Genomic DNA, 56,294 nt, shown 5'->3' with positions numbered 1-56,294 from the left:
CAAGCCGGTCGGCCTGCTCAATGTGGCGGGCTTCTATGACGGCATGCTCGGCTTCATGTCGCATGCCGTGCAGGAAGGCTTCCTCAAGCAGGTGCATGCCGACCTGCTGCGCGTGGCCGACACGCCGGCCGCGCTGCTGGCAAAGCTGGCCGACGCGCCGCGCGTGCGTGTCGACAAGTGGCAGGAACACCGCGACGAGACCTGAGCAGCGTCTCCCAGGCCGGGCGCCGCGATCAGAACCGCGAGCCCGGCTCCTTCAGGAATGCCACTTCCTCCGGCGTGCTCTGCCGGCCCAGGATGGCATTCCGGTGCGGAAAGCGCCCGAAGCGCGCGATCACCGCGCGATGCTTTTCCGCCCATTCGACCACGTCGACCTTGCCGGCCGTCACATCGCGCAGCTGCGTCATGAGCCTCACACATTCGTCCTGGTCCTGAAGCGATTCCGAGTGTTCGAACGGCATGTAGCAGAACATGCGGTGAAAGCCCGTCGGCAGCTCCCGATCCATGCCGCCATCGACCATTCGCCGCGCCAGGTCGAGCGCCTGGGCATCGGTGGCGAAGCTGCGCGGATCGTTGCGGAACAGGTTGCGCGGGAACTGGTCGAGCAGCACCACGCGGGCGCACGCGCCTTCGTGCGTGGCGCACCAGTCCTCGCCCTCGTCGGGATCGCCCGAGTGCGCGGCTTCCCACAGCGTCAGGAAGCGCGTGCGGATGACGTCGTCGAGCGCAGCCGACTTGGTGAACCATTCCGGCCGAGCGATATTCCATTGCGGCGAGCCATGGTGGCCAAACCAGAATTCCAGCAGCTCATGGGCAGCTGCGGGCAATTTGTCTTGCATCGTCCCACCCTTTCTCGAAATGATCCGGGCCGCTTCAGCGGGCCACGTTGCGCATCCAGTCGGCGGTCTGGAAGAAGGCCTGCATCAGACGCATCTGCAGGTCCTCGGACAGGCCGACGTCCTGCATCGCCAGGGCCATGCAGCGCATCCACTGGTCGCGCTCGCTGATGCCGATCTCGAACGGCATATGGCGCGCGCGCAGGCGCGGATGGCCAAAGCGCTCGATGAAATGATTGGGGCCGCCCAGCCAGCCGCACAGGAACCAGAACAGCTTGTCGCGCGAGCCGTCCAGCGAAGCCGGATGCAGCGCACGCAGGCCCGCGAATTCGGGCTCCAGGTCCATCAGGTCGTAGAAGCGGTCCACCAGTTCGCGCACGCGCGCCTCGCCGCCGACCAGGTCGAAGGCGGTGACCTCGGTGCCGGCCTGGCCGGTGGATTCAGGTTCGGTATTCATTCAGATACTCGCAAACTTCAGGCGGCGTTCCGAGGCATTCCGGAGCATTACGCGTCACGCAATGTCGCCAGCGCCGGCTGGCGCAGCACATCGCGCAGGCCCAGCCAGCCGCCCGCAAAAGCGCACAGCATGCCAGAAACCACGCCGGTCGGCACGATCCACGGATTGAAGCGGTAAGGGAAATCGAAGACGTGCTGGGACAGGCCCCAGCCTACGGCGATTGCGCCGATGCTCGCGAGCAGGCCCGCAAGCCCGCCGACTACCAGGAATTCGGCGTACTGCGTCTGCTTGACCTGCGCCGCCGAAGCCCCAAGTGCCTTGAGCAGCCCGGCATCGCGCATGCGTTCGTCGCGCGCGCCTGAGAGTGCCGCGTATAGCACGGTGATCCCGGCCACCAGTGTGAAGACGAACAGGAACTCCACAGCGGCAATCACCTGATCCACCACGGCCTGTATCTGCCGCAGGATCAGGTCGGTGTTGACCACCGTGATGTTGGGAAACGCCGCGATCAGGCGGTTGCCGAGCGCCGCGCTCGCTGGCGGCAAGTGGAACGAAGTGATGTAGGTCTCGGGCAATCCATGCATGGCGGATGGCGGCAGGATCACGAAGAAATTGACACGCATCGACCCCCAGTCGAGCTTGCGCAGCGACGTGACCGGCGCCTGCACGGTCTGGCCGGCCACGTCGAAGCGCAGGGTGTCGCCCAACCGGATGCCCAGCGTCCTGGCGATGCCCTCCTCCACCGATGCGCCGGCGCCCGTGCCATTGGACCAGCGCCCGGCCACAACCTGGTTGCCCTCGGGCAGCGCGTCGGTATAGGACAGGTTGAACTCGCGCTCCACCAGGTTGCGCGCGCGGCCCTCGGCAAAGCTGTCGGCGCGTATCGCGCGTTCGCCGATATGCGTGAGGCGGCCCCGCACCATCGGATAGAGCAGGTCATGGATGCCTGCCGTGGCCAGCATGCCGCGCAACGGCTCGCGCTGGTCCGGCTGGATGTTGATGATGAAGCGGTTGGGGGCATCGGCCGGCGTGGCACTGCGCCAGGAATCGACAAGGTCGTTGCGCGTCATGCCCAACAGCAGCAGCGCCATCAGGCCGATGGCCAGCGCCACCGTCTGCAGCACGGTCACGGCGCGCCGGCGTTCCAGCACGGCCAGCGCAAAGCGCCAGCCCACCGCCGAGCGCCCCGCCAGCCTGCCACGCAACGCGCGTGACAGCAGCATCAGCATGCCGAGCGCCAGCAATGCAAAGACAGCCCCGGCGCCGGCAAACCCGCCCGCCGTGGTCAGGCCGAGCCGCAGGTCGCGCGCCGCCACCAGCAGCAAGCCGATAAAGGCGCCAAGCCCGAGGGCATAGGCTGCCCATGCCGACACCGGCGGCGGGCCGATATCTCGGCGCAGCACGCGCAGCGGCGCCACGCGCGTCAGCGCCAGCAACGGCGGCAAGGCAAAGCCGGCCAGCAGCACCAGACCCGCCAGGATGCCGACCGTTGCTGGCAACAGCGAAGGCTGCGGCAACGACACTTGCAGCAGGCCGCCAAGCGACAACAGCAGTCCGTAGTGGGCCAGGTAGCCAAGCACCACGCCCACCACTGAGCCGGCCGCCCCGAGCAGCAGGAACTCGATGCCGAACGCCGCCAGGATCTGCCGGCGCGACAGCCCCATGCACTTGTAGACCGCGCAGGCGTCGGTGTGCCGCTGCATATAGCGGCGCGCCGACATGGCGATCGCCACCGCGGCAATCATCGACGACAGCACCGCCACCAGCGACAGGAAGCGCTCCGCGCGGTCCAGCGTGGCGCGCATCTGCGGCTGGCCTGATTCGAGCGACTCCACGCGCGTGTTGCGCAGCTTGAGCCGCTTGATCTCGTCGTCCGCCCAGCGCTGGTAGGCCTTGTCGGCAGCGTCCGTACCCGCTACGAGCAGGCGGTAGCTCACGCGGCTGCCCCAGCCGATCAGGCCGGTGCTGTCGAGATCGGACAGCGGCAACAGCACGCGCGGCGCGAAATTCATGAACCCCGCGCCTCGATCCAGTTCCTGGGTCAGGATGCGGTCGATGCGGAACGTACGGTTGCCAAGCTGGAGCGCGTCGCCAATGCGCAGCCCCAGCGCGCTCAGGAGTGCCTCGTCCACCCAGACCGTGCCCGGCGCGGGAGTGCCTTCGGCGGCCTGCTCGGGGCCGCCCGGCGTGGCGGCCACCTTCAGCTTGCCGCGCAGCGGATAGCCAGGGCTGACCGCCTTGAGCGCGGCGAGCTGGCTAGGCGCCTCGGCGCCGGGGGCGGCATCGGCACGGCGGGCCGTCGCCATGCTCGGGAACGTCACCGTATGCGCCACGGAAAGGCCGGCCTGGGCTGCGCGTGTGGAAAAGCCAGCGTCGAACGGCTGGTCCGATACCAGCAGCACGTCCGCGGCAATCATTTGCCGAGCATCGCGCTCCAGTCCCAGGCGCATGCGGTCGGCCAGGAAGCCGACGCTGGTCAGCGCCGCAACCGCCAGCACCAGCGCGAATAGCAGCAGGTAAAGCTCGCCGGCGAGCCAATCGCGCCGGGCCATGCGCAAGGCCTGGCGCCAGGCTGAAAATCGCCGTCCGTGCGACACGGACCTGGCAATGGCTCGGGAAACAGCGGTATTGGGGACGGAAGCGGGCTCGTTCGGCATCAGTCTTGGTTTCAGTCTCGTTCGGGTGCTGCCGGCGCCTGGAGCACGCAGCATGGGTTCTGGGGGCGCGCTCAGGTTCGTCTTGCGGGCGGGCCCGAGCGGTTGCGCAAGCTCGCATGCAGGCGGCGCACTCCGCGCCAGAGCTTGGGCAGCAGCCAGATGGCCACCAACAGGAAGACGGCCAGCACGACGAGGAACAGCACTGGCAGGAAAAAGGCCAGCAGCAGGCTGCCGGTCGCCGTCACGTCCTCAGTGAATGAGGCCGCCCAGTTCGAAAACGGTTCCGGCGAGACATTGATCAAGGCACGCGTGCCGGCCTTGGCGACGTGGGCCGTACCGGCCAGGGTGCCGCCGACCAGGCCCGCCGCGACCATCCATTGCGGATCCAGCTGGCCGAACGCGGCCGCGGCAAGGATCGCGCCGGCCGGGATCCGCACGAAGGTATGGATGCTGTCCCAGACCGAGTCGAAGCCAGGGATCTTGTCGGCGATGAACTCCGCCAGCGCGAGCACCGCGGCCACGCCGATCACCCACCACGATTCGAGCGCTTGCAGCCCGGGCGGCAGGTGCAGCCAGCCTAGCCGCGACAACACGCCCGCGGCCAGGACAGCGAGGTAGAGGCGAAAGCCGCTGGCCCAGGACATGCCTGCGGCCAGGGCGGCGGTTTCCAGCATGGTGCTCCTTGCGTTGGCGGGCGATCGCCCTATTCAGGCCATCGCAAAGAGTGTAGCGCGATCAGGCGCGGCTCAGCCGCCTTCCTTACCGTCGGCTCCATACCAGGGCAAGGCCTCCTGCGGCGTCAGCACGCCGGCCGGCTCGGCCATGGTGTAGCCCGGCAGCGCTTCGATCCGGCGCGCGAACGCCGGATCGGCCAGCAGGGCGAGCAGGCCCGACATCCAGCCCGCGGTCTGGTCGTTCTTGCGCAGCGCCAGGTAATACGCCTCTCGCGTGAGCGGTACAAAGGCCAGTCCCAGGGCCTCGGCGTTCATGCGCAGTCCGAAACCGACCTGCGCGCGCCCGGCGTGGACCGCTTCCGCCACCTTTTCATTGCTGAACTCGGGTTCTTCGTACCCGGCGATCTGGTCGGGATACAGGCCTTGCGCGGCCAGCAACTGATCGAACAGCATGCGCGTGCCGGAACTGCGCTGCCGGTTGATGAAACGCGCCTCGGTGCGCACGAGATCACGCAGGTCGTGGATTTCAGTGCTCAACTCCGGCGACACGATCAGGCCCTGTTCGCGCCACGCCAGCCGCAGCAGGCGCACCGACGCTGGCCGCAGCCATTTGCGCAATGTCAGGTGGGCCACCGAGCCGGCGGTCTGCACGGGCGAGACATAGAAGCCAGCCAGTTCGGACTGCCGCTCCTGCAGGCAGATCAGCCCCTCGACACTGCCGCAGAACACCGTATCAAGCTGAAGCCCCGATGGCTGGTCCCTGAGCGCACCGGCCAGTACCTCGATGGCGGGATCGTGGCTCCCCGAAAAATGCACGCAGGTCTGCGGCTGGGCGGCATCGTCGAGATCAGCGATGAACTCGGCCATGGCGCGCTGCACGGCCGGATCGAGGGTCTCGCGCAACCGCATCTCCGCACGCAGCAGCCGCTCGCCAAAGCGCGTCAGCGACGCACCCCGCCCGCGCTCCATATCGAGCACGGACCGGCCCAGCATGGCCTCCCACGTCCGCATCACGCCCCAGGCATGGCGGTAGGACAAGCCGATCTCGCGCGCCGCGCGGTGCAGCGAGCCGGTTTCGCGCACGGCCTTGAGCAACTGGAACACCTTGCCGTTGGCGCGCGGATTGTCGTCCGCAGCAACGACCGGAAACAGGTCAAAGCGAAATGTCATATGTTTCGCCTTGCATATTTACACATCGATTCCGCTTCGCACACAATGAACCACCCCGTTTTTATGTCGCTTTTTTTCCATTCTCCACGACCCGCCATGGCATGGCAATTATGTTTATCGAAACATAAATCAAGGAACCACACATGTCACGGATTGCATTTCGCAGGCTTCCCGTTCTGGGCAGCATTACCTGCCTGATGGCGCTCTCCGTCGCACAGGCCGGTGAACTGAAGCTGGCTACCACGACGAGTACCGAGAACTCCGGCCTGCTCAAGTACCTGCTGCCCAAGTTCGAGCAGAAGAGCGGCGTGAACGTGAAGGTCATCGCCGTCGGTTCGGGCAAGGCCATGAAGATGGGCGAGATGGGCGACGTGGACGTGCTGCTCGTGCACGCGCGCAAGATGGAAGATGAATTCGTGGCGGCCGGCTACGGCGTCAATCGCCGCGACGTCATGTACAACGACTTCATCGTCGTGGGGCCGGCCAGCGATCCGGCCGGCATCAAGGGCGGCAAGGACGTGCTGGCGGGCTTCCGCAAGCTCGCCGGCAGCGGCAGCAAGTTCATCTCGCGCGGGGACAACTCCGGCACCGACGTAATGGAGAAGGACTACTGGAAGCAACTCGGCATCGAACCGAAGGGGCAACCGTGGTATGTCAACGCGGGGCTTGGCATGGGCGAGGTGCTGACCATGGCCGCCCAGATGCCCGCTTATACGCTGTCGGACCGCGCCACCTATGGCGCCTACCGCGCCAAGACCGGCCTGGCGATCGCCGTGCAGGGCGATCCGAAGATGTTCAACCCGTACGGCGTCATCGCGGTCAATCCGGCCAGGCACCCTGGCACCAACTACCCCGACGCAATGAAGCTGGTGGAGTGGATTACCTCGCCGGAAGGACAGCGGGCCATTGCCGGCTACAAGGTCGAAGGGGAACAGCTCTTCTTCCCGGACTACAAGGGCAAGTGAAGGTTGGGGGGCTCGCCAAACCGGGCGCCCCCCCGTCCCTCACCGCTCTCACGCCTTCTCCCTCTGCCCCCGAAAGTCCTTCGAATGAATCCCGTGCTTCTTCAGCAGCATCTGCAGATGCGAACGGTTCATGTCGCACCGCCGCGCCAGCTCGGCAACGGTACCGCCCACTTCCTGCAGCCCCCGCTCCAGAAACGCGCGCTCCGCTTCATCGCTGGCAGCGCGCTTGGCTTCGCTCAGCGACGTCGGCAGCGCTGACAACGCACCAACCGGCCCGATCGGCACCACGGCCAGCGCGGCCGGCTTCGGACGAATGTCCACCGGCAGGTGGACAAGATCCGCCGTATCACCGGCCAGGCACGACACCCGGTACAACAGATTGCGCAGCTCGCGGATGTTGCCCGGATACTCGTAATGCATCAGGAAGTCGCGCAGCCTCGGCGTAAGCTTGACCGGGCGCCGCTTGAGCATGCCCGCCGCTTCGTCGCTGAAATAAGAGACCAGCAACGGGATCTCGTCGCGCCTCTCGCGCAAAGCCGGCAGCGATACGTGGATCACGCTGAGCCGGTAGAACAGGTCCTCGCGGAACGTTCCTTCCTTGCTCATGCGCCGCAGGTCCTTGTTGGTCGCAGCGACGATCCGGGTGTCGACGGCGATCAATTCGTCCGAGCCCACGCGCTGGATCTCGTGCGCTTCGAGCACGCGCAGCAGCTTGACCTGCCCCGTCAGCGGCAGCTCGCCGATTTCGTCGAGGAAGATGGTGCCGGTGTGGGCGCTCTCGAACTTGCCGCGCCGGTCGTTGCTGGCGCCCGTGAACGCGCCCTTCTTGTGGCCGAACAGTTCGGACTCGAGCAGGCTGTCCGGAATAGCGCCGCAGTTGACCGAGATGAACGGCCGCTCCTGCCGCGAACCGTTGGCATGGATGACCTTGGCCATCAGCTCCTTGCCGGTGCCGCTTTCGCCGTCGATCAGCACGGGAAGATCGGTAGGCGCCGCCTTTTCGGCAATCTCCAGCGATTCGAGCAGCTTCGGGTTATCGCCGAACGTCCCTTCGAAGATAAAGCTGCGCTCGAGCAGCGCCTGCCGGCGCTCGCGCGGCATGCGTTCGATTTCCTCCTGCACGGGCGCCTCACCGCCCGTTGCGGCCTGCACGAAACGCTCCTTGTGCGACAGCCCCATCACCTCATCGCGCAGCGTGGTGGTCTGCTTGAGCAGCTTCTCGATATCGGTGCGCTCGAGCCGCGACGACCAGCGCAGCGTGGAGCGCAGGATCTCGAGCTTCTCGATCAGCCCCGCGAACGAGACGGTGGAGGTGCCGGCGGCGGCAGGCGGATGGGCGCCCTGGTTATATAGCTTCATGCTGAGCTCAGTTGCTTTTGCACCAGCTGGTAGTACATGCCCTTGCGGTCGAGCAGTTCATCGTGACGGCCCTGCTCGACGACGGCGCCTTCGTACAGCACCAGGATCTTGTCGGCCTGCATGATGGTGCTGAGGCGGTGCGCGATGATTACCGCCGTGCGCCCGCGCAGGATCTCCTGCATGTTCGCGAGGATATTACTCTCGGACTGCGTATCGAGCGCCGACGTCGCTTCGTCAAACACCAGCAGGCGCGGGTCGTGATACAGCGCGCGCGCAATGCACAGCCGCTGGATCTGCCCGCCCGACAGGCCCATGCCGCGCTCGCCCACGATCTGTTCATAGCCGAGCGGCAGCTTGGTGATGAACGGGTGCGCGTCCGCCATCCTGGCCACTTCCTCGATGCGGCGGCGGTCGGGGCTTTCGTCGCCGCAGGCGATGTTCTCCGCGATGGTGCCGGAGAACAGCAGGTTGGTCTGCATCACGTAGCCGACCTGGGCACGGTAGAACTCGGTGTCGATCATGCCGATTTCATAGCCGTCCACCTTCATCGAGCCTTCGGTAGGCCGGTAGAAGCCGACCAGCAGCTTGGCGAGCGTGGTCTTGCCCGAGCCGCTGCGCCCGACGATAGCCACCATCTCGCCCGGCTTGATATGCAGGCTGATGTTCTCGAGCACATAGGCGGTGTCCTCGCCGCCATAGCGGAAGTACAGCCCGTTCATCTCGATCTCGCCTTGCAGGTCGGGCAGCAGCACGCGCGACATCACGTCCTGCGGCTTCTGTTCGGGCTCGAGGTCCAGCACGTCGCCAAGCCGCTCCATCGCCACGCCGGCATCATTGAGCTGGCCCCACAACGCGACCAGCCCCATCAACGGCGCGAGCACACTGCCCATGAACGCATTGAAGGCGATCAGCTGGCCGATCGTCAGCTCGCGCTGCAGCACCAGCGTGGCGCCCACCCACAGCACGGCGATGGTGGTCGCCGCATTGAGCAACTGGCTGATCATGCCGACGAGGATGTGGAAGGCCTGCGCCTGGTACTGCTTTTCCAGCGCCTTCGCATACTTGGCTTCCCAGCGCAGGCGGACAGGCCGCTCGATGCCCATGCCCTTCACGGTCTCCGCGCCGCCAAGCGTCTCCATGAGATAAGCCTTGGCGTCCGTCGACGCAGCGAACACCTCGCGCGCGTAGGTCTTGACCTTGGGCGTCACCACCACGGTCAGCGCCGCGATCGGGATCACGAACGCGATCAGCAGCAGCGTGAGCTTGACGTTGTAGAGAAACATGATGGTGAAGTAGATGAACACCATCAGCAGGTTCAGCGCCGTCGTCACCGTGGATTCGGTCAGGAATGCGCGGATGGTCTGGTTCTCCTGGAAGCGCGCGAAGATGTCGCCGGTCTTGCGCTTGGCGAAGAACGACAGCGGCAGCGACAGCGTGTGCTTGAAGAAGTGCGACATCATGGCGAAATCCATGTTGCGCACCATGAAGTTGGCCAGGTACGCGCGGATCGTCGACATCAGTTGCGAAAACAAGTTCGCGATGATGAGCCCGACGATCAACAGGTGCAGCAGCCCGATATTCTGGTGCACCACCACGCCATCGAGGATGTTCTGGATGATGAGAGGCGGCACCACGCCGAGCACCTGGATCACGAAGGTGGCCAGGAACAGGTGCGCGAGGATCTTTTTGTACGGCGCCAGATAGCTGATAAAGCGCAGCCACGGCGAGCGCTGCACCGACAGCTGCGCCATGCTTTCGCCGGGGCTGAACAGCAGGCAGGTGCCGCTCCAGCCGCGTTCGAACTCTTCGGCGCTCATCTTGCGGAAGCCGATACCCGGGTCCGCCACCCATACCCAGCGCGCCGAGACGCCGTACACGATCACATAGTGGTAGCCCTCCCAGTGCACGATGAACGGCAGCTCGAAGCCCATCAGCGACTCGCGCGTACACTGCACGCCGCGCGTGGTGAAGCCGAGCGATTCGCCGGCGCGCGCGAGGCTTTCCAGCGTGGCGCCCTGCGTGGTCACGTTGGCAAGTTCGCGCAGCTTGCCAAGCGACATCGGAATCCCGTAGTGCCGGCAGATCATGGCCAGGCAGGCGGCACCACAATCCATCTCCTCGGCCTGCTCGACAAGCGCAAACCGGCGGATCAGCCGCTCGCCAAGCTCCGGCTTGGATTGCAGGTCGAGCAGCACCGGACGCTTGCGGCGCTCGGCGAGCTTCTTCTGCCGATGCAGCTCGCGATCGACCACGCGGATGCGCTCTTCGAGCACTTCGCGCAGGCGCGGATTGCGTTCCAGGATGAGCTGCACGGTCTTTTCGGGGATCACCAGCAGGCGGACATCGGTCTCGGCGATGGCCGAGGCGATCTGCTCCTGCCGCATCACGCACGCGCGCTCGCCGAAGATATCGCCCTGCCCGAGCGTGGCCAGCGGAAACTCGTCATCGTCCTCATTGCGCACGATGCGCACGGCGCCCTGGCGCACAACGTAGAGCCGGCGGTCGTCGCGCCCGTCCTGCTTCAGGATCTCCTTGCCTGCGGCCACGCGCTTGACGCCCACGCTGCGCACCGCGTCTTCCAGCTCGCGCCGGTCCAGCTTGCCGCGCAGGTCGAACAGCCGGGCCACGAAGCCGCCGGCCGAACTGATCGCCACATAGCTCGTGATGAACGCCAGCGCCGCCTGGTTGCGCGCCACGACCTTCTCGCCCACGCTGCGCGGAATCATCAGCAGCTCGGTCTTGCCCGATGCGCGCACCGACGATTCATGGTGATAGTCGCGCAGCAGCCCGACATCCGCGAAGACCTCGCCGGTCTTGCGCACGCCCATGCTGATTTCCTTGCCGTGCTCCTCGTTGAACACGCGCACGGAGCCCGCCTTGATGATGTACAGGCCGGGTGCGGGCTCGCCGGCATTGCATACGGTGTCGCCGAAGCCGAACGTTTGCGTCTGCGCCGCGGCGGCGAGCTGCTCCAGCTCCTCACGCGTGAGTGCCGACAGGATCTCGACCGTCGACAGGAAATCGGCGAGCGATGCACCCGCAGCAGGGGATGCAGGCGCGGCCGCGGGCGACGGCACCTCGGCCGCCGCTGCGCCTTCGCTAGCGGGCTTCGATGACATGTTCCTGCGCCCTCGCCATCAGCCATTCTTCACGCAGGAGCCGGCGCACCTCCACCGCGACGTCGCTGTCGAGCGTCGCGGGATGCTTCGCGCGCACGAGGAAGACTTCGAAGAACGAGCGGTCCGCCGCCGGAAACGGCCCCAGCAAGTCGCCGGCTTCCGCATTGAAGACCTTCGCTTCGATGTCTGTCTTGAGCGAGCCGCGCAAGACCTTGCCGATGTCGCCGCCGCGCTCGCGCGTATCGGCAATCGAATGCTCGCGCGCCATCTCGGCGAAGCTGTCGGGGTCGTCTTGCAGGTACGAGATCAGCTCCTTGGCCTTGCCCTCGCTGTCCACCACGATGTGGCTGACCTCGATGCTGTCGAAGCGCGGCGAATTGAGCTGGAAGTATTCGTGCACGGCGGCGTCGTTGCAGACCTGCTCCATCATCCGTTCCTGGTACAAGCTGTCGGTGATGAAGACTTCGAACTCGTCCAGGCTCACGCCCAGCGCGTCGAGATAGTGGTTCATATCCGCCGCGCGGTGCAGTCCCTGCACGCGCCGGAACTGGTCCGCGCGCTCCTGAATCTCTTCCTGCGCCAGGCTCATGCCAGCGCGCTTCGCGGCATGGACGGTCAGCTTGTCACGCACCATCTGTTCGACCAGCCCTTCGAACTGCCCGGTGAACTTGAGCAGGCGGATGAATTCTTCGACGCCCAGTACCTCGTCGTCGATACGCACAATGCCAGTCATGGCCCTACCCTCCTATAACGGCCCCTGCACCGATCCCCATAGCGCCGCACTGCGGCGGTCGCGATTCGCTCCCCGAATACCGTGTCCCGCTAGCCCGCCACCTGCCTGAACGGGTCCAGCCCCAGGTCGATCAGGCGGCGCTCGCGCACGACGATCTCCGCCGTGGCGGTCATGCCGTAGCGCAGTGGGTAACGGGTTTCGCCCACGGCGTAGTAATCGCGCGACAGGCGGATGCGGCCTTCGTAGACCGGCTGCTTGTCCGGCCCGCCCGGCTTGGTCGCCGGCGAGATGTATTCGAGCGTGCCTTCGATCAGGCCGTAGCGCTGGTATGGGAACGCGTTGAACTTGAGCTTGACTGGCAAGCCCTCCTTCAGGAACGCGCGGTCGCGCTCGGCAATGGCGATCTTCAACACGGGGCGCGCGTCATTGGGCGCGATGCCGCCGATCGGCGTATTGGCCTGGATCTTGTCGCCGCGCTGGGTCGACGTCACGTCCGTGATAACGCCTGACACCGGCGCCAGGATCAGCAGGAAGTTGTCCTTGTCGATGTTCTCGAAGCGGATGCGCGCAGCTGCCTCGGCCACTAAACGCGCGGTCTGCACCTGCAGGCGCAGCTTGTCCTCGGTGCTCGCAATCTCTCGCATCGCCGCGTCGTACTGCACGCGCAGGCCAGCAAGTTCCTGGCCGCTGCTTTCGAGCTGCACGTTGGCCTGGCTCAGTTCCTGGCCCTGCCGCGCTTCCAGTTCGGCCAGTCGCGATTGCGCCACGCGCAACGTGTTCTCGGCCTCCTGCGTGGCCGCGCGCTTGGCATCCACCTGCGACTGCGACACGCCGCCGCCGGCCGGCAGTGCGAACAGGCGCGTATAGCGGTCCTGTTCCTGGCGCGCGAAGTCTCGGGCACGGCGCGAATTCTCGACATTGCTGCGCGCCTCCTGAATCTGCGCGCGCTGCTGCTCGGTCAGCCGTGTCGTGCCTTCGGCAATGCGCGTTTCATGCTGGCGCGTGCCCACGTCGATCTGTTGCTTGAGCGCGGCGGCGCGGCGCGCCATTAACGCCTTCTTCTCGGGGAACTGCTTCCATTCGCGCTCCGAGTCTTCGAGCTTGAGCTGCGCCTCCAGCGCATTGGCCGCAGCCTCAATGGCGCCGCGTGCGTTCAGGCGGGCCAGCACGTCATCCTTTGACACCGGCTGCCCTTCGGCGACATACAGGTCCGCAAGTTCGCCATCCACGGGCGCGTAGAAGCGCCTGACTTCCGACTCCGGCGCCAGCGTGCCCTCGGCCGTGACGATCACATCGGCATGTCCGAAGAACGACCAGATCAGCGCGCATACCACGAGCGCGAACGTCGTCACGATCGTCAGCAGGCTCAGCCGCCACGGCTCGGCCGTGAGGATCGCTATGCCTTCGCCGCCGTGGTCCTCCAGCGCCTCGGACAGGGGCCTCAGGCGGTTGCTGCCTTGTGCGTCGTTCATGGCCGCGCCTCTTTCGGCTTGTCAGTTTCCGCGGTGACCGCCGCTGCAGCCGACGCGGCAGCCGGCGCTTCTGCGCCCCGCGCTTCGCCGCCAAGCAGGTCCAGCTTGGCCTTGAGCACGGCCGGGTCGAGCACCATGCGCAGCTCCTGCAAGGCGCGGCGCTGCTGGTCGACCTCTGCGCGGATCTCCTCCTCCGCCTTGCTCCATTGCGCGAGATCGGCGCTCTCGCCAGCCTTGAGCTGGGTGACGATGCGAATCCCTTGCCGCGCATCTTCCTGCGCCTGCGCGAGGCGCCTGGCCTGGTCGCGGAACTTCGGCGAAATGCCGGGTTCCAGCCGCTGGTCGGCGCCGATCTGGCCGTTGGCGCGGTACTGCTTCCACCCTGCAATGGCGCGGCTCACCAGCTCACGCGCACGCCGCAAGGCGCTGTCGCGGATCGCGGTGACATCCGGCTCCACGGCCTTGGCGTAGTACTTGTCCTCGTCTGGATCGAGCATGGCGTAGAAACCGAGCAGCTTGTCCTCATAGCCGCCTGCGCCACGCGAGCCCTGCAGCGCCGCGTACTGCGTGGCGACCTGCTGCTTGTGCGCGGCGTCCTTCGCCACGTCGTCGGCCCACGGCCCGGCGCTGATGCGGCGCAGGCCCGCGATGGCGGTCGCGCCGTCGCCGCGCTGCCACGCTTGCGCGGCCACGGCGTACTGGCGCGCGACGTCCGTAGTGGGAAGGCGCTGCGAGAGACGCGCGTACTGGGCCTGGAATGGCGGCGTGGCGAACTTCGCATCGGCCATGCGCGCCACCAGCGGCCCCGGGTTGCGCGCGCGCAGCGGCTGCATCAACGCGGTGTAGCGGTGCAGGTCGTCCTGCAGCTTGTCCAGACCGGACAGCCGCGGGTATTTTTCCTTGTACTCGTCCAGCACCGGCTGCAGCGCCTCGGGCTTGTCGCGCGCCAGTTCGGCGGCGATCGTGGCATTGAGCCGGTCGATCGCGGCCAGGTAGACCGATTCGTCCGTCTGCAGCTTGCGCACATCACTGAGCGCGCTCGCATAGACGTCCCGGAATGCCGGCTCGTATCCGGCGATGCGCCCCAGCGCGCGCTGGTGCGCAGCGGTGTCCTGGTTCCAGTGCGTCAGCAGGCCGCGTATGACGGACTCATCGGTGTAGAGCCGGATCGGCGCTTCCGCGCCGCCGCGCTGCGCGAAGTAGCGCTCCAGGTCGCCGATCCATTCGAGCTCGCGCACCAGCGGGTGCGCATCCGCGTTGTGCTGGCTGCCCGAAGCCATCTCGGCCAGCACCGCAGCGGCGCCGTTGAAATCTTTCGCCTTGAGCTTGCCCGCCCATTGCGGCACGTGAGCGCGCAGCAGCGCTTCCGTGCCCATGGCCTGGAACTGCGCATCGTCCGGGTGCCGCACGAGATAGGCATCGGCTGCCTTGGCCGCCCTGGCGTACTGGCCGTCGGCAAGCAGCGACTTCACGTCGCGCTCTGGCATGCCGCGCAGGTAGAGCGCACCGAGGCCCACGGCAATCAGCGCAAGCACCACCAGGCCCCATCGCGCTGCGCGCCGCACGCGCACCGGGTCATTCAGGCCGAAGCGCCCGGCGACTTCTCCGGCAAGCAGCGCCGTGCGGCTGCGCGACGCATTTCCCTTGCGCACTGACGCATCGGTAGCCGCCGCGGCTTGCGCTTCGGCATCGGCATTGACCTCGTCTTCCTGCCGCGCCGCGTAGTCGACGCAGAAGATATCCAGGAACGAATCGGCTGCGCCGACGAAGGTTGTCTTGTCCGCGTCGTCATCCAGTGCATGCGCCGGCGCCGCTGCATGCTCGGCAACGGGCTCGACGTCGACCACGGCATCTGGCGCGGCGAACACGGTACGCGTAGCCGTAGCGTCGGCATCGCCTTCGCGCTGCACCGCGACCTTGTAGACAAAATGGCTGCCGCCGAACGCGATCAGGTCGCCATCGTTGAGCGGCACGCCATGATCGGCAAGACGGTGGCCGTTGACGAAGGTGCCGTTGGTGCTGCCCAGGTCCTCCAGGAACGGCACGCCGCACTTCAGGTAGATATGCGCATGGCGCCGCGACAGGTAATTGACCTGCTGCGGATGGCTGTCGCGGTAGCGCGCGAACGTATCGTCGGCCTTGCTGATCAGGTACGGGAAGCCGCTCAGCTCGATCGGCTGCAGGCCCAGGTCGCTGCGTTCTGGCTGCAGCGTGACCATTACGCGCGGCGGCTCCGGCGCAGGCACGCGCGGCGAAAGCCGTACGTGAAACGACAGCGCCGACCCGAAGGAAAGCTCGTCGCCGTCGCTGAGCCGCAGCGGATGCCCGGCGACATCGGCGCCGTTGATGCGCGTGCCGTTCTTGCTGCCGAGATCCGCCACGTAGACTGCGCCGTGCTCGGCGAAGATCCGCGCGTGCCGGCGCGAGAGCGCCGCGGTCAGCTCTTCGGGATAGGAAACGAACGGTGCCTCGGTCCGGCCGACGGCGAACAGGTCCTCGTCGATGCGGATCTCGCCCAGCTCCGGACGCGAGACGGGCGTCAGCAGAATATCGAACTCCTGACCCATCCTCACCGGCATTTCCATGATCAGTGCATCGTCAGGAGCCATGTTTCCAAGAAACCAACAGGCGCGGCGCCGAAGGCTGCGCACCGGGGGATGAATCGACAATCAACATAGTAGGCGACGCCTCTCGCTAGTCAATTGAATGCGCACCAGCCGTAGCGCGCAGAGTGTCGCCCATGCGGCGCAAACCGCTGGCGTACCCTGCGCGCCGGGGAGCCGATGTATCGTGAACGCTGCCTGGCGCAAAGGCGCCAGGTCACTGCGACGACGAAGTGCTTGCCGTGGCGTTGCTGACCCGCACGTCGGTCCAGCCGCCGCCTAGCGCCTTGTAGAGCGTGACAGTATCGGCAAGGATCTGTTGGTGGACGGCCAACAAGGACAGTTGCGCGCTCAGCAGCGAACGCTCGGTCTCGAACACTTCAAGCTGCGACACAACGCCTTCCTTGAGCTGCGCCTCGATCTGCGACGACACCACGCGCAGCTGGTCAACCTGCTGCTGCAACTCGATGCGCTGCTTCTTGTGCGCGTTGACATTGACCAGTGCGGTCTCCACCTCTTCGAACGCGTTCATCACGGTGCGGCCGTAGTCGCTTTCCACCACCTTGACCTGCGCCTCCGTGGTCTTGACGCGAGCGCGAATGTTCGGGTCCAGCATCGGCAGAGTGATGCTGGGCGCAATGCCGAGCGTGAAAGTCTTCAGCAAGCTGTTCAGCGCGAAGCTGGCCATGCCGCCGTTCGCGGTCAGGCTGATGCTCGGCAGCTGCGCAAGCCGGGCCTGGCCGACGATGTTGTACGCCGCGAGCACGCGATACTCCGCGGCCACGATGTCGGGCCGGCGCGCCAGCAACTGCGACGGCAGGCCCGCCGGCACCGGCGGCGGCTGCACGCGGTCCTGCAGCTTGCCGGGCGGCACCTTGAGATTGCCGGCGGGCACGCCGACCAGCGTGGCCAGCGCGTTCTCCGTCACGTCACGCGAGCGGCGCAGTTCGATCAGGTCCTTGGTCAGCCGGTTGATTTCCGCCTGCTGCTGCATGACGCGGATCTTCGGCACCAGCCCGTTCTGGAACATGGCCTGGTATGTATTGAGGATTTGCCCGTTCTTCTGCACGGTGCGCGTCTGCTGGTCGATCTGCTCGTCGAACTGCAGGATCTGGAAGTAAGCGGTCGAGACATTGGCCGCCAGCGTCAGGTAGCCGGCGCGCCAGTCCGCTTCGGTGGCGTGGAACTCGGCGGTCTGCGCCTGCACGCCCTTCTCTACCTTGCCCCAGATGTCGATGTCCCAGCTCAGCTGGCCACCCAGGTTGTAGCTGCGCGCGGTGGCCTGGCCGGTGGTCTTGGTGACGTTCGCGTTGGCGTTGAGGTCGATCACCGGCAACTGACCGGCCTTCGCTTCACCGATCTGCGCCTGCGCCACGCGGATGCGTGCGGCGAGCACCTTGATGTCGTAGTTCCCGGACAGCGCCTGCGTGATCAGCTTGTCCAGGTACGGGTCCTTGAATCCTTGCCACCAGTTCGGCTGCACGGTCTCGGCCGGCGATACCGTAATCGACTCCTGGCGCGACCATTCCGTCTTGGCCGGCGTTTCCGGACGCTCGTACACCGGCGGACGGAAATCGGCACAGCCAGTGAGCCATCCTGCGCAGGCCGCAGCGGCGACCCAGGCATAAGCGCGGCGCGGCCGTGGAACAATCCATGACGATTCGGTAGAGACCTTGGGCACGATGTCTTCCTGCAACTGCATGCATGACGCCGCCACCGAAGTGGCGCCGCCCTGCGTGTCTGTATTGTGGTTCGCGCTTGCGCGCGCTCCAACCCCGAAATGAGGTTGGCGGTGAGGTCGGAGATGCGCATCGGCAGATGGCTTCCGGTGTTGCTTCCCGGATAACCATTGCACAAGGTGTGCCAGCGTCGCGCCGTGCAGGCGGCATCGACAGCAAAGCCTTGAAAACAAGCGCTTTTCAGTGCAACGGGGGATGGCGTCGGCGATGATGGGTCACATTGGCATCGCGCCCACTGGCGGTCGGTAACCAACAGCTGGCCCGTCACTGTCTGGTGTTATGCGACAGTGCGCGTCAGCGAACGGGGTGCCACCACGGAGGATGGCGCAGCCAGCGCGCGCCAGGACGCGTGGCGGCCCGCTGGCCGCTACGCAGCGGGACTCACTTCACGTAGATGGTGATCTTCTTCGAGTAGACCGGGGGATTGGTCGGGATGTGCTTGTCGTCGCCCATGATCAACTGCAGCGTGTGCTTGCCGGGCGGCAGCTCGACCATGGTCTCGGTTTCGCCCGCACCGAAATGCAGGTGATTGCGATCGTTCGGGATTTCCTTGTCCATGGGCGGCAGGTCCACGTCGATCAGCAAGTGGTGGTGGCCGGTCTTCGGGTACTTGACGTCCTTCGGCGCCACGCCCATGTTGCGCAAGCCGAACCAAACCTTGAACGGCTTGCCAGCGGGCAGCACCTGCCCGTTGTTCGGAAAGCCGATGTACAGGTACGCATCCGGCGGCGCTGGCGTGTCGCCGGCCATGGCCGCGGCTGGCAGCAGGAGGCACGCGCCGAGCAACGTGGCGGCTAGCAGCTTGAACATGGTGGATCCCCCTCGCGCTGGTTCGGCTATTTCACCGTGATGGTGATCTTCTTCGAGTAGAGCGGCGGATCGAACGGCACGTGCTTGGCATCGCCGAGCAGCAGTTGCAGCGTGTGCTTGCCTGGCGGCAGTTCGATGCGCGCATCCGTTTCCCCCGCACCGAAGTGCAGGTGGTTTTTGTCGGAAGGGATTTCCTTGTCCAGCGGCGGCAGGTCCGTATCGATCAGCAGGTGATGATGGCCGCATTTGGCAGACTCAATGCCCTTGGGACAGACGCCCATATTGCGCAGGCCCATGCGGATCCAGAACTTGCCGCCAGAAATGACCGCGCCGTCCGGCGGCCAGATGATGTAGACCTCCGCATTCTGCGGCGCCGAAGTCGGCATCGAGACGGATGGCACAACGGCCATGGCCATGGCCGCCAACAGGCGGAGCAGGAATCGTCTGGACATACGCGGCGCCTCCCGGAGAGTGTCCGAATACCCGATCACGTTGTCCCGCAAGCCCGTGGTTCTTCTGGTTGCTCTTGGCCAGCGCTCGGCGATTCGGTATTCAGGTTAGAACGGAACCCGGCAAAAAGCGAACTCGCGATGACATCTTCGCAGCGGCTTTGCGCGACACGCATGCGCTGTGGCGCCACGGGCGCCGATGCAAGCACCTCCGGATTCACAATCGCTGTGCTATCTTGAAGCAAGCCGACGTCGCGGCAACACCACAATGCGCCCCAGGCGCCCACAGCGCGCGCATCGGGCTGGCCGCAGTTCCAACGGGGTCCGAAAATGTGGCGCAAAGCTCCTGTCGTTCTGATCGCATCCGCGCTGAGTCTCGGCGCGATCCTCGGTGGCATGGCGGTCCCCGCCACCGCGGGCGAAGCATCGGTTGCGGGCAACAGTGCGCCGCTGCTGCTCGCCGGCATCCTGCCCAAGAACAGCGATGAACAATACGAACTGACGTTCTGGGAATCGATCAAGAACAGCAACTACGCCGGCGACTACGAGGCTTATCTCAAGCAATACCCGAACGGCCGTTTCGCGGCGCTTGCGCGGGCTCGCATGGAACGCCTCGCGGCCGCCAGTGCGCCCGCTGCAAAGACCCCGCCACCGGAACGCGCCAAGGCCGCCCAGCCACCCGCTGCCAAACCGGCAACCCCGTCGCCGCAGCGCTCCGCACCGCCGGCTACCGCTGCCGCCGGTGCCGTCGCCGGTGCAGGTGCCGCGCCATCAGAAGCGCCGCCTTCGCGTCCGGGCACCACGGCTACCGGTTCGGTCAGCGTGGGCGGCGAGCGCAAGCCGCCTGTCGAAGCCAAAGGCGAGATTCGCGATTGCCCGGTCTGCCCCGTGCTGGTGAGCCTGCCAGCCGGCAGCTTCACCATGGGCAGCAATGCGAGCGACCCAGCGGAAAAGCCTTCTCACCACGTTACGATCAGCCAGCCGTTTGCGATCGGCCGCTATGAAGTGACCGTCGAACAGTGGAACGCCTGCGTCGACACCGGTGGCTGCGATCGGATCGCCACCGTCGCGAACAGTGCCAAGAACTCACCCGTGCGCGATGTCAGTTGGGACGACGCGCAGCAGTACGTGACCTGGCTCAGCAAGACCACCGGCAAGACCTACCGTCTGCCGACCGAAGCGGAATGGGAATACGCGGCGCGCGGCGGCACGGCATCGGCCTACTGGTGGGGCGACCAGATGCGCAAGGGCACGGCCAACTGCAAGGACTGCGGCGACCCGTGGAGCCAGGATGCGCCGGCTAACGTGGGATCGTTCGCGGCCAATCCGTTCGGCCTCTACGACGTCAACGGCAGCGTGTGGGAATGGGTTCGCGACTGCTGGCACAGCAGCTACAAGAACGCGCCCACCGACGGCCGGAGCTGGGAAGAAGCCAGTTGCGGCGCGCGCGTGATCCGCGGCGGATCGTGGCGCGAAGGCGCGAGCTACATGGTGTCGTCGACGCGCTTCAAGTACAGCTCGAGCGTGCGGCAATCGCAGAACGGTTTTCGCGTGGCGCGGGACCTGAAGTAGCAACTGCACCTTTCCAACATCACTTCGCGCGCGTGGAGATCTCCACCAGGTCCGCGCTGATGCGGTCCTGACCGTACTTGTGCGCCATCTGCCCGAGCGGCTTTTCCATCGCCTTCAGATAGTCCTGCCAAGACTCCACGTCGGAGCGCCGTCCATCGAACAGCGGCGCAGGCGTGGTCAGCAGCACCACCAGTTCGGTGCCGAACGGCCGCGAGATGACCCACTCCCCGCCATCGCCAACGGTTGCGCTATAGCTCGCCGGCGCCTGTTGCGCTTGCACGCGCGAACTCGGCACAAGGTGTGCCACGTTGCCGTCCGCGGCGAAGTAATCGAGGTACACGTAGGAGTCCTGCGCGGGCGTACGCAGTTCCAGCACCAGCGGCGTGCCTTCGGTGAGCTGCTTGCGGTTGCCGCGCGTGCGCAGCGATGATGCGGATGCGCCTTCACGACGGCCGGACCAGTATGGCGCGATCATGCGGGCGATATCGCATTTTTCCGCGCTCAGTGGTTGCGTGTCCACGTCCAGCGATTTCACGCCCGGCAGCGCATTGAGCTGCTCGCGCAGGCCCGATGCGCCCACGCTTTCGGCCAGGTACCCACGCACGCGCACCCTGCCGTTCTCCGGCGAATTCGCGACAAGCAGCGAACACGGCACGGCGGCCACGACGCGCAGCACTGCCGGCATGGAAAACACCTCCGCCTTCGGGCGCGCAGCCAACGGCGGTGCGGCAGGCGCTTCGGATGCCGTCGATGCGGGCGGCGTCGATGGCTTGGCCGATGCACTGTCCGCCTGGGCCACGACTGGCGGTGTCGGCGCCGTTCGGCTGGTACGCCATGCGTAATAGCCCACCGCCGACACGCCAACGACTGCGGCCAAGGCGGCGCCGGCCAGCAGCGCCGGCCGCTGACGCGCTGACACCGCCGAGCCCGTACTCATGCCTGCCAGGAAACGTTCGACACTCGGCGTACGCGTCTCGCGGTCCAGCGACAGCGCCTGGCGCAGCGTCCTCCACTGCGTACGCGACAGCTCTTTCGGCTGCACGGGCTTGAGTCCCGCCGCGCGCGCCTGGTTCGCCGACATGCGTTCGTACGGATGCCGCCCCGTCAGCAGTTCATACGTCACGCAGGCCAGCGCATAGATGTCATCGCGCGGATCGGGCTCGCGATGCTCGAACATCTCGGGGCTCGCATAGGCCGGCGTCATGCCGCCGAGCGAGCCCGGATCGAACACGGTCTTATCCGATTCATCCGCCGGGGGCAGAAAACCGCGCGCGATGCCGAAGTCGATCACCTTGACTTCGTTGCTGTCGGTCAGGAAGACGTTGGCGGGCTTGAAGTCGCAATGCACGAAGCCGCGCTCGTGCGCATACGCAAGCGCATGGCCCATGCCCGCGACGATGGGCATGGCCCGGGTCATCGGCATGCCGTCGAAGCCGGGCGCCTTGAGAACCTGGCTCAGCGGCTTGCCCGACAGGTATTCCATGGTGAGGAAGACGACCGGACCATCGCGGTCGAAATCGTAGACGGTGACGATATTCCGGTGCGCCAGCGTCTGCGCCTTGCGCGCTTCGCGCTGCAGCGCGATCAACGACTTGGGGTGGCCGCTGAACTGCAGGTTGAGCACCTTGATCGCGATATACGGCTTGCGGTCCGATGCCTCGAGCTTGCGCAGGTCGAGTGCCTTGTACACCGTGCCCATGCCGCCCACGCCGAGGCACTCTTCCAGCACGAAGCGACCGTTCAGCGTGTCGCCGACGCCCTTCGGCCGCGACGCGGGCGGCACCGTGCCGACCGCCGGTGACGTGGCATAGAGCGAGCCCGTCACGGGAGCTTCCATGCGCGTGGATTCGCCTGCCGGATCGAACTGCGTCGTACCGCTGCGTTCAATGCGGCGCATGACTTCGGCATAAACCGCGGGCGGGAACGGGAAGCGCGTGTTTTCTTCGATGATCACGCGTGCGAGCTGGCTTGGCGTGGTGCGCTCGTGCGCCAGCGCCATATCGAACGACGCAACAAACTCGTCGTCGGACAGTCCGCCGTTCTGGAACTTCCGAATCAGGTCTTTGACACTGGCCACCGGCGTTGCCCCGAAGTCGATGCAAGCGGAACGCCCTCACGCAAGCGCACCGTCCACGATGGATACTAGTGCGCACTCTTGGCATCCGCAAACCGAGCGTACCCGCGGCGCGGCGCACTTGCCACCTTGCAAGCGGATGGGTCACTTGAAGTTGGACTGCTGTTGGGATGCGCCCAACAGCGAACACACGTCTGTTGGTGAATTCCGGCCAGTTCAGTGAATGCCGGTCGACAGATCAAGCGTTGCCGGATTGCCGATTTTTCCCGCAAACCCGCATGGCAACTGGCTGTCACTCACCACGCACGTCCAAGGCCGCAATACTGGCATAACTCCTGCGTTTTTCTGCTTCCCGGTCAATGCATTTCGCTTCGACCGGGCCGTTGCGCAGCGCTAGTCGCAGCGCGTGGGGTTGCGGGCCGCCTGGGCCGCAACGTGCACCTATACTGAATCGGCGTTGCTGCCACGCGGCCGCGGCGCCCCCTGACCGGAGAACACCATGGCAGTGATCGTCATCAAGGACCTCAGTGAAAGCATCGACCTGGACAGGGATGCCATGACCGCCATTCTCGGCGGTAGCCGCAGCGGCGGCGCCGCGGGCCGTGGCTGGCATGGAATCCGGCAGCGCGGACCCTCGCGGCTCGTCACCTATCCGCAAGGCTGGCCGGCTAACCCCCATGTCAGGCCGCTGGAACGCATCGAAGGCAAACTGCCGCGCAAGTGACGCAGCTACAAATAGAAAGCCCGCCATTGCCTGGCGGGCTTGGTTGCGGACGGCCCCGGACCTTCTGGGTCAACGCCATCAGCAGTTCGGTCATTCCATGTCAAGCAGGTTTCCCATGATTCCGCCCATGACGCGGACGTCCCACCGGACCACCCGGAGAGTCGCAGGAATTCTGGCAGTGACGACAATGACCGCAATGCTCACAGCGAACAGTGATGCGATATCGCTGTAGAAGGCCAGTACGGGAACTTTATTGTCCGCCCCGGGCGAGCAATCCAGTGCTCGCGCCTTGAGTATAGGATGGCCCCTCCCGCTTTCAACCCGGAATTGGCAATAGGCAGCCCAGAGTGCCAGAGCCAGCGCCGATGTGCCGGCCTCCTGACATATCCGGTTACGTTTTCGCACCGCAACAAAATTCAACGGTTCTGCTATAATCCGCGCCGTGAGTTTCGCAACTGTGAGTTCCGCCACCCGCCAGGCACATCCCGCCAAGGCGATTCCGCTGCCCTCCCAAGCTCTGTTTCTCCGCACTGACCGCGTCTGTATTGCTGTGTCAGTTGCCGACAGAACGCACCGCTCACCGACGTAGCCTCGTCTCCGATCCTGTTGAACAGCCTGAATTGAGCTGTTTGCCTGCCAGGGACCATGTGGCTGGCCTTTGCGCCTGCCGATACCCTGCCTGCCGCCGTACTGTCAGCTGAGTCTGTCGTAACGGCCTCACCGATTGGCGCCGAAGCCTTTTTTAAGACTTTGCACTGCGCCCACCCCTAATTTTGCTTTGCCAGGGGTGCCATGCATTTTTGATCCTTACGACATGACCCAGCACGACACTCGTGCGGAGCAAGCTATTGCCTCCGCCACCGACGCTTCGATCACTTCCGCTGTCCAGAGCCCGCTCGACAAGCTCGACGCCATGCTCAACCCCGCGCAAGTGACCGAGACCGTCGCGGCAGAGGAAGTCACCAACGGCTTTGCCACGCTTGGCCTGGATGCGGCCATCCTGCGTGCCCTCTCCGAACTGAACTACAACAACCCGACGCCCGTTCAGGCGCAGGCCATTCCCGCCTTCCTGGCCGGCCGCGACCTGCTGGTGTCGAGCCAGACCGGCTCGGGCAAGACGGCGGCGTTCATGCTGCCGGCAATCCAGCGCATCAGCGAAAAGCCCGCAACGAACCGCCCGACGGAACCGGCCAAGCGCATGAAGGGCAAGCGTCCCCGCCCGTCGCCGGCACAGCCGTCACTGCTGGTGCTGACGCCGACGCGCGAACTGGCGCTGCAGGTCACCGAAGCCGCTGCCAAGTATGGCCGCAACCTGCGCCGCATCGTGTGCGCGAGCATTCTGGGCGGCATGCCCTACCCGAAGCAGCTGGCCGCGCTGTCCAAGATGCCTGACATCCTGGTGGCCACGCCGGGCCGTCTGCTCGACCATATCTCGGCCGGCCGCATCGACCTGTCCGCACTCGACATGCTCGTGTTCGACGAAGCCGACCGCATGCTGGACATGGGCTTTGCCGATGACATCGACGCGATCGTCGACGCCACCCCGGCTAGCCGCCAGACGCTGATGTTCTCGGCCACGCTCGACGCACGCATCGCCCAGCTCGCCTCGCGCCAGCTGAAGGATCCGCAGCGCATCGAGATCGCCGCGGCCCGCGCCGACCAGAGCCATATCGAACAGCGCCTGCACTTCACCGACGACATGTCGCACAAGGAACGCCTGCTCGACCACCTGCTGCGCGATGCCACGCTCAAGCAAGCCATCGTGTTCACGGCCACCAAGCGTGACGCCGACTCGCTGGCCGAACGCCTGTCCGATACTGGCTTTGCCGCCGGCGCGCTTCACGGCGACATGACCCAGGGCGCGCGCAACCGCACCCTGACCGCACTGCGCCGCGGCAATCTGCGCGTGCTGGTCGCGACCGACGTGGCCGCGCGCGGCATCGACGTGCCCGACATCACCCACGTGGTGAACTTCGACCTGCCCAAGCAGGCCGAGGACTATGTGCACCGTATCGGCCGTACCGGCCGCGCCGGCCGCTCGGGCGTCGCGATCAACCTGGTGAACCACAACGACACGTTCCAGTGGAAGCGCATCGAGCGGTTCACCAACAACCGCATCGACGCTTCGGTGATCGAAGGCCTGGAGCCGCGCCGTTCGCCCAAGCCGCGCTCGAACTTCGGCGGCAAGCCGGGCGGCCGTGGCAATGGTGGCGGCTACCGTGGCGGTGAGCGCAGCTTTGGCGATCGCAACTTCGGTGACCGCAAGTTCGGTGGCGAAAGCCGTGGCTTCGGTAACCGTGGCAACCAGGAAGGTGGTCGCAGCTTCGGTGATGACAACCGTGGCTTTGGCAACCGTGAAGGCAGCGGCTACCGTGGCGGCGAGCAACGCAGCTTCGGCGGCGGCGACCGCAACTTCGGTGGCGAGCGCAAGTTCGGCGGCGACAATCGCGGCTTTGGCCAGCGCGCCAACCCCGAAGGCGGCCGCAGCTTCGGTGACGACAACCGTGGCTTCGGCAACCGTGAAGGCGGCGGCTACCGTGGCGGCGAGCAACGCAGCTTCGGCGACCGCAGCTTTGGTGACCGCAAGGTCGGTGGCGAAGGCCGCAGCTTCGGCGACCGCGGCGGCCGTGATGGCGGCCGCAGCCTCGGCAACCGTGAAGGTGGCTTCGGCGGCCAACGCAACGGCAACAGCCGTTCGCGCTACGAGCGTTAAGACCATGCCGGCGCCGTCGCGCCAGTATCGTGAAGAAGAAGAGCACCCCGCGGGGTGCTCTTTTTTTGTCTTCGCCGGTCAGCGCAGAGACCAGGCCTGCCTACATCGAACAACTCCTGAACCCCACCAACACAACGTCCTCCTCCGGCAGCAAAGCGAGCCTTGCCCGCACATGCCGTTGCCGGGACGAACTGACGAACGTCGTGCCCCGTACCGCCTGGTGTGTCCCGAAACGCGCCACCAGTTCACTGTCCGATGGCGACGCTGCAAACCCCGCATACGGTTCATACGGCGACGCCGTCCACTCGCGCAAGCTGCCCCACTGAAGACCACGATTCTGCAATGCGGCGAGTTCCCATTCCGCTTCCACGGGCAGGCGCCGCCCTGCCCATGCGCACCACGCCTGCGCTTCGTACAGCGTGACGTGGCGCACGGCCTCGTCAGGATTGAGCGTGCGCAGCGTGCCGAATCGCTCGGTCATCCATGCTCGCGACTCAGGATGCCGCGACCAGTAGCGCGGCGCGGAGCGCTCCTGCGTCATCAGCCACTGCCGGCCGGCAGTCGACCACCAGGCCGGATGCTCATAGCCGCCGTCCTGGACGAACTCGAGGAATTGCGCGTTGCTGACCAGGGCGGCGTCCATTTCGAATGCCGGCACATAGGTCGGTTGCGGGGGGAGTTCATCGGGCTGCGCGTAGCCGTCCGGATCCGACCAGCCCTGCGTGAAGCGGCCGCCGGGAAAGTGCAGCGTGCCGGCATGCGCGACCGACACACCGGGTTCCGGTGCAACCGGCGCGGCAGGTGCCAGCCCGAGCGCCTGCAGCAATGCGGCCAGGTTCTCGGCTTGTGCGTCTTCCAGAAACAGCGCGCGGCGAAACGGGTACAGCGTGACGTCGCTGTCGTCGGACAGCAGCGCCAGGCGGCGCAGCAGGCCGTCGAGCACATCGGAGGCGTAATGCTTGACCACGGCGACGTCGGGCAGCACGATTTCCCAGCGTTCGTCCGGGCCGATGCGGTCGGGGTCGAACCACTCGTCGGCGCCATCGAGGCGCGACGGGTCGCTGGCCACCGGCACCGGCACGCCGCCACGATCGATCTGCCGCACGCCGCGCAGGCACCACCATTCGGCGTGCCAGGCGATATGCCCCAGCGTCCACAGCGGCGGATCCGCATCGTATTGCCGCGGCACATCCCAGGCCTTGCGCGTCTGGCCGAACACCGCCAGCCAGGCCAGGGTGCGGCTGCGCGCATCGACCAGCGCCTGGGCCAGCCCCTCGCGGGGCAGGCGGCGGGCGTCGGACCAGCCTGCCTGGCCGCCACTGAAGTAGAGATCGGGAAGCATGGAGAAGCCGCTCATCGGGAAGCATCCGTTCGGAAAGGACGAAGACGGGCGGCCGCCCGCCATGGCTGCGGCCATTATGACACCACGCAAGGGCGCGCCTCAGGCGCGCGCGTGGAACACCGCGAACCAGCCCAGTGGATCGGTCCAGTACACCGGGTCGTCGAAGCCGGCAGCTTCGAGCAGCAAGGCGAAATCGCCGGGACGGTATTTGTAGGAGTCCTCGGTATGGATGCGCTCGCCTTCGCCGAACCGACGCTCCCCGCCGTCCCATCGCACCCTGACCGGCTGGCGCGCCTGTAAGTGCATCTGGATCCGCGACGCCTCTCGATCGAAGCTCGCCACATGGCGCCAGTCGTCGACATCGAAATCCGTGGCGACGATGCGGTTCACGTTGCGCAGCACGTTGCGATTGAACGCAGCGGTGACACCGAGCGGATCATCATAGGCGGCGACCAGCGTGGCCTCTTCCTTGAGCAGGTCCACGCCGATCAGCACGCCATCGCCACGCCCGGCGGCGCCGCGCAACCGCTGCAGCAGCGCAAGCGCGTCCATGGGCGCGAAATTGCCGATGCTCGAGCCCGGATAGAAGAACAGCCGCCTGTTGCGCCTGACACTGCGCGGCAGGTCGAAGCTGCCGCAAAGGTCCGCGCCGAGTCCAAGCATCGGGATATCCGGATTCTGCTGTTGCAGGCATGACAGCGTGCCGCGCAGGAACTCCACCGAGATATCGAGCGCCACGTACTGCGCCGGCCGCAGGCTCCCGAACAGCCTCGCGGCTTTCTCGCAATTGCCGGCGCCGAGATCGATCAGCACGCAGCCACTGCCCGCGCGCGCGGCAATGGCAGGCGCCGCGCTGGCGAAGATCGCAGCCTCGGTGCGTGTCGGGTAGTACTCGGGCAGGTCGGTGATCGCCTCGAACAGGCGCGAGCCGAGCACGTCATAGAAAAACTTCGGGCTGATACTCGCATCGGACTTCCGAAGCCCGGCCAGTACCTGCTCGCGCAATGCGCTGCTGTCTTCGTGGTACTGCTGGATGAACTCCGGTTGCGGCGGCACGTCCTTCGCGGCATGACCGTTGGACAACGTCACCAGCGAGGGGTGCGTGGCGGCCTCCGCATGCGCGGCGTGAGCATTGTTGGCGTCGTCGGTATCGTGGGCGTTGTGGTGTGAGTTGTTGGAGCGGGAACGGTTAAGCGGGGTCGGGACAGCCGGCATGACGTTTCCTTGTGTGGTCGTGGATCCACTTCTTATTCCCCGAGGCATACACGTCCCTGCTCGCGTGGGGTCGCGCTGGCTCACGGGATGCGCCGCTGTGCTGTCCGGGACGCATCGGCCGAAAGTCGATGTTCAAGAATAGATGCCGCGCGGCAATTGCGCTTGCTGCATTGCAAGATAGGGGCGCAACGGCATGTGTCGCACACACAACATCCGGCAGAACCCCGTATCTTCCCCATGCCGCCACCGCGCAACAACGTTTATAATCCGGCCCAACGCGGAAACAATCAGTCCGCGTCCCTTCAAAGGGGAGTAGCTCCGGGGCCATGCCCTTAGCACAATCGTCATTCCGAGACTGACGTCTCCGGTTGTGCTGACACTGGTGCGCAGACCGCGCCAGACGTCGAGCAAGACCTTTGCAACCTGGAATCACGGTTTGCAAAGGCGACCCCCGGTCCCCCATCACTCTGTGACTCCAGGCGAACCCAACGCACGTTTGCGGCTATTCGTACTTGAGGAGAGTTCATGGAGTGGATTACCGATCTGTTCACGATGCAGTTCCTGACGGCACTGCTATCCATCGTCGTCATTGACCTGGTCCTGGCCGGCGACAATGCGATCGTGATCGCGCTGGCGGCGCGCAACCTCCCGTCGCACCTGCAGAAGAAAGCCATCGTCTGGGGCACCGTCGGTGCCGTGGTCGTGCGCTCGGCCATGACGATCGGCGTGGTCTGGCTGCTCAAGATCCCTGGCCTGCTGCTGATCGGCGGTCTCGCGCTGGTGTGGATTGCCTACAAGCTGCTGTCCGACGAGGGCGACGGCGACGAGCACGGCTCCGGTGCCTCCACGCTGTGGGGCGCGATGAAGACCATCATCATCGCCGACGCGGTGATGGGCGTGGACAACGTGCTGGCCGTGGCCGGCGCCGCGCACGGCAGTTTCCTGCTGGTGGTGCTTGGCCTGCTGATCAGCATCCCGATCGTGGTGTGGGGCTCGAGCCTGGTGCTCAAGCTGATGGCGCGCTTCCCGGCGATCATCTACGTCGGCGCGGGCGTGCTGGCCTTCACGGCCGTGAAGATGATCGTGCACGAGCCGCTGGTCAAGGCGTTCTTCGAAGCCAACCCGGTGGTCAACTGGGGCCTGTATGTGCTGATCATCGGCGGCGTGCTTGGCGGCGGCTACCTGGTGCAGAAGCGCCGCGGGCAACATCAGCAACAGCAACCGGCCGGCAGCCACTAAGGCTTGCCGCCGCGCCAGGGCAACTGCCTTGGCCACTGCCGGAAGGGCCGCCCGAAGGGGTGGCCCTTCTTGCTTTAAAATGTCCGGTTTGCGGGCCAGCGCCCGCGTCACTTCCCATCCCGCCGCGCCGATGAAACAGTACCTCGACTTCATGCGCCATGTGTACGAGCATGGCACCGAAAAGGCCGACCGCACCGGCACCGGCACGCGCTCGGTCTTCGGCTACCAGATGCGCTTCGACCTGAGCCAGGGCTTCCCGGTGGTCACCACCAAGAAGCTGCACCTGAAGTCGATCATCCTCGAACTGCTGTGGTTCCTGCAAGGCTCGACCAATGTGCGCTGGCTGCAGGAGAACGGCGTCAGCATCTGGGACGAATGGGCCGACGAGAACGGCGAACTGGGCCCGGTCTACGGCTCCCAGTGGCGTTCGTGGCCGACGCCCGACGGCCGCCATGTCGACCAGATCACCGACCTGCTGAACCAGATCCGCGCGAACCCCGATTCGCGCCGCCTGATCGTCTCGGCCTGGAACGTGGCCGACATCCCGCGCATGAAGCTGCCGCCGTGCCATGCGTTCTTCCAGTTCTACGTGGCCGATGGGCGTCTGTCGTGCCAACTCTACCAGCGCAGCGCCGACATCTTCCTCGGCGTGCCGTTCAACATCGCCAGCTACGCGCTACTCACGCACATGATCGCGCAGCAGACCGGGCTGGACGTCGGCGATTTCGTCTGGACCGGCGGCGATTGCCATATCTACAGCAACCACTACGAGCAGGTGCAGACGCAGCTGTCGCGTGAGCCGCTGCCACTGCCGACGCTGAAGATCGTGCGCAAGCCGGACAGCATCTTCGACTACCGCTACGAAGATTTCGAGCTGGTCGGCTACCAGTCGCATCCCGCCATCAAGGCACCGGTGGCCGTATGACGTTGCTGACTCTCGTCGTCGCACGTGCCCGCAATGGCACCATCGGCCGCAACAACACGCTGCCCTGGCGGTTGCCCGAAGACCTCGCGCATTTCAAGCGGACTACCATGGGCGCGCCGATCATCATGGGTCGCAAGACCTGGGATTCGATTGGCCGGCCATTGCCTGGGCGGCGCAATATTGTCGTAAGCCGCAACGCGGATCTGAAACTGGAAGGCGCGGAAGTTGCCACCTCGCTGGAAGATGCGCAAAGGCTCTGCGTAGGCGTCGAACAGGTGTTTCTGATCGGCGGTGCGCAGCTCTATGCCGAAGCGCTGCCCAGTGCGGATCGGCTAGTCGTGACGGAGATTGATGCGGATGTAGAGGGCGATGCCTTCTTCCCCGCCATCGATCAGGCGAAATGGATCGAGACGTCGCGTGAAACGCATCATTCGGAAGCCAATGGCTTTGACTATGCGTTCGTGACGTATGATCGGCCGCCTTCCGGGGAAGAGTAAAAAAGCCGGCCAGGCTCAATACGAAAGCAGGTGCGATCCGCACCTGCTTTTTTTTTTCGCCTATGCCTCCAACGTGTTTTCGAGTGGCTGGAGCACGATGTGTCGCTGGTGCGCGAACAGGTAACGGCGATATGTTGGCCGCCATCGAACATGGCAGCACCATGCCGTGCTGGTCGCCAGCCGGCAGAAAACCCGATTTTCCTTTTGATTTCAGTGACTTGAGACGTCGAAGAAGATACTGGCGCGCCCTGGCACACCCCATGCGTATATGCCTGCGAGCGCAGCAAACGTGCTCCACCAAGCCAACCAAGCCAGCAAATCCAAGGAGTCCATCATGTCCCTGACCATCCAGAACCTGCCCGTCGAACAAGACCTCGACCACGCCAAGATGAGCGCCGTGCGCGGCGGCAGCCTGTTCCTGAACAGCGGCGTCAACGCCATCACCGGCGGTGGCGGCGTGTCGTTCGCCAGCCCGAACACGATCGTGGCGCCCGTCACGCAAGTCGATGCCTCGACCCGCACCAACGTCGACATGAAGTCGGTCTCCAACATGCTGAACAACGTTGGCGGCATCGTGCAGGCCATGCAGCTCTAAGCCATCCGCGACCCCATTCATCCAATTCGATTCCAGGAGACCATCATGTCCTTGACCATCCAGAACCTTCCGCTCGAACAAGACCTCGACCGCGCCAAGATGGGCGCAGTGCGCGGCGGCAGCCTGTTCCTGAACAGCGGTGTCAATGCCATCACCAGCGCGGGCGGCGTGTCGTTCGCCAGCCCGAACACCATCGTGGCGCCCGTCACGCAGGTCGATGCCTCGACCCGCACGGACGTCGACATGAAGAGCGTGATGAACTCGATCAACAATGTGGGGGGCGTTGTCGCAGCTCTGCAGCACTGAGCCGCGAAGCAGGAACGGAGGAAAGGCGCGGAGAAGCCGGCGCAGTTCGGCGATCCGCCCCAAGCCCGGCCCGGCCGCCGTACGCCAGGGACAAAAAAAGACCGCTCGTTTTTCGGGCGGTCTTTCTTTTCACTGGCTTGCGACGTACGCGATCAGTTGCCGGCGATGGTCATCTGTTCGATCAGGATGGAGCCGGTTTCCTTGGTACCGCGCACCAGCGAATCCGCGCCGATGGCAACGATCTGGCGGAACATCTCGCCCATATTGCCGGCGATGGTGATTTCTTCCACCGGATACTGGATCTCGCCGTTCTCGACCCAGTAGCCCGACGCGCCGCGCGAATAGTCGCCGGTCACGTAGTTCACGCCCTGCCCCATCAGCTCCGTCACCAGCAGGCCGGTGCCCAGCTTCTTGAGCATGCCGCGGAAATCGTCGCTGGCCGTAGTGAGATCGCTCGTCAGCGTCAGGTTGTGCGAACCACCCGCGTTGCCGGTGGTCTTCATGCCAAGCTTGCGTGCCGAGTAGGTCGACAGGAAGTAACCCTCCACCACGCCGTCGCGCACGACATCGCGTTCGCGCGTGCGCACACCCTCTTCGTCGAACGGCGCGCTGCCCATGGCACCCGGCACGTGCGGACGCTCGTGGATCTGGATATGCGGAGCGAAAACCGCCTTGCCCAGCGTGTCATGCAGGAAGGTGGACTTGCGGTACAGCGCGCCACCGGAAACCGCCTGCACGAATGCGCCGAGCAGGCCGGCGGCCAGCGGCGCCTCGAACAGCACGGGGCAGCGGCGCGTGGACAGCTTGCGCGCATTCAGGCGGGCCAGCGCGCGTTCAGCGGCATAGCGGCCGATGTCCTCGGGCACGGCCAGCGCCAGCGGCGAGCGCTTGGACGAGTACCAGTCGTCGCGCTGCATGCCGCCGCCGCTGCCGGCAATCGGCGCGCACGAGATGAAATGGCGCGAGTACGGATAGCCGCCGATGAAACCGCGCGTGGTCGCGAGCACGAACTGCGAATGCTGCGCCGATACGCTGGCGCCATCGCTGTTCTTGATGCGCGGCGATACGGCGAACGCGGCCGCTTCGGCCCGGCGCGCGATGTCGATGGCGCCCTCGGCATCGACCGTCCACGGATGGAACAGGTCGAGGTCTTGCGGGTTACGCTCCAGCAGCTCTTCCTCGGCCAGGCCGGCGCAATCGTCTTCAGCCGTGAAGCGGGCGATGTTGTAGGCCGCCTCGGCCGTGGCACGCAGCGCGGCCGGCGAGAAATCCGACGTGCTGGCGTTGCCGCGGCGCTTGCCGATCAGCACCGTGACGCCGACCACCTTGTCGCGGTTCTGCTCGATGGTCTCGACCTGCCCCTTTCGCACCGACACCGACAGACCGCTGCCTTCCGAGATCTCGGTCGCGGCATCGGTCGCCCCAAGCTCGCGTGCCACACGCAGCACATCGGCGGCCATCTCGCTGAGCTGGGCCTGGGTATGGGTGAAATGCGCGGTCTGTTCGGCGATGGAGTCCATGCTGGGCGGTGTCATCAAAAGTCCAAGCGGGAATCATAGCAAGATAAAATGCAGCCCATGACGCGAAATTCCCGTAATTCCCCCGGCTCCCGCTTTCCTGGCGCCTTTGCGCCGGAACCCGATATGGACGAGCCCAAAAGCAAGTCGCAGAAGAAACGCGACATGACCGCCCTGCAGGCCCTCGGTGCCGAGCTGGAAGCCCTGGCCAAGGACCGCCTGGCGCGCGTGCCGATGCCCGAGGCACTGGCCGACGCCATCCACGAAGCGCGGCGCACCACGAGCCATGAAGGCAAGCGGCGCCAGATGCAATTCGTCGGCAAGGTCATGCGTGGCCTCGAAGACGACGAGGTAGAAGCCATCCGCGCCGCACTCGAGGGCTTCAAGGGCACCAGCAAGGCCGAGACCGCACGCATGCACCTGATCGAACGCTGGCGCGAGCTGCTGCTGGCCGACGACGCCGCGCTCACCCGCTTCCTGGCCGAGCATCCCGGCACCGACGTGCAGACGGTGCGCAACATCATCCGCAGCGCCCGCCGGGAAAAGGAGCTGGGCAAGCCGCCGCGCTACTTCCGCGAGCTGTTCCAGGCCATCAAGGCCGCGCTGGATGAGAAGGACAGCGCCGCTGGCGAACAACCCCCGACCCCGGAGCCCGAGGCATGACGCAGACCACGCAACCGATCGCCCGCAACCACCCTGATGAACTCGTGGTGGCCTTCGTCTCGATTTCCGACCGCGCTTCGGCCGGCACCTATCAGGACGAAGGCATCCCCGCCCTGCGCGAATGGTTCGGCCGCACGCTGACCTCGCCGTGGCAAGGTGTAGAGCGGTTGATTCCGGACGAGCAGGCGCAGATCTCACGCACGCTGATCGATCTGGTCGATGTGGCCGGTTGCGACCTGGTGCTGACCACTGGCGGCACCGGCCCGGCGCGGCGCGACGTCACGCCCGAAGCAACGCTGGCCGTGGCCACCAAGGAAATGCCGGGCTTCGGCGAGCAGATGCGCCAGGTGAGCCTGCACTTCGTGCCGACGGCGATCCTGTCGCGCCAGGTGGCCGTGATCCGCGAAACGCCGAGCCGCGCCGCGCTGATCATCAACCTGCCGGGCCAGCCGCGCGCGATCCGCGAGACGCTGGAAGGCCTGCGCGACGATGCGGGCAAATCGGTGGTGCAGGGAATTTTTGCTGCAGTGCCATATTGCATCGACCTGATCGGCGGCCCATACATCGAGACCGACGAGAGTGTGGTCAAGGCCTGGCGGCCCAAGAACGCAATCCGCAGCAAGCCCGCCGCCTGAGCGGCAAGTCGCTGGGGCTCAGCGCAGCCCCAGATAGAGCCCCATCGGCACGAACAGGACGGCGGCGATATTGCCGAGCAGCACGATCGACGCCACCTGGTCCGGCTCCTGCCGGAAATGGTCGGCCACCAGGAAGTTCAGCACCGCCGGCGGCAGCGAGGCAAATACAAACAGCAGCCCGCGCTGCAGGTCGGTCATCGGCACCCAGTAAGCAAGCGGCAGCGCCACGGCAATGCCCGTGAGCGGACAAGCCACGGCCCCCACCAGCCCCATGCCCCAGTTACGCAGGCTCACGTCCTTCATGCGCACGCCCAGAGCGAACAGCATCAGCGGCACCGTCGCATCACCTAACAGCTTGATCGACTGGTAGACCGGCTCCGGCAGCGCGAACCACGGCCGCGCGAGCGACAGCCCGACGCCCGCCACCGTCGCCAATACCATCGGATTACGCGCGATCTGCGCGATCGACGCATGTCGGTTCACGATCTTCATGCCGATCGTGAAATGCATGAGGTTCGACGCCGCGAACAACGCCACCGCAGGCGCCAGTCCTGCTGGTCCAAAGGCAAAGACCGACAACGGCAAACCCATGTTGCCGCAGTTGTTGAACATCATCGGCGGCACGAAGGTGCGCGGATCGACGCGCAGCGCGCGTGCCACGAGCCACGCAAGTACGCCGGAGCCGAGCACCACGGCAATCGCGCAGGCCAGCAGCACGAGCTGGTCGGCCAGCACGAAGTCCTTGCTGACAAAGGCCGACACCACCAGCAGCGGCGCGATCACGTCCAGCGTGGCGCGGTTGATGCCCGCCATGTCCGGATGCGCCTTGCGCCCGTACAGCCACCCCACCAGGATGATCAGGATGACCGGTGTGATGACCGAGACGATGCGGGCAAACATGGGGATGGCGGGACGGAAATCGGGCGGCCTGTGCGAGACAGGCGGGCGGCGTGACCGGCCGCGGGCCGGTCCGCCGGTTCTTGTTTATTGGGCGGAGCTGTCAGCGGCCGGTTCGGCAGGTGCAGCAGATGCGGCGGGCGTAGCTGCCGTATGGCGGATAAAGTGCGTGCGGTAGTAGCGCAGTTCCTCGACCGATTCGAGAATGTCGGCGAGCGCCGTATGCAGCTGGCGCTTGACGAAACCCTTGTGGATGGCCGGCTCCCAGCGCTTGCACAGCTCCTTGAGCGTCGACACGTCAAGGTTCCGGTAGTGGAAAAAAGCTTCGAGCTTGGGCATGTAGCGCGCCATGAAGCGGCGGTCCTGGCAGATCGAGTTGCCGCACATCGGCGACTTGCTGGCCGGCACCCAGCGCTTGAGGAACGCCAGCAGCTCGGCTTCGGCCTGCTCTTCGGTCAGCGTGGAGGCCTTGACCTTGTCGATCAGGCCCGAGCGGCCATGGGTGCCCTTGTTCCAGTTGTCCATGCCGTCGAGCACGGCGTCGGACTGGTGGATCACCAGCACCGGGCCTTCGGCCAGGATGTTGAGTTCGGAGTCGGTCACGACGACCGCGACCTCGATGATGCGGTCGCTATCCGGCGACAGGCCGGTCATTTCCATGTCCAACCAGACCAGGTTGTTTTCACTCTTGACGGATTTGGCGGTGGATTGGCTTGTCATGTGGACTGCGGTGTCTGGCTCAAAGAAAAAGCGCCGCGGAAGGCCCGCGCGCGCGAACAACTTATAATTCTCGCATATCCGTCCGCCGTGGCAGCGCGCAGTGCACCTGTACCGCACATGCGCCGTCTCTGTGGATAACCTGCGCAGCGTCAGCCACATATGGTCGCCGCTGCGTCCCCGACAAGGCTTTTGCCGATGTTCACGCTTATTTTCCTCGCCGCGCTGGTCGTCATGGTGCTGACCAAGCTGTGGCTGGCGGCCCGCCAGGTCCGCTATGTTGGCCAGCACCGCAACGCCGTGCCGCCCCGCTTTGCCGATACCATCGCGCTGCCTTCGCACCAGAAGGCAGCCGATTACACCATCGCCCGCACGCGGCTGTCGATGCTCGAAGTGCTGGCCGGCGCCGCCGTACTGATCGGCTTCACCATGCTCGGCGGCCTGCAGTGGCTGAACCAGTTCTGGCTCGACATGTTCGGTCCCGGCTACGCGTACGGCGTGGCGCTGATCGCCAGCGTCGCGCTGATCGGCGGGCTGGTGGACCTGCCCTTCTCGCTGTACGGCCAGTTCGGTATCGAAGAACGCTTCGGCTTCAACAAGATGACCTTCGGCCTGTGGCTCGCCGACATGGTCAAGATGCTGCTGGTCGCGTGCGTGCTGGGACTGCCGCTGCTGCTCGCGGTGCTCTGGCTGATGGACCGCACCGGCAGCCTGTGGTGGGTGTGGACATGGCTGGTATGGATGGCGTTCAACCTGTTGCTGCTGATCGTGTTCCCGACGTTCATCGCGCCGCTGTTCAACAAGTTCGAACCGCTCACCGATGAGTCGCTGCGCCAGCGCATCGAGGCACTCATGAAGAAGTGCGGCTTCGCCAGCAAAGGCCTGTTCGTGATGGATGGCAGCAAGCGCAGCGCGCATGGCAATGCCTATTTCACGGGTTTCGGCGCGGCCAAGCGCATCGTGTTCTTCGACACGCTGCTCGCGCGCCTGTCCGGCGACGAGATCGAGGCCGTGCTGGCCCATGAGCTCGGCCACTTCAAGCGCCGCCACGTGGCCAAGCGCATTGCCGTGACGTTCGCGCTGAGCCTGGTGTTCCTGGCATTGCTCGGCTGGCTTTCGACGCGCACGTGGTTCTATACGGGGCTCGGCGTGGCGCCGAACCTTGGTGTCTCGAACAGCGCGCTGGCGCTGGTGCTGTTCTTCCTGACGCTGCCGGTGTTCACGTTCCTGCTCGGGCCGTTGTCGAGCCAGTCGTCGCGCAAGCATGAGTTTGAAGCCGATGCCTTTGCCGCCGACCAGACCAATGCGGGCCACCTGGTCTCGGCACTGGTCAAGCTGTACAAGGACAACGCCTCCACGCTGACCCCCGACCCGCTCTACAGCGCCTTCTACTACTCGCACCCGCCCGCCGCGCAGCGGATCGACCGGCTGCTGGCGCACGCATGAGCCGCACCGGACGACACCGCAATGCCGGCGGTAATTCCGGCACAGGCAAAGCCGCCGCCGAAGGCGCCCTGGTCATCGCCGCGCATGGCCGCCACTACGTGGTGGAACTGGCCGATGGAACGCACATGCACGCGTTTCCGCGCGGCAAGAAGAGCGAGACCGCCGTCGGAGACCATGTCAGCGTCGAACGCACAGCAGTCGATCAGTGCGTGATCACGGCCGCCACCGCGCGCAAGAACCTGCTGTACCGCTCGGACCAGTTCAAGTCCAAGCTGCTCGCGGCCAATATCGATCAGGTCATCATCGTGCTGGCGACCGAACCGGGCTTCTCCGAAGACCTGCTCGGGCGTGCGCTGGTGTCGGCCGAGGCGATGGAGATCCGACCGCTGATCCTGCTCAACAAGACCGACCTGCCCGATCGCCTCGATGACGCGCGTCGTCGGCTCGCCCTGTACCGGAACCTCGGCTATGACACGGTCGAGATGTCGGTGCACGGCGACCCGGCCCATGCACTGGCCGCGCTGCAGCCGCGCCTGGCCGGGCTGTCGAGCATCCTGATCGGGCAGTCGGGCATGGGCAAGTCGTCGCTGCTAAACCTGCTGATTCCGGGCGTCGAAGCGCAGACGCGCGAGATCTCGGCCAAGCTCGATTCCGGCAAGCACACCACCACGTTCACGCGGCTTTATCACCTGCCGCACGAATGGGGCAACGTCGACGGCCGGCAGGGCTACCTGATCGATTCGCCGGGCTTCCAGGAATTCGGCCTGCACCACCTGAGCGAAGGCATGCTCGAGCGCGCGTTCCCGGAGTTCCGGCCGCGCCTGACCGAATGCCGCTTCTACAACTGCCACCACATCAACGAGCCGGGCTGCGGCGTGCTTGCGGCGGTGGAGGCCGGCGGCATCGCGGAGCGCCGCCACGAGCTCTACACGCAGCTGCTGCACGAATCCAGCCAGCAAAAGCCCTGGTAGCCGTGGTAAGGTGGCTGCACCTGCATTGCCGGTGCGCTGCCGATGAAACTGCTGCTGTCCGCCACCTCGCTCGTCCACGCGGCGCATTGCCGGAACGTGCTGCGGGCCGCGGGCATCCGTGCGGAGCTGCGCAATACGTGGCTCGCAGGCGCGATCGGCGAAATCCCGTTCCGCGAAAGCGCGCCGCAGGTCTGGATTCTCGATGACAACATGGAAGCGCAGGCCTGGGCTGCGCTGAAGGCGGCGGCGGAACCGCCGCCGGGACCGTACTGGCAGTGTGGTCACTGCCACGAATGGCACGAGCCGCAATTCGGCGCCTGCTGGCGCTGCGGCACTGCCAGGGACCAAAACTAGACGCCGCTCAGCCTACCCACAGCGCCAGCGACAGCATCGCCAGCAGCAGCATCCACAGCACGACCGCGCGCCACACCAGCCCCACCGCCGACTGCAGCGTGCGGACATTCGGTTCGAAACCAAACTCGGGCGCCGACGGTTCAGGGCCGCTGTCGTCTTCCATGCCGGGCGCATAGTCGATCGCCGGGCCCGCCGCCATGCTGGTGCGCAGCACGACGCTGGAATCATCCTCGGGCAGCGGCGCGCCCAGCCGCACACCCAGCGCCCCGCCGCCGCTTGCGAGCAGGATGCCGTTGACGGCGTCGTTCCACTTGCGCGCATGGTTGCGCCACGCATACACGGCATCCTCGAAATTGCCGACGATGGCAAAGCCGATCGCCGTCAGGCGCGAAGGCACCCAGTCGAGCAGGTAAAACGCCCGCGCAGCAAAGCGGCCCAACGCGGGGCTGCGCTCGGCCGACGGCAGGTTCCACTGGCGACTCAGGAATTCGGCTGCGCGGTACAGCACCACGCCACCGGGACCGATCGGCACCAGGAACCAGAAGAACACGCCGAACACGTGGCGATGCACGGCCACGATCGCGGCTTCGAGCGTGTGGCGCACGATCTCGGTCACCGGCATCTCGATCGTGTCGATGCCGGTCCACTCATGCAGCAGCGCGCGCGCGGCGAGCAGGTCGTCGCGGTTCAGCGCCTCGTGGATATCCGTGAAATAGTGGCTGAACTGGCGAAATCCCAGCGTCATGTAGAGCACCAGCACGTTCCACGCAAGGGTCAGTGCGATGCTGATCGACGCGAGCAGGTAGTGCACCACCATCACGGCAAGCGTAAGCGGCAACACCACCGTGAGCCAGGCCAGCGCCGCGTCGCGCGGGCGGCCGGTATCGAACGCGTGCTCGGCGCGGTCACCGAGCGCACGCACGATCTCGTGGATCGGGTTGTTGCGGCCCAGGGCGCGGAACTGCTCAGCGATCAGCGCCAGGAGAACAGATACAAAGGTCATCTCGATGCTGGGTGACGAATGGCCCGGTAACGCACGGGCCGGTAACGGGGGCGGCAACCAGCGGGCGATGTGCCGGGCCGGTCGCAAATGCATAGCAAGAAGATAGCACAGCGGTACTTGCTGGACGACCGCACCGCGGCAAAAGACAGAAAGCCCGCCGGCATACGCCGGCGGGCTTTCATCAGGCCAAGGCGCGGTAACTGCTACCGCGCGCGATTGCCTGTGGATCAGGACAGGTCAAACACCAGCACTTCAGCGCCTTCTCCCTGCGTCAGCGCTACGGCATCCACGGACTCGAGCTTGGCCGCATCGCCGGCCTCCAGCGGCTTGCCATTGACCACGACCCGGCCGCGTGCCACGTGCACATAGGCACGACGTCCCGGAGCCAGCGCCAGCGTGGCGGACTCGTCACCGTCGAACAGGCCGGCATACAGGCGCACGTCCTGATGCACCACGACCGAACCGTCGGCGCCGTCGCTGCTCGCCACCAGGCGCAGGCGGCCACGCTTGTCGGCTGCCTCGAAGCGCTTTTCCTCATAGCCGGGTTCGATGCCGGTGCGGTCCGGCATGATCCAGATCTGCAGGAAGTGCGTGGTGTCGTGCGCGGCATGGTTGTACTCCGAATGCCGCACGCCGGTACCGGCGCTCATGCGCTGCACATCGCCCGGGCGGATCACGCTGCCGTTGCCCATGCTGTCCTTGTGCGCAAGCTCGCCTTCCAGCACGTAGCTGATGATTTCCATGTCGCGATGGCCATGGGTGCCGAAACCCATGCCCGGCGCGACCCGGTCCTCATTGATCACGCGCAGCGGCCCGAACTGGATGTGCTGCGGATCGTAGTAGTCGGCAAAGGAGAACGAGTGATACGACTTCAGCCAGCCATGATCTGCGTAACCGCGTTCTTCAGACTTTCTGATTTCAATCATTTTGATGGCCCTCCTTGTGACCCTGGATTACCAGTACCAAGCGGCAGAGTGCTGTGGGACTGGGCGTTTGCTTACGATGCTAGGAAGTTTAGGCGCAGTGGCGTATATTAAACGGCATCGCCTTAGAAGCACTCGTTCAGAATTTCTGAATATGCCACTCTCCCTCGAATCCCTCGAAGTCCTGGACGCCATCGAGCGCAAGGGAAGCTTCGCCGCCGCCGCCCACGAGATGGGCAAAGTGCCGTCGGCACTGACCTACGTCGTACGCAAACTCGAAGAGGACCTCGACGTCCTGCTGTTCGACCGGCGCCGGCACCGCGCAGAACTCACGCCGGCGGGCCGTGCGCTGCTCGACGAAGGCCGCCATCTGCTGCACGCCGCGGATGACCTGGCGCGCCGCGTGAAGCGCCTGGCCACCGGATGGGAAGCCACGCTCACGATCGTGGTCGACGACCTGATCAACTTCCGCGCGCTGCTGCCCGTCGTCCAGGACTTCTACGCCGAGAACACGGCCACGCGTCTGCGCTTCGCCAAGGAAGTGCTCGGCGGCTCGTGGGACGCACTGGTCAGCAACCGTGCCGACCTGGTGATCGGCGGCGCCTATGACGCGCCGAGCACGCAGGGCTTCCAGATCCGGGCGCTGGGCAGCATGCCGTTCGTCTTCGCCGTGGCCGCGCATCACCCGCTCGCGACCGAAGAAGGACCGCTGACCACCATCCAGATCGCCAGGCACCGGATCGTGGCCGTGGGCGACACCTCGCGCAACCTGCCCGCGCGAACGCATGGTGTGCTAGCCGGCCAGGACGTGCTGGTCGTGCCGACCATGCGCGACAAGCTCGAAGCGCAGATCCGCGGCCTTGGCTGCGGCTGGCTGCCGGCGCCTATGGCACAGCCCCATATCGAGAGCGGCGTGCTGCAGGCCCGCGAGACCGTCGAGGTGCGCGCACCCGGCAACTTCAAGGTGGCCTGGCGCACCAGCAATCGCGGCAAGGCGCTGCAATGGTGGGCCGACAAGCTGGAAGACCCGCGACTCGCACAGGCGCTGCTGCAGCAGCAACCCGAGCTGGGCGGTTAAGGCGCGACTGAGCGGGAAATACACGCATGACAGTATCCGCCGGCCGCTACCGCGGCCGCTTCGCCCCCTCGCCCACCGGTCCGCTGCACATGGGTTCGCTGGTGACCGCGCTGGCCACGTGGCTGGATGCGCGCGCGCATGGCGGCCAGTGGCTGGTACGGATCGAGGACATCGACTATCCGCGCTGCGTGCGCGGTGCCGACATTGAGATTCTGGAGACGCTGGAACGGCTGGGACTCGTGCCCGACGAACCGCCGGTCTGGCAAAGCCGGCGAGAGGCGCTATACGCCGACGCGCTGCATCGGCTGGATGCGGCAGGCCAGCTCTACCCGTGCGGCTGCTCGCGCAAGGAGATTGCCGATTCGCTGCTGCATGTGCGCGAACGGCACCAGACGCTCGGCTATCCGGGTACATGCCGCCACGGGCTCAATGGCAAGTTGCCCCGCGCGTGGCGCGTGCGCGTGCCGGACGGACCGGCCGCCACCATCTGCTTCGATGACCGCTGGCAGGGCCGGCAATGCCAGGACCTGGAAACGGAAGTGGGCGACTTCGTACTGCGCCGCGCCGACGGGCTATGGGCGTACCAGCTGGCGGTGGTGGTCGACGACGGCCTGCAGGGCATCACGCACATCGTGCGCGGCGCCGATCTGCTCGACTCCACGCCACGCCAGATTCACCTGCAACACCTGCTCGGATTGCCGACGCCCAGCTATTTGCACGTGCCTGTGGTCGTCAACGCGATCGGCGAAAAATTGAGCAAACAGAGTGGCGCGCAGGCGATCGACACCAATGCGCCACTCGATGCGTTGCGAGCGGCCGGGGATCACCTCGGGCTACGGAATGACGGGAACGATGTGAAGGCGTGGCTCGAACGCGCCACCGGGGACTGGCTGCAGCGCCTGGCGACGCTGCCCGCCGCGGCCGGGCGCTGATTCACAGCCCGGCTTCACGGCATTTCACTAAAGGACGATCAGGACTTGCGCGGCGCGCCGCCGAGCAATGCGGCAACCGGCCGCTTGGGCGCCTGGCGGCCACGCGACAGGGCCGCGGCAATCATTTCGTCGGCGGGCTTGGCCGAGGCGCTGTTCGGGCTGGGCTCGTACGGACGCGAGAAGAATGGGTCGTCCGACGGGCGGAACGCGGAGCGCGAACCGCCGTGGTCGTGGCGGCGACGGCGGTCTTCCCCCTCACCGTCACCATTGCCGCGCGCACGGCGCACGTCGGTGCGCTGACGGCGACGATCAGAGTCTTCCTGGCGGGCCTTTTCGCCGGTCGGGTCAAAGCCTTCGAGCGTACCGCGCGGCACGCTTCGCTTGATCAGCTTCTCGATATCGGTCAGCAGGCGTTCGTCGCCCGGCACGAAGATCGACAGCGCGTCACCGCTGGCGCCGGCGCGGCCGGTACGGCCGATGCGGTGCACGTAGTCTTCGGCGCTGAACGGCAGGTCGAAGTTGATCACGCACGGCATGTCGGCGATGTCGAGGCCGCGTGCGGCCACGTCAGTGGCGACGAGTGCGTCGATGGTGCCGTTCTTGAAACCTTCGAGCGTCTGCATGCGCTCGGTCTGCGTCTTGTCGCCGTGGATCGCGGCAGCGTTGATGCCTTCGCGTTCCAGGTGACGCGCCAGGCGCGAGCAGCCAATCTTGCTGTTGACGAACACGATGCACTGTTTCGACAGGCCCTGCTCCGCACGCTGGCGCAGCAGGTGCACCACGGCGGCCTGCTTCTGGCCGTCTTCCACCTGGTACACCATCTGGCGCACGTTTTCGTTGGTGGAGTTGCTGCGCGCCACTTCGATCGTGACCGGCTGCTTCAGGTAGCTGGCGGCCAGGCGCTTGATCTCGGGCGAGAACGTGGCCGAGAACAGCAGCGTCTGGCGCTGCGCCGGCAGCAGGTTGATGATGCGCTGCAGGTCCGGCAGGAAGCCCATGTCGAGCATGCGGTCGGCCTCGTCCAGCACCAGCATCTGCACCTGCGACAGGTTCACCGACTTCTGCTGCACGTGGTCGAGCAGGCGGCCCGGCGTGGCCACAAGGATTTCCACGCCACGGCGCAGCGCGTCGGTCTGCGGGTTCATGTCCACGCCGCCGAACACCACCGTGCTGCGCAGGTCAGTGTGCTTGGCGTAGCGGGCGACGTTGTCATAGACCTGGTCGGCCAGTTCGCGCGTAGGCGTGAGCATCAGCGCACGCACCGGGTGGCGCGCCGGCGAGGCGCTGGCGCTCGCCATCGGCAACAGGCGCTGGATGATCGGCAGCGCGAAACCGGCGGTCTTGCCGGTGCCGGTCTGTGCCGCGCCCATCACGTCCTTGCCGAGCAGCACCACCGGAATGGCCTGCGCCTGGATCGGCGTGGGCTTGGTGTAGCCTTGTTCGGACAGCGCGCGCAGGATGCGCGCGTCCAGGCCGAAGCTCTCGAACGTCTGCTCGGCTGCGTTCTGGTCAGGTAGGGTCGTAGTTGTCATGGTATCGGGGTGTGGCGGGAGGCGAACCCGGCACAAACGGATACGCGTCTGGAACTCATCTCGCCTTGCTGGAGGCCAGATCCGGCGCGGATCCTGGCACGGCAATGCCTTTGACGGCATTTGCCTAAGCGAATCAAAGACTTAGATTCTAGCATTTCTGCCGCCGTACTGAAACAGGTCGGCAAGGCGGCACTGCGCACAGCAGGGTTGCACAGTTCAGTATCGGTGTCACGGATTTCAACAACGTGTCACATGAGGCTGCGATGATGTGCGCACCAGTCCGCCAGCCATGGCAACCCGCGATGGCTGTTCCGGGCGCTTGCCACCTACACGGCAACACACCGAACTCTTACCACCGAACAATGGATCTGGACTTCCTTCGCCAGGCGCGTGACCGCTTCCTGATGACTTCCACCGCCTTCCTCGGCCTGGCTGGCACGCCGGCCCAGGCCGCGCTGCCGGCCAGCGCCGCCAGCCAGCCGGAACGCAGCCCGCAACTGCCGGCCTGGCCGTTCGCGCACCAGGCGCTGCCGACAGCAGCCTGAGCGACAGGCAGGAGGCCAGGACCGCTGGGGTAACTTGCAGGCGCGCTGAGCGGCTGGTCCCGCGCTAATGCATAGGCGTGCCTGCCAGCAAACGCTACCGCAGCGATTATTTCAGGCGACGCCCCAGCGTCTCGGGCACCAGCGCCAGACCGACCAGCGACACCAGACCGCAACCGATCACGTAGAGCGCCGGTGCATTGGCATCACCAGTGATCTGGATCAGACGCGTCGAGAAATACTGCGCAAAGCCGCCGAAGATGGCAATCGCCACGCAATACGCGATCGACAAGCCGGTGGCGCGCAGACGCTTCGGCAGCACCTCGCTGACCAGCACCATCGACGCGGGCGAGGTCATCGACATCGGCACCGACAGGCAGGCCACCACGACCAGCAGACGCGCCAGCGAAGGCTCGGCGTTGATCAGCACGAAGGCCGGGTACACCATCACCAGCAGCGCGACGCGCGACCACAGCACCACTGTCTTGCGGCCGACGCGGTCGGCCAGCCAGCCGGCGAACGGCGACAGCACCACCTGCACCGCCGACGCGATGCAGCCTGCCCAGATGCCCAGCGACAGCGGCATCTTCAGCACGCTCACGGCGTAGTTGCTGAGGTAGTAGATAACGATATAGGTCGACGAGGCCAGACCGATCATCAGCAGGACGCTTGCGAGCACTTCGCGTGCATGCTGGCGCAGCAGCGGCCATTGCGCAGCGTGTTCGCCTCGGTGCAAAGGCTCTGCAGTTTCTTCCAGCCGACGACGGATCAACAGGCCTACCGGAATGACCAGAATGCCGATCAGGAACGCAAGGCGCCAGCCCCACGATTCCAGCTCGGCCGGGGCCAGCACATTGCTGAGCACCAGGCCCGTGATCGCCCCCATCAGCGCCGCCAGGCCCTGGCTGAACGGCTGCCACGCGGTATAGAAGCCGCGCGTACGGTCATCGGCGTACTCAAGCAGCAGCGCGGTCGATGCGCCCATCTCGCCGCCAATGGCAAAGCCCTGCACCAGCCGCGCGATCACCACCATGGCCGGCGCGAAGATGCCGATTTGCGCATACGACGGCGTCACCACGAAAATCAGCGAGCTCAGGCCCATCAGCCACAGTGTTAGCGCCACGGCCGGCTTGCGCCCGGCGCGGTCGGCGTACATGCCGATCAGCAAGCCGCCGAGCGGACGCATCAGGAAGCCGACGCCGAACGTGGCGAACGACATCAGCAGCTGGCCGGTCGGGTTGTCGACCGGGAAATACAGCCGACCGATCAGCGTGGCAAAGAAGCTGTAGACGACGAAATCGTAGAACTCCAGGCCGTTGCCGATGGTGATGGCGGCAATGGCGCGCGCGCGGGACAGCTGCGGCTGCGGCGCCGCGATCGCCGCGCCGGCGGTGGTGTCGATGGACATGGGTGTCTCCGTGAATGGGATAGCAGCGACCGGGCGCACGCGAGGTAACCCGGTCATCAGTACGGCTCTTGCGGCCGGCTCGGTCGCGCTTTACTTGCGCAGCATCGGCAGGTCCAGGCCCTGCTCTTGCGCGCAGTCGATGGCGATCTGGTAGCCAGCATCGGCATGGCGCATCACGCCGGTGGCAGGATCGTTGTTCAGCACGCGGGCAATGCGCGCGGCGGCTTCATCGGTGCCGTCGCAGACGATCACCACGCCCGAATGCTGCGAGAAGCCCATGCCGACACCACCACCGTGGTGCAGGCTCACCCAGGTCGCGCCGCTCGCGGTGTTGAGCAGCGCATTGAGCAGCGGCCAGTCGGAGACGGCGTCCGAGCCGTCCTGCATGGATTCCGTCTCGCGGTTCGGGCTCGCGACCGAACCGGAGTCGAGGTGATCACGACCGATCACGATCGGTGCCGACAGCTCGCCGCTGCGCACCATCTCGTTGAATGCGAGACCCAGCTTCGCACGCAGGCCCAGCCCGACCCAGCAGATCCGCGCCGGCAGGCCCTGGAAGCTGATGCGCTCGCGCGCCATGTCGAGCCAGCGGTGCAGGTGCTCGTCGTCGGGAATCAGTTCCTTGACCTTGGCGTCGGTCTTGTAGATGTCCTGCGGGTCGCCCGACAGCGCAGCCCAGCGGAACGGGCCGATGCCGCGGCAGAATAGCGGGCGGATATAGGCCGGCACGAAACCCGGGAAATCGAAGGCGTTGTCGACGCCCTCTTCCTTGGCCATCTGGCGGATGTTGTTGCCGTAGTCGAAGGTCGGCACGCCCCTCTTCTGGAAGTCCAGCATGGCCTTCACGTGGGCGGCCATCGACGCCTTGGCGGCCTTCACCACCACGGCCGGCTCGCGCTGCGCGCGCTCGCGGTATTCGTCCCAGCCCCAGCCCGCCGGCAGGTAGCCGTTGAGCGGGTCATGCGCGCTGGTCTGGTCGGTGACCATGTCCGGACGCACGCCACGGCGCACGAGTTCGGGCAGCACTTCGGCGGCGTTGGCGCACAGCGCGATCGAGATCGCCTTGCCTTGCGAGGTATAGCGGTCGATGCGGGCCAGCGCGTCGTCCAGGTCCGTGGCCTGTTCGTCGACATAGCGCGTCTTCAGCCGGAAATCGATGCGGCTCTGCTGGCATTCGATATTCAGCGAGCACGCGCCGGCCAGCGTCGCGGCCAGCGGCTGCGCGCCGCCCATGCCACCGAGGCCCGCGGTCAGCACCCAGCGGCCCTTGAGGCTGCCACCGTAATGCTGGCGGCCCGCCTCGACGAAGGTTTCATACGTGCCCTGCACGATGCCCTGGCTGCCGATGTAGATCCACGAACCGGCGGTCATCTGGCCGTACATGGCCAGGCCCTTGGCGTCGAGTTCGTTGAAGTGTTCCCAATTAGCCCAGTGCGGCACCAGGTTGGAATTGGCGATCAGCACGCGCGGCGCGTCGCGGTGCGTGCGGAAAACGCCAACCGGCTTGCCCGACTGCACCAGCAGCGTCTCGTCATCTTCCAGGCGGGTCAGCACCTCGACGATGCGGTCATAGCATTCCCAGTTGCGCGCGGCGCGGCCGATGCCGCCGTAGACCACCAGTTCCTTCGGGTTCTCCGCGACCTCGGGATCGAGGTTGTTCATCAGCATGCGCAGCGGCGCCTCGGTCAGCCAGCTCTTGGCCGTCAGCTTGTTGCCACGCGGGGCACGGATCTCGACATCGCGGAAACGGGGGTTCTCACTCACGGCACAACTCCTTCGGAATTTCGGAACAACTGGCCCACGGCACGGCCGGGAAACGTCATCTGATAGGGGTGTATAGTGTTGTATATACAAGCATAGATGTATTGGGGTATTCCCGAGGACTAGCAGAGATCTATGCCTGGAAGTGACTGCGCCCGGACTTGGCCGGGCGCGAGGGTCGACTAGTAACGCGGGGTCAGGAAGTGAAGCGCCCTTCCAGCCGATGCATCGAGCCTGGATGCAGCAGGCGCACTGATGTCACGACGCGGTTGCCCGACCATGTGCGCCGGCGGATCAGCAGGCATGGCTCGCCGCGATCGATCTGCAGCAGCGCGCATTCGTCGGGCGTGGCCAGAACGGCTTCGACCACGTGCTCGCCCTCCGTCAGCGGTGCCACGCGTGACAGGTATTCGTAAGGCGTCTGGCGCGTGAAGTCCTGCTCGAGGTAATCGGCCGCGACAGTCGGGTTGACGTAGCGGTCCTCTAGCTGGATCGGCACATCGTCCTCGTAGTGCACGATCACCGTGTGGAACACGCGCTGGCTCTCGCCCACGTCTAGCGCGGCCGCACGCGCGGCGCCCGCGACCTCCTCGCTGCTCTTGACCACCCTGGCATGGTGGCGGCGGCCGCGCGCCGCGATTTCCTCGGCGATGTTATTGACCGCATACAGCGCGGAGTTGCGCTTGGGCTCCGCGACGAAAGTGCCCACGCCTTGCATGCGCACCAGCATGCCGTCGGCAGTCAGCTCGCGCAGCGCGCGGTTGACCGTCATGCGGCTCACGCCGAGTTCTTCGACAAGCTCGGTTTCGGACGGCACGCGGTGATGCGGCGGCCAGCTGCCATCGGCAATCTTGCTGCTGATGAACTGCTTGACGCGCGCATAGAGCGGTGCTGGCAACGTGTCGGACAGCCCGGCGGTGGGCTGGCCCGGCTGTGCGGTGGCTTGAGACAAAACTGTTTCCCGTTGAGGCTGGCGCCGCCGGCAATCCTGCCGCGGCGCCCGCTGGACTTGTATAGGGCGGTGTTTACATCATCGGCGAATGTACCACGCGGCGCACCCCGCTCAACCGGTCGCCAGCTTCCTGAGTGCCGCGGGCTGCAGCAGTTCCACCTGCCGGTAGTGGCGGCGTATCCAGCCCGCCTCTTCCCACGCCTGCAGATACTTGGCCACGGTCTGGCGCGAACGGTTGACCATGTCGCCGAGGTCTTCGGCCGACACGCGCACCACGTGGTCGGTGCGGTCGGCCAGTTCCAGCAGCCGCGCAGCCATGCGCGCATCGACAGGCGCCTGCTGCGCATGCTCGGTATGGTCGAACGCCACGCGCAGCCGTGCGCACATCTGCTGCACGATCAGGTGCATGCCTTCCGGATGCGCTACCAAGATGCGGTCGAAGTCGCGGCGGCCCAGCACCAGCAGTTCAGTGCTGCCGACGGCAAACGCGTCATGCGTGCGCGGCTTGCCGTCGAGCAGCGAAATCTCGCCGAACCACCGGCCGCGCCCGATCACCGAATAGACTGATTCGCGCCCGCTCGCGCTGACGCGGCTCATGCGCACGCGCCCCGCCAGCACCATGCAGAAATACGTAGGCGGATCGCCGCGCGCAAAGATCATGTCGCCGTCACCGAAGCGCTGGCGACGCGCCGCCTTCTGCACGGCATCGAGCACGCGGGCTGGCGCATTGCGCAGCCACCCTGTCGTGATCACGCTGCGCGGCAGCGCCTTGCCGGAATCCACGGCTTTCACATCACCCCTCCCGCTGGCCAAAGCGAGATTGTCCAATACTTAACAGACTTGCGCAGGCACGCGGGCGCAGAATGCCACCGCACTCACGATACAGAACACACCCCCGGAGGCATTCACATGGCGCAAGTACAACTCGTCGATTCCGTCAGGACCCGCGTTTCCGAGGCGGAATGGCAGATGCGCGTCGACCTGGCGGCGGCCTATCGCCTGGTCGCGCATTTCGGCTGGGACGACTTGATCTTCACGCACATCTCGGCACGCGTGCCCGGCGCGCCGGACCAGTTCCTGATCAATCCGTACGGCATGCTGTTCGACGAGATCACGGCGTCGAGCCTGGTCAAGGTCGACCATCACGGCGAGCCCGTGCTCGACACGCCGTACGACGTGAACCCGGCCGGCTTCATCATTCACAGCGCCGTGCATGAAGCCCGCCCGGAAATCGCTTGCGTCATGCATACGCACACGCCGTACGGCGTGGCGGTGTCGGCCCAACAGGCCGGCCTGCTGCCGCTCTCGCAACAGGCCATGTTCGCGCGCATGGGCCTGGCCTATCACGACTACGAAGGCGTGGCGCTGCGCGAGGACGAGAAGGCTCGCCTGGTCGCCGACCTCGGCCGCAGCAAGCAAATGATCCTGCGCAACCATGGCCTGCTGACCTGCGGCCGCGCGGTGTCCGACGCGTTCCTGACGATGTACACGCTGGAGTCGGCCTGCCGCATCCAGATCCTCGCGCAGAGCGGTGGCTCGGCGCTGACCACGGTGCCGGAATCCGCCAGCGCCGACGTCGGCGAACAAGCGCGCCAGGCGACCAAGGGCAAGGGCTCGGGCCTCGCATGGCCGGCGCTGCTGCGTCGCCTGGATCGTATTCAACCCGACTTCCGGAACTGACATGGGCATCCTCGTACATCTGCCATCGTTCATGGCCGGCGCCATTGGCGCCGCACTGCGCGAAGCCGCGCCCGACATCCCGGTCTGGATCGGCCGCGAGAACGCGCCCGCCGACGAAGTCGAAGCGATCATCGCCTGGGGCCTGAAGCCCGGCGTGCTGCCCGCTTACCGCAACCTGCGCCTGATCTGCAGCGCCGCGGCCGGCGTCGACAAGCTCGTGAGCGCGCCCGACCTGCCCGAAAGCATGCCAGTCACGCGCGTGGTCGATCCCGGCCAGCAGACTGGCATCGCGCATTACGTGCTTGCGATGGCCCTGCGCCATGCGCGTCGCCTCGGAACTTATGCCGAGCAGCAACGCCGTGGCGAATGGAAGCGCCACCCTGCCCCCGACCTCGCGCACTGCCGCGTGGGCGTGCTTGGCATGGGCGAGATCGGCAGCGCCGTGGCGCGCACGTTCGCGTCCATCGGCTTTCCGGTGGCGGGATGGAGCCGCAGTGGCAAGGGCATTCCGGGCGTGACCGACTACACCGGTGCCGAGGGCCTGTCGGCCATGCTCGCGCAGACCGATATTCTCGTCTGCACGCTGCCGCTGACGCCGCAAACCCACGGCCTGCTCAATCGCGAGACGCTGTCGCAGTTGCCCGCGGGCGCGTTCTTTATCAACGTCGGCCGGGGCGAGCATCTGGTCGAGCCCGACCTGATCGCGCTGATCGACGCAGGCCATCTGGCCGGTGCGGCGCTCGATGTGTTTTCGAAGGAGCCGCCGGAGCCCGGCGATCCGGTGTGGAACCATCCGCGCATCGAAGCGACGCCACACATTGCGTGCGATCCGTCGTATGAACTGGTCGCGAGGCAGTGCGTGGAGAACGTGCGGCGGATGCGGGATGGCAGGGAGTTGTTGAACCTGGTCGATCGGGCGGCGGGGTACTGAAGCACACGGCAGCCCAGAGCGGGGCTGCGTGTCAGGCCGTCGATGCCTGCCGCACCATCCAGTTGCGGAATGCGCGCGCTGCTGCCGGCTCCATGCGATCGCGCGGCCAAACCACGTAGTAGCCCCCGCCCAGGCTCGCGCTCGCTTCGCAGGCACGCACCAGCAGGCCATCGCGCAGGCATCCGTCGATCATATGCCGCCAGCCGAGCGCGATGCCCTGACCTTCTATCGCCAGTTGCAGCAGGATCGGATACTGGTTCGATGTCAGAAACGCGCGCGGATTCGCGTCATGCACGCCCTGGTGGGCAAACCATGCTTGCCATGACATCCATTGCCGCTGGCCGTCGTCGAGCATCAGCAAGGTCTCGTTGACCAGCGCCGACGGGGCCAGAGCGCGCCCACCGAGATAGGCTGGCGCGCACACGGGAAAGACTTCCTCGCCATATAGGCGCCGTGCCGCAAAGCCCGCCGGTGGACCTTCGCGCAAGTAGTACAGGCCAATATCGAATTCCGCGGCGGACAGCGACGCAAGGCTGTCATTGACGATCAGCCGCAACTGGATCTCCGGGTGCGCTGCGCGGAACGATGCCAGACGCGGTGTCAGCCACAGCACGGCCACCCCCGTGGAGCACGCCACAGTCAGGGCGGTGTGGCTGCGCACTTTCATCACGTCTTCGGTCGCTTCGGCGCAACCGACCAGCAAACGCTGCACAACCTCTGCATAGCGCTGGCCGCTGACCGTCAGCCGCAGCGCGCGCGGCTCGCGGATGAACAGCTTGCGTCCGAGAAAGCTCTCGAGCTGGGCGACCTGGCGGCTGATCGCGCTTTGCGTCAGGTGAAGCTCCGCCGCGGCACGGGTGAAGCTGCCATGCCGCATCGCGGCTTCGAAGGCGACAAGGTTAGGCAGGGGCGGTAGCGGGGAGATGCGCATGGAAGCTTCCGGTCGCTGAAGTCGCCATGATAGACCGCGAATACGACGCAAAGGGAGAGGAAAGCGTGAGCGAATGAGCCCGGCTCCGGCACGTCCGCCGGGACCGGCCCTAGCAATCAGTTCGCGCGACGGTGAATACGGCCGGCTTGCATCACGACGCTGAGGTGTTCCCCCTGTCCGGCGATCAGGCCGATATCGTGTAACGGATTGCCATCCACGAGCAGCAGGTCGGCCGTCGCCCCGGCCCGCACGGCACCGAGTTCGCCGTCGCGCTGCAGGATGGCCGCGGCGATCGAGGTCGCCGAACGGATCGCCTCGAGGTTGCCGAGCAGTTCGGCACGAATGCGGAACTCTTCGGCCTGGTGGTCGTGCATCTCGCCGAGCAGGTCCGAACCGTAGCCCATCGGCACGCCGGCGTCGGCATAGATGCGCAGCGACTCGCGCCCCGCCTGGCGCACGGTCTCGATCTTGGCAACGGAATCGGCAGGCAGGCCCAGGCGCGCGCCATCGCGTGCGAGCGCATCATAGGTGACCAGCGTCGGAACGACGAAGGCGCCATGCCTGCGCATTTCCTCCGCGGCGGCTGGGTCGACCAGATTGCCGTGTTCGATGGTACGCACGCCGCAGCGCACGGCACGCGTGATGGCACGGCCGGTGTAGGCGTGGGCCATCACATAAGTCTGCGCGGCCTCCGCTTCGGCCACGATGGCCCGGATCTCGTCCTCGCTGTACTGGGTATTGCCGATCGGATCGGTCGGAGACGCCACGCCGCCCGAAGCCATGATCTTGATCTGGGTGGCACCCTTCTGGATCTCTTCGCGCACCGCCAGGCGCACCGCGTCGACACCATCCGCAACCCGCGCGATGGCCCCGGCGCGGAATGCGCACGAGCAAGGCTCCAGCACGTCAGAACGCGGGCGGAAGTCGCCATGGCCGCCGGTCTGCGACAGCGCCTTGCCGGACGGAAAGATCCGCGGTCCGGGCACCAGGCCAGTGGCCACCGCCTGCGACAGGCCCCAGTCGGCGCCCCCGGCATCACGCACCGTGGTGAAGCCACGGTCGAGCATGCCCTTCATGATCGGCAAGGCGCGGATGGCGACCAGTACGTTGGGCTGCACCGCGTTCAGGCCCAGGTTTGCCAGCGACGCGAGCACGTGCACATGGCAGTCGATCAGGCCCGGCATCACGGTCTTGCCACGCGCATCGATGCGCTGTGCGTTGGGCGCATCGATGGCCGGGCCGACCGCGACAATACGCTCGCCCTCGACGAGGACATCATGGCCGCGCAGCAACTCGCCCATGCCGGGGTCGAGCACGTCGCCGCCGTGAAAGAGGATCTGTGGAATCTGGGTCATATCAGCGTTGTTGCAGGTAAGCGGGTTCACGGACAAGGCGCGTGCCGGCCAGGCTGATGGCGGCCGCGATCATGACGTAGATTGCGGGCGCCATGCTGCTGCCCGTGGTAGCAATCAGCCACGTGATGATGAACGACGCAAAACCACCGAAGATCGTCACCGCGAAGTTGTAAGCCACCGACAGGCCGGTTGACAGCACGCGCGCCGGGAACAGCTCCGAGAATGCGGCCAGAATCGGGCCGGTATACGCAGCGATCAGGATGCCGAACACGAGCTGGAAAACCAGCAGCGACGACAGCCCCGGCACATGATTGATGTACGCGAACATCGGCCAGGCCAGCACCAGGATCAGCAGCGCCGATCCGCTCAGCAGTGCGCGCCGGCCGATGCGGTCCGCGAGCCGGCCGACCAGCGGTGCGAACAGCATGATCGTGCAGCCACCGACCATGCCCGCGACAAAGCCGTCCGACTGCGGCACGTTCAGCACCTTGACGGCATAGGTCGGCATGTAGAACAGCAAGACGTAGGTGCACACCGTCCAAAGGATCACCATCGAAAAGCTGGCCAGCGTTTCGCGCGGGTAAGCCTGGAACACCTCCTTCAGCGGCGAGTCGGCGCGTTCGTCTGTTTCGCGGAAGGTCGGGGTCTCGTCGAGATGATGGCGGATATAGTAGCCCACCGGCCCGATGACGATGCCAAGCAGGAACGGCAGGCGCCAGCCCCAGCTGTTGAGCGCTTCAGGACTCAGCGAACGCGTGACGAAGGTGCCGACTGCCGCGCCAAGCAGCACGGCCACGCCGATGCTTGCCTGGATCCAGCTCGAGTAGTAGGCGCGCTCGCGTTCCGGCGCATACTCGGTCAGGAAGGCCGTGGCGCCGCCCATCTCGCCGCCGGCGGAGAAACCTTGCAGCAGGCGCGCCACCACGATCAAGAGCGGAGCGAAGATCCCCATCTGCTCGTAGGTCGGCGCGATGCCGATCAGCGTGGTGCCCAGCGCCATCAGCAGAATCGTCATCGACAGCGCGGCCTTGCGGCCGACACGGTCAGCATAAATGCCGAGCACGATGCCGCCGACAGGACGCATGAAGAAGCCCACACCGAAAGTCGCCACGGCGAGTAGTAGCGAGCTAAGGTCATTGCCGGTCGGAAAGAACAGCTTCGCGATGATGATTGCGAAGAAGCTGTAGACGGTAAAGTCGAACCACTCCAGCCCATTGCCGATCACCGTGGCGATGATGGCGCGGCGCCGTTGGGCGGGCGCGATGACAGCTGCGGACCGGCCCGGAGCCGTCGATGAATAGGTGGCGGTGGCGCTCGTTGGCGTGGCGCTGTTGTGCATGGGTCTCCTCGTCGGTAGCCCACCGCCGCGGCTCGTAGCGCATGGACCGCACGGCTGACTGGCAGATGGTGAGCCGATGTTAGGAGATGGGAGGCAGCGAGCGGTAGCGATATCTCCGCATGCACGCATGCGCGTAGCGCATGCGTGGGCTAAGGCCACGCCGGGCGGCTCAATCCATTGGCTGCCGGATCTTTATGCTGTGGTCCACCGGGACGTGGCACAGCAGCAGGATGGGCCGGGATAGCGGCACGGCTTCGAATTGCCGCCGGGAAACGAAAAAGGGTTGGCAGGAAATATCCTGCCAACCCTCTTCATTATTGGTGGGCCTCCCGTGAGTCGAACACGGCACCAACGGATTATGAGTCCGCTGCTCTAACCAGGCATGAGCTAGAGGCCCTTGGAAGCGTTAGTTGCCTTCCAGGAAACTCTTGAGCTTATCAGAGCGGCTCGGGTGGCGCAGCTTTCGCAATGCCTTGGCTTCG

The 56,294-nt window shown here is 65.8% G+C and carries 50 protein-coding genes and 1 tRNA gene (2 of these 51 only partly in view); 20 read left to right on the top strand and 31 right to left on the bottom strand.

Going from position 1 to position 56,294, the window contains the following annotated elements; translation table 11 throughout:
* A protein-coding gene (locus tag ACIGJG_RS04680; protein WP_011297121.1) for an LOG family protein crosses the window boundary here: on the top strand, positions 1 to 205 show its final stretch. It extends 380 nt beyond the left edge of the window; the window shows 205 of its 585 coding nt (coding positions 381-585); its start codon lies beyond the left edge, outside the window; it ends in the stop codon at positions 203 to 205.
* 28 nt (positions 206 to 233) lie between these two features.
* On the opposite strand, the gene ACIGJG_RS04675 is transcribed toward ACIGJG_RS04680, so the two are convergent.
* The 5 genes from ACIGJG_RS04675 to ACIGJG_RS04655 form a co-directional block, all read right to left on the bottom strand.
* Positions 234 to 839 carry a DUF924 family protein gene (locus ACIGJG_RS04675; protein WP_483672823.1) on the bottom strand — a complete coding sequence of 202 codons (606 nt, stop codon included), beginning with the start codon at positions 837 to 839 and terminating at the stop codon, positions 234 to 236.
* A gap of 34 nt (positions 840 to 873) precedes the next feature.
* Positions 874 to 1,293: a group II truncated hemoglobin gene (locus ACIGJG_RS04670; protein WP_011297119.1), complete on the bottom strand. Its 420-nt coding sequence runs from the start codon at positions 1,291 to 1,293 to the stop codon at positions 874 to 876.
* Positions 1,294 to 1,340: 47 nt separating this feature from the next.
* Positions 1,341 to 3,950, bottom strand: coding sequence for an ABC transporter permease (locus tag ACIGJG_RS04665; protein ID WP_011297118.1), 2,610 nt, complete (start codon positions 3,948 to 3,950; stop codon positions 1,341 to 1,343).
* Between the two features lie 71 nt (positions 3,951 to 4,021).
* Entirely contained in the window at positions 4,022 to 4,624 is a 603-nt protein-coding gene (locus tag ACIGJG_RS04660) for a DUF4126 domain-containing protein (RefSeq protein ID WP_011297117.1), read from the bottom strand.
* Positions 4,625 to 4,696: 72 nt separating this feature from the next.
* On the bottom strand, positions 4,697 to 5,794 hold the full coding sequence (locus ACIGJG_RS04655) for a substrate-binding domain-containing protein (RefSeq protein ID WP_011297116.1): 1,098 nt from the start codon (positions 5,792 to 5,794) through the stop codon (positions 4,697 to 4,699).
* 143 nt (positions 5,795 to 5,937) lie between these two features.
* Here ACIGJG_RS04655 and ACIGJG_RS04650 point away from each other — a divergent pair, with 143 nt between their 5' ends.
* Positions 5,938 to 6,759 (top strand): ABC transporter substrate-binding protein, encoded by an 822-nt coding sequence (locus tag ACIGJG_RS04650; RefSeq protein WP_011297115.1) that lies wholly within the window; start codon positions 5,938 to 5,940, stop codon positions 6,757 to 6,759.
* A gap of 48 nt (positions 6,760 to 6,807) precedes the next feature.
* Here the strand turns inward: ACIGJG_RS04650 and ACIGJG_RS04645 are convergent, their stop codons facing one another.
* The 8 genes from ACIGJG_RS04645 to ACIGJG_RS04610 form a co-directional block, all read right to left on the bottom strand.
* Positions 6,808 to 8,118, bottom strand: a complete 1,311-nt coding sequence (locus ACIGJG_RS04645) for a sigma-54 interaction domain-containing protein (protein WP_011297114.1) — start codon at positions 8,116 to 8,118, stop codon at positions 6,808 to 6,810.
* Entirely contained in the window at positions 8,115 to 11,237 is a 3,123-nt protein-coding gene (locus ACIGJG_RS04640) for a peptidase domain-containing ABC transporter (RefSeq protein ID WP_011297113.1), read from the bottom strand. Before ACIGJG_RS04640 ends, ACIGJG_RS04645 begins: the two co-directional genes overlap by 4 nt.
* On the bottom strand, positions 11,218 to 11,970 hold the full coding sequence (locus ACIGJG_RS04635) for a peptidylprolyl isomerase (protein WP_011297112.1): 753 nt from the start codon (positions 11,968 to 11,970) through the stop codon (positions 11,218 to 11,220). The genes ACIGJG_RS04640 and ACIGJG_RS04635 overlap by 20 nt, the downstream gene beginning before the upstream one ends.
* An 89-nt stretch (positions 11,971 to 12,059) precedes the next feature.
* Complete coding sequence (locus tag ACIGJG_RS04630; protein WP_011297111.1) at positions 12,060 to 13,442, bottom strand: beta-barrel domain-containing protein; 1,383 nt, start codon at positions 13,440 to 13,442, stop codon at positions 12,060 to 12,062.
* Entirely contained in the window at positions 13,439 to 16,051 is a 2,613-nt protein-coding gene (locus ACIGJG_RS04625) for an FHA domain-containing protein (RefSeq protein WP_011297110.1), read from the bottom strand. The genes ACIGJG_RS04630 and ACIGJG_RS04625 overlap by 4 nt, the downstream gene beginning before the upstream one ends.
* A 211-nt stretch (positions 16,052 to 16,262) precedes the next feature.
* The gene (locus ACIGJG_RS04620) at positions 16,263 to 17,747 is read right to left on the bottom strand and encodes an efflux transporter outer membrane subunit (RefSeq protein WP_483672821.1); all 1,485 of its coding nucleotides are present in this window, start codon (positions 17,745 to 17,747) and stop codon (positions 16,263 to 16,265) included.
* A 418-nt stretch (positions 17,748 to 18,165) separates the two neighbouring features.
* On the bottom strand, positions 18,166 to 18,594 hold the full coding sequence (locus ACIGJG_RS04615; protein WP_011297108.1) for a DUF4399 domain-containing protein: 429 nt from the start codon (positions 18,592 to 18,594) through the stop codon (positions 18,166 to 18,168).
* Positions 18,595 to 18,620: 26 nt separating this feature from the next.
* The gene (locus tag ACIGJG_RS04610; protein ID WP_011297107.1) at positions 18,621 to 19,046 is read right to left on the bottom strand and encodes a DUF4399 domain-containing protein; all 426 of its coding nucleotides are present in this window, start codon (positions 19,044 to 19,046) and stop codon (positions 18,621 to 18,623) included.
* A 327-nt stretch (positions 19,047 to 19,373) separates the two neighbouring features.
* Here ACIGJG_RS04610 and ACIGJG_RS04605 point away from each other — a divergent pair, with 327 nt between their 5' ends.
* Positions 19,374 to 20,615, top strand: coding sequence for a formylglycine-generating enzyme family protein (locus ACIGJG_RS04605; RefSeq protein WP_011297106.1), 1,242 nt, complete (start codon positions 19,374 to 19,376; stop codon positions 20,613 to 20,615).
* 19 nt (positions 20,616 to 20,634) lie between these two features.
* Here the strand turns inward: ACIGJG_RS04605 and ACIGJG_RS04600 are convergent, their stop codons facing one another.
* A complete protein-coding gene (locus ACIGJG_RS04600; protein WP_011297105.1) occupies positions 20,635 to 22,692 on the bottom strand; it encodes a serine/threonine protein kinase in 2,058 nt (685 codons plus the stop codon).
* A gap of 496 nt (positions 22,693 to 23,188) precedes the next feature.
* On the opposite strand from ACIGJG_RS04600, the gene ACIGJG_RS04595 reads away from it, so the two are divergent.
* Positions 23,189 to 23,413: a hypothetical protein gene (locus ACIGJG_RS04595; RefSeq protein ID WP_011297104.1), complete on the top strand. Its 225-nt coding sequence runs from the start codon at positions 23,189 to 23,191 to the stop codon at positions 23,411 to 23,413.
* Between the two features lie 814 nt (positions 23,414 to 24,227).
* Positions 24,228 to 26,126, top strand: a complete 1,899-nt coding sequence (locus tag ACIGJG_RS04590; RefSeq protein ID WP_011297103.1) for a DEAD/DEAH box helicase — start codon at positions 24,228 to 24,230, stop codon at positions 26,124 to 26,126.
* Between the two features lie 100 nt (positions 26,127 to 26,226).
* On the opposite strand, the gene ACIGJG_RS04585 is transcribed toward ACIGJG_RS04590, so the two are convergent.
* Entirely contained in the window at positions 26,227 to 27,483 is a 1,257-nt protein-coding gene (locus tag ACIGJG_RS04585; RefSeq protein WP_483672818.1) for an SUMF1/EgtB/PvdO family nonheme iron enzyme, read from the bottom strand.
* A gap of 84 nt (positions 27,484 to 27,567) precedes the next feature.
* Positions 27,568 to 28,683 carry an L-histidine N(alpha)-methyltransferase gene (egtD, locus tag ACIGJG_RS04580; RefSeq protein ID WP_011297101.1) on the bottom strand — a complete coding sequence of 372 codons (1,116 nt, stop codon included), beginning with the start codon at positions 28,681 to 28,683 and terminating at the stop codon, positions 27,568 to 27,570.
* A 525-nt stretch (positions 28,684 to 29,208) separates the two neighbouring features.
* Between egtD and ACIGJG_RS04575 the strand changes: the two genes are divergently transcribed.
* The 5 genes from ACIGJG_RS04575 to ACIGJG_RS04555 all read left to right on the top strand — a co-directional run bounded on the left by ACIGJG_RS04575 (position 29,209) and on the right by ACIGJG_RS04555 (position 32,245).
* A complete protein-coding gene (locus ACIGJG_RS04575) occupies positions 29,209 to 29,922 on the top strand; it encodes a TerC family protein (RefSeq protein ID WP_011297100.1) in 714 nt (237 codons plus the stop codon).
* A 130-nt stretch (positions 29,923 to 30,052) separates the two neighbouring features.
* The gene (locus ACIGJG_RS04570; RefSeq protein ID WP_483672817.1) at positions 30,053 to 30,847 is read left to right on the top strand and encodes a thymidylate synthase; all 795 of its coding nucleotides are present in this window, start codon (positions 30,053 to 30,055) and stop codon (positions 30,845 to 30,847) included.
* Entirely contained in the window at positions 30,844 to 31,344 is a 501-nt protein-coding gene (locus ACIGJG_RS04565) for a dihydrofolate reductase (protein WP_140950928.1), read from the top strand. Before ACIGJG_RS04570 ends, ACIGJG_RS04565 begins: the two co-directional genes overlap by 4 nt.
* A 334-nt stretch (positions 31,345 to 31,678) precedes the next feature.
* A complete protein-coding gene (locus ACIGJG_RS04560) occupies positions 31,679 to 31,939 on the top strand; it encodes a hypothetical protein (protein ID WP_011297097.1) in 261 nt (86 codons plus the stop codon).
* Between the two features lie 45 nt (positions 31,940 to 31,984).
* Entirely contained in the window at positions 31,985 to 32,245 is a 261-nt protein-coding gene (locus ACIGJG_RS04555) for a hypothetical protein (protein WP_011297096.1), read from the top strand.
* 152 nt (positions 32,246 to 32,397) lie between these two features.
* Here ACIGJG_RS04555 and pmbA read toward each other — a convergent pair whose 3' ends face one another.
* The gene (pmbA, locus tag ACIGJG_RS04550; RefSeq protein WP_041679854.1) at positions 32,398 to 33,765 is read right to left on the bottom strand and encodes a metalloprotease PmbA; all 1,368 of its coding nucleotides are present in this window, start codon (positions 33,763 to 33,765) and stop codon (positions 32,398 to 32,400) included.
* Between the two features lie 57 nt (positions 33,766 to 33,822).
* Here pmbA and yjgA point away from each other — a divergent pair, with 57 nt between their 5' ends.
* Together yjgA and mog are read left to right on the top strand one after the other, a co-directional pair.
* A complete protein-coding gene (gene yjgA / locus ACIGJG_RS04545) occupies positions 33,823 to 34,425 on the top strand; it encodes a ribosome biogenesis factor YjgA (RefSeq protein ID WP_272956350.1) in 603 nt (200 codons plus the stop codon).
* A complete protein-coding gene (gene mog, locus ACIGJG_RS04540) occupies positions 34,422 to 35,060 on the top strand; it encodes a molybdopterin adenylyltransferase (protein WP_140950926.1) in 639 nt (212 codons plus the stop codon). The genes yjgA and mog overlap by 4 nt, the downstream gene beginning before the upstream one ends.
* 18 nt (positions 35,061 to 35,078) lie before the next feature.
* Here mog and ACIGJG_RS04535 read toward each other — a convergent pair whose 3' ends face one another.
* Both ACIGJG_RS04535 and orn read right to left on the bottom strand, forming a co-directional pair.
* Positions 35,079 to 35,960: an AEC family transporter gene (locus ACIGJG_RS04535; RefSeq protein WP_140950925.1), complete on the bottom strand. Its 882-nt coding sequence runs from the start codon at positions 35,958 to 35,960 to the stop codon at positions 35,079 to 35,081.
* 84 nt (positions 35,961 to 36,044) lie between these two features.
* The gene (gene orn, locus ACIGJG_RS04530; protein WP_483672815.1) at positions 36,045 to 36,677 is read right to left on the bottom strand and encodes an oligoribonuclease; all 633 of its coding nucleotides are present in this window, start codon (positions 36,675 to 36,677) and stop codon (positions 36,045 to 36,047) included.
* A 195-nt stretch (positions 36,678 to 36,872) separates the two neighbouring features.
* On the opposite strand from orn, the gene ACIGJG_RS04525 reads away from it, so the two are divergent.
* Genes ACIGJG_RS04525 through ACIGJG_RS04515 form a run of 3 tightly spaced genes read left to right on the top strand, consistent with a single transcriptional unit; the run spans position 36,873 to position 39,445 of the window.
* The gene (locus ACIGJG_RS04525) at positions 36,873 to 38,120 is read left to right on the top strand and encodes a M48 family metallopeptidase (RefSeq protein ID WP_140950924.1); all 1,248 of its coding nucleotides are present in this window, start codon (positions 36,873 to 36,875) and stop codon (positions 38,118 to 38,120) included.
* The gene (rsgA, locus tag ACIGJG_RS04520) at positions 38,117 to 39,091 is read left to right on the top strand and encodes a ribosome small subunit-dependent GTPase A (protein WP_011297089.1); all 975 of its coding nucleotides are present in this window, start codon (positions 38,117 to 38,119) and stop codon (positions 39,089 to 39,091) included. Before ACIGJG_RS04525 ends, rsgA begins: the two co-directional genes overlap by 4 nt.
* A 42-nt stretch (positions 39,092 to 39,133) precedes the next feature.
* A complete protein-coding gene (locus ACIGJG_RS04515) occupies positions 39,134 to 39,445 on the top strand; it encodes a putative signal transducing protein (RefSeq protein WP_011297088.1) in 312 nt (103 codons plus the stop codon).
* A 7-nt stretch (positions 39,446 to 39,452) separates the two neighbouring features.
* Here ACIGJG_RS04515 and ACIGJG_RS04510 read toward each other — a convergent pair whose 3' ends face one another.
* Together ACIGJG_RS04510 and ACIGJG_RS04505 are read right to left on the bottom strand one after the other, a co-directional pair.
* The gene (locus ACIGJG_RS04510; protein ID WP_140950923.1) at positions 39,453 to 40,448 is read right to left on the bottom strand and encodes a CobD/CbiB family protein; all 996 of its coding nucleotides are present in this window, start codon (positions 40,446 to 40,448) and stop codon (positions 39,453 to 39,455) included.
* A gap of 227 nt (positions 40,449 to 40,675) precedes the next feature.
* Positions 40,676 to 41,374 carry a pirin family protein gene (locus ACIGJG_RS04505; protein WP_011297086.1) on the bottom strand — a complete coding sequence of 233 codons (699 nt, stop codon included), beginning with the start codon at positions 41,372 to 41,374 and terminating at the stop codon, positions 40,676 to 40,678.
* A gap of 151 nt (positions 41,375 to 41,525) precedes the next feature.
* On the opposite strand from ACIGJG_RS04505, the gene ACIGJG_RS04500 reads away from it, so the two are divergent.
* Together ACIGJG_RS04500 and gluQRS are read left to right on the top strand one after the other, a co-directional pair.
* A complete protein-coding gene (locus tag ACIGJG_RS04500) occupies positions 41,526 to 42,449 on the top strand; it encodes a LysR family transcriptional regulator (protein ID WP_041679518.1) in 924 nt (307 codons plus the stop codon).
* Positions 42,450 to 42,475: 26 nt separating this feature from the next.
* Positions 42,476 to 43,381, top strand: a complete 906-nt coding sequence (gene gluQRS / locus ACIGJG_RS04495; RefSeq protein WP_011297084.1) for a tRNA glutamyl-Q(34) synthetase GluQRS — start codon at positions 42,476 to 42,478, stop codon at positions 43,379 to 43,381.
* A 38-nt stretch (positions 43,382 to 43,419) separates the two neighbouring features.
* On the opposite strand, the gene ACIGJG_RS04490 is transcribed toward gluQRS, so the two are convergent.
* Positions 43,420 to 44,913: a DEAD/DEAH box helicase gene (locus tag ACIGJG_RS04490; RefSeq protein WP_140950922.1), complete on the bottom strand. Its 1,494-nt coding sequence runs from the start codon at positions 44,911 to 44,913 to the stop codon at positions 43,420 to 43,422.
* Positions 44,914 to 45,275: 362 nt separating this feature from the next.
* Here ACIGJG_RS04490 and ACIGJG_RS04485 point away from each other — a divergent pair, with 362 nt between their 5' ends.
* Positions 45,276 to 45,458 carry a hypothetical protein gene (locus tag ACIGJG_RS04485; RefSeq protein ID WP_041679517.1) on the top strand — a complete coding sequence of 61 codons (183 nt, stop codon included), beginning with the start codon at positions 45,276 to 45,278 and terminating at the stop codon, positions 45,456 to 45,458.
* Positions 45,459 to 45,564: 106 nt separating this feature from the next.
* Here ACIGJG_RS04485 and ACIGJG_RS04480 read toward each other — a convergent pair whose 3' ends face one another.
* From ACIGJG_RS04480 to ACIGJG_RS04465, 4 genes are all read right to left on the bottom strand, one after another.
* Entirely contained in the window at positions 45,565 to 46,863 is a 1,299-nt protein-coding gene (locus tag ACIGJG_RS04480; protein WP_011297081.1) for an MFS transporter, read from the bottom strand.
* A gap of 90 nt (positions 46,864 to 46,953) precedes the next feature.
* Positions 46,954 to 48,627, bottom strand: coding sequence for a urocanate hydratase (gene hutU / locus ACIGJG_RS04475; protein WP_483672813.1), 1,674 nt, complete (start codon positions 48,625 to 48,627; stop codon positions 46,954 to 46,956).
* Between the two features lie 193 nt (positions 48,628 to 48,820).
* Positions 48,821 to 49,576: a histidine utilization repressor gene (gene hutC / locus ACIGJG_RS04470; protein ID WP_011297079.1), complete on the bottom strand. Its 756-nt coding sequence runs from the start codon at positions 49,574 to 49,576 to the stop codon at positions 48,821 to 48,823.
* Between the two features lie 111 nt (positions 49,577 to 49,687).
* A complete protein-coding gene (locus ACIGJG_RS04465) occupies positions 49,688 to 50,368 on the bottom strand; it encodes a Crp/Fnr family transcriptional regulator (RefSeq protein WP_011297078.1) in 681 nt (226 codons plus the stop codon).
* A gap of 117 nt (positions 50,369 to 50,485) precedes the next feature.
* Here ACIGJG_RS04465 and ACIGJG_RS04460 point away from each other — a divergent pair, with 117 nt between their 5' ends.
* On the top strand, positions 50,486 to 51,256 hold the full coding sequence (locus tag ACIGJG_RS04460; protein WP_011297077.1) for a class II aldolase/adducin family protein: 771 nt from the start codon (positions 50,486 to 50,488) through the stop codon (positions 51,254 to 51,256).
* Between the two features lies 1 nt (position 51,257).
* Positions 51,258 to 52,187: a 2-hydroxyacid dehydrogenase gene (locus ACIGJG_RS04455; protein WP_483672812.1), complete on the top strand. Its 930-nt coding sequence runs from the start codon at positions 51,258 to 51,260 to the stop codon at positions 52,185 to 52,187.
* Positions 52,188 to 52,218: 31 nt separating this feature from the next.
* Here ACIGJG_RS04455 and ACIGJG_RS04450 read toward each other — a convergent pair whose 3' ends face one another.
* From ACIGJG_RS04450 to rpoD, 5 genes are all read right to left on the bottom strand, one after another.
* Positions 52,219 to 53,118 (bottom strand): LysR substrate-binding domain-containing protein, encoded by a 900-nt coding sequence (locus tag ACIGJG_RS04450; protein WP_011297075.1) that lies wholly within the window; start codon positions 53,116 to 53,118, stop codon positions 52,219 to 52,221.
* A gap of 116 nt (positions 53,119 to 53,234) precedes the next feature.
* Positions 53,235 to 54,473, bottom strand: coding sequence for a metal-dependent hydrolase family protein (locus ACIGJG_RS04445; RefSeq protein WP_140951732.1), 1,239 nt, complete (start codon positions 54,471 to 54,473; stop codon positions 53,235 to 53,237).
* A 1-nt stretch (position 54,474) separates the two neighbouring features.
* Entirely contained in the window at positions 54,475 to 55,812 is a 1,338-nt protein-coding gene (locus ACIGJG_RS04440; protein ID WP_483672811.1) for an MFS transporter, read from the bottom strand.
* 318 nt (positions 55,813 to 56,130) lie between these two features.
* Positions 56,131 to 56,209: transfer RNA gene (locus ACIGJG_RS04435), tRNA-Ile, on the bottom strand.
* Positions 56,210 to 56,218: 9 nt separating this feature from the next.
* Positions 56,219 to 56,294, bottom strand: partial view of an RNA polymerase sigma factor RpoD gene (gene rpoD, locus ACIGJG_RS04430; protein ID WP_011297072.1) — the end only. Its footprint extends 2,276 nt past the window's final position; only the last 76 of its 2,352 coding nucleotides appear in the window; its start codon lies off the right edge, out of view; it ends in the stop codon at positions 56,219 to 56,221.

This window comes from Cupriavidus sp. C1SS-2L (assembly GCF_057073735.1).
This window is presented reverse-complemented; position numbering and strand designations above follow the sequence as displayed.

What these genes read in the sequence shown, in the direction of transcription:
- ACIGJG_RS04515 (WP_011297088.1), top strand. Translation starts at nt 39,134, where the DNA reads ATGAAACTGCTGCTGTCCGCCACCTCGCTCGTCCACGCGGCGCATTGC.
- ACIGJG_RS04505 (WP_011297086.1), bottom strand. Translation starts at nt 41,374, where the DNA reads ATGATTGAAATCAGAAAGTCTGAAGAACGCGGTTACGCAGATCATGGC.
- ACIGJG_RS04595 (WP_011297104.1), top strand. Translation starts at nt 23,189, where the DNA reads ATGGCAGTGATCGTCATCAAGGACCTCAGTGAAAGCATCGACCTGGAC.
- orn (WP_483672815.1), bottom strand. Translation starts at nt 36,677, where the DNA reads ATGACAAGCCAATCCACCGCCAAATCCGTCAAGAGTGAAAACAACCTG.
- rsgA (WP_011297089.1), top strand. Translation starts at nt 38,117, where the DNA reads ATGAGCCGCACCGGACGACACCGCAATGCCGGCGGTAATTCCGGCACA.
- ACIGJG_RS04575 (WP_011297100.1), top strand. Translation starts at nt 29,209, where the DNA reads ATGGAGTGGATTACCGATCTGTTCACGATGCAGTTCCTGACGGCACTG.
- ACIGJG_RS04510 (WP_140950923.1), bottom strand. Translation starts at nt 40,448, where the DNA reads ATGACCTTTGTATCTGTTCTCCTGGCGCTGATCGCTGAGCAGTTCCGC.
- ACIGJG_RS04655 (WP_011297116.1), bottom strand. Translation starts at nt 5,794, where the DNA reads ATGACATTTCGCTTTGACCTGTTTCCGGTCGTTGCTGCGGACGACAAT.
- ACIGJG_RS04570 (WP_483672817.1), top strand. Translation starts at nt 30,053, where the DNA reads ATGAAACAGTACCTCGACTTCATGCGCCATGTGTACGAGCATGGCACC.
- pmbA (WP_041679854.1), bottom strand. Translation starts at nt 33,765, where the DNA reads ATGGACTCCATCGCCGAACAGACCGCGCATTTCACCCATACCCAGGCC.
- ACIGJG_RS04675 (WP_483672823.1), bottom strand. Translation starts at nt 839, where the DNA reads ATGCAAGACAAATTGCCCGCAGCTGCCCATGAGCTGCTGGAATTCTGG.
- ACIGJG_RS04605 (WP_011297106.1), top strand. Translation starts at nt 19,374, where the DNA reads ATGTGGCGCAAAGCTCCTGTCGTTCTGATCGCATCCGCGCTGAGTCTC.
- ACIGJG_RS04565 (WP_140950928.1), top strand. Translation starts at nt 30,844, where the DNA reads ATGACGTTGCTGACTCTCGTCGTCGCACGTGCCCGCAATGGCACCATC.
- ACIGJG_RS04670 (WP_011297119.1), bottom strand. Translation starts at nt 1,293, where the DNA reads ATGAATACCGAACCTGAATCCACCGGCCAGGCCGGCACCGAGGTCACC.
- ACIGJG_RS04635 (WP_011297112.1), bottom strand. Translation starts at nt 11,970, where the DNA reads ATGACTGGCATTGTGCGTATCGACGACGAGGTACTGGGCGTCGAAGAA.
- ACIGJG_RS04455 (WP_483672812.1), top strand. Translation starts at nt 51,258, where the DNA reads ATGGGCATCCTCGTACATCTGCCATCGTTCATGGCCGGCGCCATTGGC.
- ACIGJG_RS04500 (WP_041679518.1), top strand. Translation starts at nt 41,526, where the DNA reads ATGCCACTCTCCCTCGAATCCCTCGAAGTCCTGGACGCCATCGAGCGC.
- ACIGJG_RS04450 (WP_011297075.1), bottom strand. Translation starts at nt 53,118, where the DNA reads ATGCGCATCTCCCCGCTACCGCCCCTGCCTAACCTTGTCGCCTTCGAA.
- ACIGJG_RS04535 (WP_140950925.1), bottom strand. Translation starts at nt 35,960, where the DNA reads ATGTTTGCCCGCATCGTCTCGGTCATCACACCGGTCATCCTGATCATC.
- ACIGJG_RS04555 (WP_011297096.1), top strand. Translation starts at nt 31,985, where the DNA reads ATGTCCTTGACCATCCAGAACCTTCCGCTCGAACAAGACCTCGACCGC.
- ACIGJG_RS04485 (WP_041679517.1), top strand. Translation starts at nt 45,276, where the DNA reads ATGGATCTGGACTTCCTTCGCCAGGCGCGTGACCGCTTCCTGATGACT.
- egtD (WP_011297101.1), bottom strand. Translation starts at nt 28,683, where the DNA reads ATGCCGGCTGTCCCGACCCCGCTTAACCGTTCCCGCTCCAACAACTCA.
- ACIGJG_RS04660 (WP_011297117.1), bottom strand. Translation starts at nt 4,624, where the DNA reads ATGCTGGAAACCGCCGCCCTGGCCGCAGGCATGTCCTGGGCCAGCGGC.
- ACIGJG_RS04665 (WP_011297118.1), bottom strand. Translation starts at nt 3,950, where the DNA reads ATGCCGAACGAGCCCGCTTCCGTCCCCAATACCGCTGTTTCCCGAGCC.
- yjgA (WP_272956350.1), top strand. Translation starts at nt 33,823, where the DNA reads ATGACGCGAAATTCCCGTAATTCCCCCGGCTCCCGCTTTCCTGGCGCC.
- ACIGJG_RS04460 (WP_011297077.1), top strand. Translation starts at nt 50,486, where the DNA reads ATGGCGCAAGTACAACTCGTCGATTCCGTCAGGACCCGCGTTTCCGAG.
- ACIGJG_RS04590 (WP_011297103.1), top strand. Translation starts at nt 24,228, where the DNA reads ATGACCCAGCACGACACTCGTGCGGAGCAAGCTATTGCCTCCGCCACC.
- ACIGJG_RS04445 (WP_140951732.1), bottom strand. Translation starts at nt 54,473, where the DNA reads ATGACCCAGATTCCACAGATCCTCTTTCACGGCGGCGACGTGCTCGAC.
- ACIGJG_RS04560 (WP_011297097.1), top strand. Translation starts at nt 31,679, where the DNA reads ATGTCCCTGACCATCCAGAACCTGCCCGTCGAACAAGACCTCGACCAC.
- ACIGJG_RS04610 (WP_011297107.1), bottom strand. Translation starts at nt 19,046, where the DNA reads ATGTCCAGACGATTCCTGCTCCGCCTGTTGGCGGCCATGGCCATGGCC.
- ACIGJG_RS04480 (WP_011297081.1), bottom strand. Translation starts at nt 46,863, where the DNA reads ATGTCCATCGACACCACCGCCGGCGCGGCGATCGCGGCGCCGCAGCCG.
- ACIGJG_RS04650 (WP_011297115.1), top strand. Translation starts at nt 5,938, where the DNA reads ATGTCACGGATTGCATTTCGCAGGCTTCCCGTTCTGGGCAGCATTACC.
- ACIGJG_RS04440 (WP_483672811.1), bottom strand. Translation starts at nt 55,812, where the DNA reads ATGCACAACAGCGCCACGCCAACGAGCGCCACCGCCACCTATTCATCG.
- mog (WP_140950926.1), top strand. Translation starts at nt 34,422, where the DNA reads ATGACGCAGACCACGCAACCGATCGCCCGCAACCACCCTGATGAACTC.
- ACIGJG_RS04615 (WP_011297108.1), bottom strand. Translation starts at nt 18,594, where the DNA reads ATGTTCAAGCTGCTAGCCGCCACGTTGCTCGGCGCGTGCCTCCTGCTG.
- ACIGJG_RS04585 (WP_483672818.1), bottom strand. Translation starts at nt 27,483, where the DNA reads ATGAGCGGCTTCTCCATGCTTCCCGATCTCTACTTCAGTGGCGGCCAG.
- ACIGJG_RS04645 (WP_011297114.1), bottom strand. Translation starts at nt 8,118, where the DNA reads ATGAAGCTATATAACCAGGGCGCCCATCCGCCTGCCGCCGCCGGCACC.
- ACIGJG_RS04640 (WP_011297113.1), bottom strand. Translation starts at nt 11,237, where the DNA reads ATGTCATCGAAGCCCGCTAGCGAAGGCGCAGCGGCGGCCGAGGTGCCG.
- ACIGJG_RS04620 (WP_483672821.1), bottom strand. Translation starts at nt 17,747, where the DNA reads ATGCAGTTGCAGGAAGACATCGTGCCCAAGGTCTCTACCGAATCGTCA.
- gluQRS (WP_011297084.1), top strand. Translation starts at nt 42,476, where the DNA reads ATGACAGTATCCGCCGGCCGCTACCGCGGCCGCTTCGCCCCCTCGCCC.
- ACIGJG_RS04630 (WP_011297111.1), bottom strand. Translation starts at nt 13,442, where the DNA reads ATGAACGACGCACAAGGCAGCAACCGCCTGAGGCCCCTGTCCGAGGCG.
- ACIGJG_RS04525 (WP_140950924.1), top strand. Translation starts at nt 36,873, where the DNA reads ATGTTCACGCTTATTTTCCTCGCCGCGCTGGTCGTCATGGTGCTGACC.
- ACIGJG_RS04490 (WP_140950922.1), bottom strand. Translation starts at nt 44,913, where the DNA reads ATGACAACTACGACCCTACCTGACCAGAACGCAGCCGAGCAGACGTTC.
- ACIGJG_RS04625 (WP_011297110.1), bottom strand. Translation starts at nt 16,051, where the DNA reads ATGGCTCCTGACGATGCACTGATCATGGAAATGCCGGTGAGGATGGGT.